Consider the following 54421-nt stretch of genomic DNA (forward strand, 5'->3'; position numbering starts at 1 on the left):
AAATTGGCATTGAACATAGTGCACGCTGTTGAGTTCTCAAGAATCGGACACATCCCGCCTCCACACCAGAACGGTGCTTCACAACGAAAGTGATCGAAGAATTTGTTGCTTGCGTCATACGCGTCTTCTCGGTAGACTAGGAGAAGTTTCTTTCCCCTGTCGCCGTGGCAACTTGTATAAGTTAGCACATCCGCAGGCCGTGTCAAATCCGGCTTCTTCGCGATGTCGTCACGCTCGTAAGCGCTCCGACGTTGCTCGGTTCAGGACCTGAGTCCTGCGCCGGGCGGCGAAGTTGCTGGATCCGAGGGATCCTGCGAAGGCTTTACATCCGTGCGGCAGACTTGCTCCGAAAAGCTGTCTTGCCGAGTGGATGGTCCCGATTGAGGCCGGGACGTAGGAGCTGCTGCTCTTTCCGTTTCCCTGCGGCCTTTGTGGCGACTCGGAATAAGTTACGCAGCGATCGCGGTGCTGTCAAACGACGGGCCGAAATCGCACATCCCGGGCGTGTCGGGATCGGGGGTCCTCCCCGTCGGCGCCCGGTTCCGCGGGCGGATCCGGGGTCCGAGCCGGCTGCATCGGACCGAGGCGGGCACCCGCGCGCGGGATCCGACTACACCGAGTGGAAGGACCCTTCCTGGAAACGACGAGGAGCGCGCGGCCCGGATCGCTCCGGTACCGCGCGCTCCTCGAGGGGTTGCCGGGACTACGCCCCGATGCCGACCGCCTCGGGGGAGACGTCCGCACCGGGAGCCGAGGGCTCGAGCGCCTCGGCGACGCGCTGCGAGAGCGACGAGTCGACGTTCGCCCAGTACTGGAGCACGCGCTGCCGCAGCTCCGGACGGGTGACCTTCGACACGTGGCCGGCGATGTTCGCGACCAGGCGGGCGCGCGCGTCGTCGTCGAGGACCTCACGGTAGAGCGTCCCCGCCTGACCGAAGTCGTCGTCCTCCGGGTGGAGGGTCGCCGCGGCGCGCGTCAGCTCGCCGTCGGTCTCCCAGCCGGCCGACTCCGCCGCCCGGGCGGGATCGGCGTGGGCGCCGCCCATCGTGTTCGGCGCGTAGACGGGCACCTCGGACTTCTGGAAGTCGAACCGCATGGGGCCGTCCTTCGAGTACGAGTGCACGGGCGACTTCGGCGCGTTCACCGGCAGCTGCGCGTGGTTGGTCCCCACGCGGTAGCGGTGCGCGTCGGCGTAGCTGAAGATGCGCGCGAGGAGCATCTTGTCGGGGCTTGCCGCGATCCCGGGCACGAAGTTCGAGGGGGCGAACGCCGCCTGCTCGATCTGCGCGAAGTAGTTCTCGGGGTTCCTGTCGAGCGTCATGGTGCCGACCTGGATCAGCGGGTAGTCCGCGTGGGGCCAGACCTTGGTGAGGTCGAACGGGTTGAACCGGTAGCTCTTCGCGTCCTCGTACGGCATGACCTGCACGGACAGCGTCCACGAGGGGAAGTCGCCGCGGTCGATGGCGGAGGACAGGTCGCGGATGTGGAAGTCCGCGTCCTCACCGGCGATCTGGTCGGCCTGCTCCTGGCTCAGGATCTCGACGCCCTGATCGGTCTTGAAGTGGTACTTGACCCAGAAGCGCTCGCCGGCGGCGTTGATCCACTGGTAGGTGTGCGAGCCGAAGCCGTCCATGTGCCGCCACGAGGAGGGGAGGCCGCGGTCGCCCATGAGCCATGTGACCTGGTGGGCCGACTCGGGCGAGAGGGTCCAGAAGTCCCACTGCATGTCGTGGTCGCGCAGGTGGCTGCCGGGCAGGCGCTTCTGCGAGCGGATGAAGTCGGGGAACTTGATGCCGTCGCGGATGAAGAAGACGGGGGTGTTGTTGCCGACGAGGTCGTAGTTGCCCTCGCTCGTGTAGAACTTCAGCGCGAAGCCGCGGGGGTCGCGCCAGGTGTCGGGCGAGCCCTGCTCGCCGGCGACCGTGGAGAACCGCGCGAGCATCTCGGTCTCGACTCCGGGCTGGAAGAGCGCGGCACGCGTGTAGGCGCTGACGTCGGCGGTGGTGGTGAAGCGTCCGAAGGCTCCGCCGCCCTTGGCGTGGACGACCCGCTCCGGGATGCGCTCGCGGTTGAACTGGGCCAGCTTGTCGACGAGGTAGTGGTCGTGGAGCGCGAGGGGTCCGTCGGCTCCGACGCTCAGCGAGTGGTCGTCGCTCGCGACCGGTGCTCCGGAGTTCGTGGTGGTGAATCGTTCCTCGGTCATGTTCCTCCTGTCGGCGAGGGGCGCGGGGCCCGCCGCTGCGGTGTAGCGGATGTCGGTCAGTGGGCCAGGGCCAGGCAGTCGGGGCAGGTGCCCCAGAACGTGACGTCGGCGGTGTCCACGGCGAAGCCGCTCGCGGTCTGCGGATGCAGGCACGGCGCCTCCCCGACGACGCAGTCGACGTCGGCCACGGCCCCGCAGCGCCGGCACACCACGTGGTGGTGGTTGTCGCCGACCCGCAGCTCGAACCGGCGGGGGTGGCCCTCCGGCTCGATGCGGCGGACGATCCCGGCGTCGGTGAACGCCGAGAGCACTCCGTAGACGGCCTGCGCCGAGGCCTCGGGGAGGCCCTCGCGCACTCGGGCCAGGACCGCGTCGACCCCGGAGTGCGGGTGCTCCTCGAGAGCGAGGAGCACCGCGCGCCGGGTGGCGGTGACCTTGAGCCCGGAGGCTCGGAGCCGCTCGTCCACTGTCGTCATGCCGAGGACACTACCCGAGTTGTCTTGAGCGGATCAAAACAACGGGCGGCGTGGCGCGCTCGTCCGGGTGAACGGCCGGGAACGCTCCGGCGGCCACGCGGAGGCTCCGATCAGGCGACCGGACCCTCGACCAGCACGACCTGGGCGGAGCGGGCGGCGCCCGCGGAGTCGGTCCACGAGATCGTCACCGACTCCCCGGGCTCGCGCTGCGCGAGCGAGGCGGACAGCTGGTCGGCCGAGGCGACGGCGACCCCGTCGACCGCGGTGACGACGTCCCCCGCCTCGAGGCCCGCCTGCGCGGCCGGCCCGCCCTCGACGACTCCGCCGATCACGGCGCCGGACGCGGTGGTCGCGAGCGCGCGCGAAGTCGGCGACGCGGTGCCGGAGGAGAGGGAGACGCCGAGGAAGGCCGGGTAGCCGATCTCGACGGTGGCCGTGTCGGCGCCCGCCTCGATGGTGGCGACGATGTCCAGGGCCTTCGAGATCGGGATCGCGAAGCCGGTGATGTCGGCCGTCCCGCTGGAGGCGGCGGTGTCCATCCCCACGACGCGGCCGGCGGAGTCGACGAGCGGGCCGCCGGAGTCGCCGGAGACGATGTCTGCGTCCGTCTGGATCAGCCCGGTCAGCGTCTCGGCGGAGATCCCCGACTCGGAGCGGGTCGTGATCTGCTGATCGAGACCGGTGACCGTGCCGGTGGCGGCGACCAGGTCGCCCGTCCCTCCCGCGTTGCCGACGGCGGTCACGGTGTCGCCCACAGCGACCCCGTCCGTGTCGAGCGAGGCGGGGGTGAGGCCGGAGGCGTCCTCCAGCTGCAGGACGGCGACGTCGTTCGTCGCGTCGGTGCCGACGACGCGGGCGGTGTAGCTGCGGCCCGTCGACTCCACCGTGACCGAGATCGCGGTGGCGCCCTCGACGACGTGGTTGTTGGTGAGGATCATGCCGTCGGAGGTGAGGATCATGCCGGTGCCGGCCGAGCGGGCGCCCTGGTAGGTGAGCTCGGAGGTGATCGTGACGACGCCGGCGGTCTGCGCGGTGCTCGCGGCCACGGCGTCGGTCGCGCCGGTGGCCGGCTCGGCGGCGGAGGAGCCGCCCTGCGTCGATCCGCCCTGCGTCGATCCGCCCCAGGAGGGGACGATCACGTACCCGCCGCCGAAGGATCCCCGCGAGCCGCCGGGGTAGACGATCGTGGCGGCGCCGGCCGAGGCGGAGGAGGCCGCCTCGGTGCGGCCGGCGGTGGCGACTCCGCCTGCTGTCACTCCGATCAGCACGGCGAGGCCGAGGCCGCCGGCGATCAGCGCCCGACGACGACGACGACGGTCGTCCGCGCGCAGCGCGCGCACCTCGTCGGCGCCCGTCGCCTCGGTGATGGCGGGCTGGTCGGTGAGCTCTCGCTCGTCGGATTCGTGTCGCTCGTTCATGGTGTCGTCCTCGTGCCGGGGCCGCCCCTGACGGCGACCGGTTCCCATTCCACGCCCGGCCTCCCCGCGCAGCCTGGACGCTGCTTATGCGGTTCCTTTGAGCGCTCGCCCCTCCGAATGGTTGTAGCTTCAACTAAAAGCGGGTAGCGTCTCCGCCGTGACCACCTCCTCCCCCGACCTGCTCGCTCCCGACACCGCGATGGGCGCGGTGACCCTCCGCGTCGCCGACCTCGACGGGATGATCGCCTACTACCGCGACGCCGTGACGCTCGAGCTGCTCTCGCACGACGGACCGGTCGCGGTGCTCGGCCGCGGCGGAGTGCCGGCCGTGATCCTCCAGCACGCGCCCGAGCTGGTGCACGCCTCGCCGCGCAGCGCCGGCCTCTTCCACACGGCGATCCTCTTCGAATCGGAGGCGGCGCTCGCCGCGGCCGTGTACAGCGTCGCGACCCGGCACCCCGGCTCGTTCACCGGCAGCTCCGACCACCTGGTCAGCAAGGCCTTCTACTTCGACGACCCCGAGCACAACGGCGTCGAGCTCTACTGGGACCGCGACCGCACGCAGTGGTCGTGGACGCACGGGCGGATCGAGATGAGCACGCTCTTCCTCGACCCGAACGCGTTCCTGCAGGAGCACCTCACCGAGGAGTCGATCGCGCAGCCGCGCCTCGGCGGCGCCTCCGTCGGCCACGTGCACCTGAGCGTGGGCGACGTCGCCACCGCGAAGGAGTTCTACGTCGACCGGCTCGGCTTCGAGACGACGATCGCGTACGGCGGGCAGGCGCTCTTCGTCTCGGCGGGCGGCTACCACCACCACATGGCGATGAACACCTGGAACTCGGCGGGCGCCGGACGTCGGCAGCAGGCCCTCGGCCTCGGACAGGTCGAGATCGTGGTGCCCGGCGCCGACGACCTCGGCGCGCTCGGCGAGCGGCTGGCCCGCTCCGGAGTCGCCACCCGCGACGACGGCCGCACCCTCGCCTTCGAGGACCCCTGGGCGAACGCGATCCGCGTCACGACCTTCTGAGCGCCGCCGACCGCGGGGACCCCCGCGGGTACGATGGTCGCGCGGAAGACCGCACTCCCCCGAGACTCCGGAGAACACGGTGCCCACGATCGTCGTTGAAGTCATGCCCAAGGCCGAGCTGCTCGACCCGCAGGGGAAGGCCGTCGCCGGCGCGCTCGCGCGGCTGGGCCACTCCGCCCTCCACGGCGTGCGGGTGGGCAAGCGCTTCGAGATCACCGTCGACGAGGTGACCGACGAGGTGCGCGCCTCGGTGCAGCGCATCGCCGACGAGATGCTCTCGAACTCGGTGATCGAGGACGTCGTCGGGATCCACTACCCGGCGGAGGCCGCCCGATGAGGATCGGCGTCATCACCTTCCCCGGCTCGCTCGACGACCGCGACGCCCAGCGCGCCGTCCGGTTCGCGGGTGCGGAGCCGGTCGCGCTGTGGCACGGCGACCACGACCTCGACGGCGTCGACGCGATCGTCCTGCCCGGCGGCTTCTCCTACGGCGACTACCTGCGCTGCGGCGCCATCGCCTCCCACTCCCCGATCATGCGCGAGGTCGTCGACGCGGCGAACGCCGGGACCCCGGTCCTCGGCATCTGCAACGGCTTCCAGATGCTCACCGAGGCGCACCTGCTGCCCGGCGGCCTGATCGCGAACGACATCGGATCCTTCGTCTGCCGCGACCAGCGCCTGATGGTCGCGAGCACCGAGACCGCCTGGACGAACGGCTTCGAGCCCGGCCAGGAGATCACGATCCCGCTGAAGAACGGCGAGGGCGGCTATATCGCCTCGGCCGACACGCTGGTCGAGCTCGAGGCGGAGGGACGCGTCGTCGTCCGCTACCTCGGCCACAACCCGAACGGCTCCATGAACGACATCGCCGGCATCAGCAACCGCCGCGGCAATGTGGTGGGGCTCATGCCGCACCCGGAGCACGCCGTCGAGGAGGGCTTCGGGCCCGACACGGCCGCCGCGATGCGCTCGGGTGTGGACGGGCTGACGTTCTTCACGTCAGCGCTGCGCTCGCTGCTCGCCTCCGCCTGACGCATCCGATCCGGCCGGCTCCGCCCGCCCGCGACGCACGAGACCCCCGGTTCCGGCCGGGGGTCTCGTGCGTGATGGGCGATGTTCGCGGCGCCGCTCAGGGCCCGGTCAGGACCTCGGGCTCGGGGGTCATCGAGATGGTGGGGATCGAGGCGGTGATCACGGTGCCGTCGGAGCGGCGGGTGCCCTCGATGTCGGACGTGGTCGGCGCGCCGTGCAGGCGGCGGCCCTGGTGCGTGAGCGGGACGCGCACGGGGCTGCCGGCGGCGACGTGCACGCGCTCGTCGCGGACGGTGATCGCGGCGGAGTCGCCGGTCTCGACCGTCAGCAGGACCTCGGTCTGCGTCACCTCGACGCGCACGCGCGTGCCGTGGAGGGTGATGCGGAAGGCGAGGCGGTCCCAGTCGTCGGGAAGGCGCGGATCGAGCGTGATCCGGCCGCCGTGGTCGCGCATCCCGCCGAAGCCGTAGACGAGGGCGCTCCAGACGCCGCCCGTCGAGGCGACGTGGATGCCGTCCGCGGTGTTGCGGTGCAGGTCGGCGAGGTCGACGAACAGCGCCGACAGGAAGTAGTGGCGGGCCAGGTCGCTGTAGCCGACCTCGGCGGCGATGATCGACTGCACGACGGCCGAGAGGGTCGAGTCGCCGGTGGTCAGCGCGTCGTAGTACTCGAAGTCGGCACGCTTCTGCTCGGCGGTGAACTCGTTGCCCTGCAGCAGCAGCGCGAGCACGACGTCGGCCTGCTTGAGCACCTGGAAGCGGTAGATCACCAGCGGGTGGAAGTGCAGCAGCAGCGGGCGCTTGCTCGCGGGGGTGTTCTCGAGGTCCCACAGCTCCTTCTCGAGGAAGGCCGCGTCCTGCGGGTGGATGCCCGCCCGCGCGTCGAAGGGGATGTGCATCTTCTCGGCGGCGCGCGCCCACTCGAGCACCTCGCCCTCGTCGAGAGCGAGGCGGTCGGCCATCCGCTCGTACGCGGCGGGCTCGACGGCCTTCAGCAGCTCGACGGCGCGGGCGGCCGAGCGGAGGTTCGCCCGGGCCATGACGTTCGTGTACAGGTTGTCGTTGACGACGGTCGTGTACTCGTCCGGCCCCGTCACTCCGTGGATGTGGAAGTGATCGTCGCCGTTGCTGCGCCAGAAGCCCAGATCGGCCCACATCCGCGCGGTCTCGACGAGGATGTCGATCGCTCCGCGGGCGAGGAAGTCGTCGTCGCCCGTGGCACCCACGTACTGCATGAGCGCGTAGGAGATGTCGGCGTCGATGTGGTACTGAGCGGTGCCGGCGGCGTAGTACGCCGACGACTCCTGACCGTTGATGGTGCGCCAGGGGAAGAGCGCGCCGCGCTGGTTGAGCTCGGAGGCGCGCGCCCGGGCGGCCTCGAGCATGTTCTGCCGGAAGCGCAGGGCGTTCCGGGCGACGAGGGGCGCCGTGTAGCTGAGGAACGGGAGGACGTAGACCTCGGTGTCCCAGAAGTAGTGGCCGCCGTAGCCGGAGCCCGAAACGCCCTTGGCCGCGACTCCGCCGCCGTCGGTGCGGGCGGTGGACTGGGCGAGCTGGAAGAGGTTCCAGCGGGTGGCCTGCTGGATCGCGGGCTGGCCGTCCAGCTGCACGTCGGAGCGGGTCCAGAAGTCGTCCAGCCACTCGCGCTGCTTGACGAACTGCTCCTCGACCGGCGTCTCGCGGGCGCGGTCGAGCGTGCGGTCGCAGCGGTCGGCGAGCTCGCGCACGGGCACGCCGCGGGAGGTGTGGTAGGTCAGCGTCTTGACCAGGCGGACCGGCCGGCCGGCCTTGGCCTTCACGCGGTAGACGTGCTTGGCGAGGTCGTCGTCGATCTGGGAGGTCTGGTCCCACTCGTTCTCGGTCTCGAGCTGGTGCTCGGCGCCGCAGGCGACGGTCATCTGGGAGTTGGTGGTGCGGTAGCCGAGGAGGTAGCGGGTGCCGCTGACGCGCTTGAGGCGCGGCTGGAGCACGCGGTCCTCGAACGACTCCGCCTTGCGCGGGTCGAAGCCGGCGCCCTCGCTGCCGGAGGGGGCGTGGTACTCGTCGACGCCGTCCTGGCGGTTGAGGATCTGGCTCGAGATCAGCACGGACGCGTCGTGGTCGAGCATCTCGACCTCGTAGTCGAGGATCGCGAGGTGCCGGTCGGTGAAGGAGACCAGGCGGCGCGAGCGGATCAGGACGCGCTTGCCGGAGGGGGTGCGCCACTCCAGCTCGCGGGTGAGCACGCCGTTCGCGAAGTCGAGGCGGCGCGAGTAGGCGAGGACGTCGGCCTCGCTCAGCACGAAGGGCTCGTCGTCGACGTAGAGGCGGATGATCTTGGCGTCCGGCACGTTGACGATGGTCTGGCCGACGCGGGCGAAGCCGAACGCCTCCTCCGCGTGGCGGATGGGCCAGGTCTCGTGGAACCCGTTGATGAAGGTGCCGTAGGCGTAGCCGTCGCGCCCCTCCTCCACGTTGCCGCGGAGGCCGAGGTAGCCGTTGCCGGTGGCGAAGAGCGTCTCGGTGCGGCCCTGCAGCTCGGAGGCGAACTCGGTCTCGACGAGGGCCCACTCGTCGATCGGGAAGCGGTTCCGGTCGAGCGGGTCGGAGGTGATGGGGTTCATGCGGCGTCCTCGGGGGCGGGAGCGGTGGGGAGGAAGGGGAGCAGCTCGGCCAGGTCGTCCACGACCAGGTCGGCGCCGTGCTCGAGCAGGGTGTCGGCCCCGACTCCGCGGTCGACGCCGACGACGAGGCCGAAGCCGCCCGCGCGGCCTGCCGCGACTCCGGAGTGCGCGTCCTCGAGGACGGCGCACTCGGCGGCCGGGAGGCCGAGGAGCTCGGCCGCGTAGAGGTAGGTGTCGGGCGCGGGCTTGCCGGCGATCGAGCGCTCGGCGGCGAGGAGCCCGTCCACGACGACCTCGAAGCGGTCGCGGAGGCCGGCCGCCTCGAGCACCGGCACGCCGTTGCGGGAGGAGGTGACGACGGCGACCTGCACGCCCGCGGCGATCGCGGCGTCGACGAAGCGGAGCGAGCCCGGGTAGGGAGCGACACCGGTCTCGGCGAGGGTGCGGTTGAAGGCGTCGTTCTTGCGGTTGCCGAGCCCGCAGACGGTCTCGAGCGACGGGTCGTCCTCGGGCGCGCCCTCGGGGAGGGTGATGCCGCGCGAGGCGAGGAGCGCCCGGACGCCGTCGTACCGCGGGCGTCCGTCGATGTACCGGAAGTAGTCGGCGTCGGTGTAGCCCTCGGCGATCCCGCGCGAGGAGAGGTACTCCGTGAACAGCCGCGACCAGGCCTGCATGTGGACGTCGGCGGTCGGCGTGAGCACGCCGTCGAGGTCGAACAGGAGCGCGCGGACGCCGCGGAGGGCGGAGGCGTCGGGGCGCGTCGGGGATGCAGTCACGGCGGGGAGGACCTCTGATCGGGGGCAGGCGTTCGGCGGTTCCGCCGATGACGGTCGTCCGCCGCGGACTGCAGGTATCGTATACGCCCCCCGGCCGCCGTGTGGAACCGTTTACACGTCCGTCATCTGCGCGCCGCCGGGGGCGTCGATCCGCTCGGGGGCGAGGCGGTGCCGCCCGAGGGGGAGCATCAGCGGGGTGCCCGAGGTCGGGTCGGTGATGATGCGGCTGTCGAGGCCGAACACGGCGAGCACCGTCTCCTCGGTGAGCACCGCGGCCGGGGTGCCGGAGGCGTGCACTGCGCCGTGCGCGATGGCCACGAGGTGGTCGGCGTAGCGGGCGGCCATGTTGAGGTCGTGCAGGACCATCACCACCGTCGTCCCGCGGGTGCGGTTGAGGTCGACGAGCAGGTCGAGCACCTCGATCTGGTGGCTGACGTCGAGGAAGGTGGTCGGCTCGTCCAGCAGCAGCACGTCGGTCTCCTGCGCGAGGGCCATCGCGATCCAGACGCGCTGGCGCTGCCCGCCGCTGAGCTCGTCGACGGAGCGGTCGGCCAGGGCGGCGGTGTCGGTCGCGTCGAGCGCGGTCGCGACGGCCTCGTCGTCGTGGGCGCTCCAGCGGCTCAGCATCCCCTGGTGCGGATGGCGGCCGCGGCCGACGAGATCCGCGACGGTGATGCCCTCCGGGGCGATCGGCGACTGCGGGAGAAGGCCGAGCGTGCGGGCGAGCTGCTTCGCCGGCGTCCGGTGCACGGCCCTGCCGTCGAGCAGCACGGCGCCGGAGCGGGGCGCGAGCAGGCGCGACATCGAGCGCAGGAGCGTCGACTTGCCGCAGGCGTTCGCTCCGACGATCGCGGTGATGCGGCCGGGCGGGACGACGAGGTCGAGGCCGTCGACGACGGTCCGGTCGCCGTAGCCGAGGGTGACCCCCTCGGCCGTCAGGGTGTGCGCGGTGGTCACAGTGAGCCTCCCGCTCTGTTGCTGCGGACGATGAGGTAGACGAGGTACGGCGCCCCGAGGACGCCGGTGACCACTCCGACCGGGTAGCGCAGGCCCAGCCCGAACTGTCCGACGAAGTCGGCGACGAGCACGAGCAGCGCGCCGACGAGGGCCGAGGGGATGAGGAGCGACGCGCCGGGCCCGATCAGGCGGGCGGCGATCGGGCCGGAGAGGAAGGCCACGAACGCGATCGGGCCGGCGGCGGCCGTCGCGAAGGCGATCAGCCCGACCGCGGCGACGATCACGACGAGGCGGGTGGCGTTCACGCGGATGCCGAGCGCGGAGGCGGTGTCGTCGCCGAGCTGCGTGGCGGAGAGGTCGCGCGAGCGCGAGAGCAGGACGGGGGTGAGGACGACGACCGCGGCGAGGACCGGCACGACCTCGCTCCAGCTCGCGCCGTTGAGGCTCCCGGTGAGCCAGCGGGACGCCTCCTGCAGGTCCCACGCGGCGGCCTGCGAGAGCACGTAGGCGGTGAGGGAGTCGAGCATGGCGGCGACCCCGATGCCGATCAGGATCAGCCGGGTGCCGGCGACTCCGCTGCGGTAGGACAGGGCGTAGACGAGCAGGGCGACCACGAGTCCCGCGACGATCGCGAGGGCCGAGACCTGCGCGGCCCCGAGCGAGAGCGTCACGATCGCGAAGGCCGCGGCGGCGCTCGCCCCGGCGCTGATCCCGATGATGTCGGGGCTGGCGAGCGGGTTACGGAGCATGGTCTGGAAGCTCACTCCGCCGAGCCCGAAGCACAGGCCCACCAGCAGGGCGAGGACGGCGCGCGGGAGGCGGAGGCGCCCGACGGTGAAGCTCGCCCCGGGGACCTGCTCGCCGAGGATCACGCGCAGCACCTCGTCGGGCGAGTAGACGGTCTGGCCGACCAGCAGGGAGACGGCGAGGACGGCCGCGATCAGGACAGCGAGCACGGCGACGACGATCCGGCGGCGGGCCCCGCGGCGGCGGCGGCCGGCCGCGACGGCGCGGGCGGTGGCGGAGGGCGCCTCGAGCAGCGCGGTCACAGCTCGCGCACCTTCTGGCGGCGGACGATCGCGATGAACACCGGGGCGCCGACCAGCGCGGTGACGATGCCCACATCGATCTCGCTCGGGCGCGCGACGACGCGGCCGACGATGTCGGCGGCGATCAGGAGCACGGCGCCGGTCACCGCCGAGAACGGCAGCAGCCAGCGGTGGTCGACGCCGACGAGGAGGCGGCAGGCGTGCGGGACGACCAGGCCGACGAAGCCGATCGGCCCGGTGACCGCGGTCGTCGCTCCGCAGAGCACGACCGCGCCCAGGGCGGCCCCGCCGCGCGCGAGGGCGACCCGCTCCCCCAGGCCCGCGGCGAGCTCGTCGCCGAGCGCGAGGGTGTTGAGGCTCTTGGCCGAGAGCACGCAGAGGACGAAGCCGGCCAGGAGGAAGGGGAGCACCTGCGCGATGCTCGCGGACGTGGCGCCGCCCACTCCGCCGATCTGCCAGGAGCGGATGCCGCCCGCGATGTCGGCGCGCGGCAGGACGATCGCGCTGATCACCGAGACCAGCGCGGCCGAGGTGGCGGCCCCGGCCAGGGCGAGCTTGAGCGGAGTCGCGCCGCCGCGCCCGAGCGACCCGACCGTGTAGACGAAGACCGCGGCGACCGCGGCCCCGCCGATCGCGACCCAGACGTATGCGGCGGAGCTCGTCAGCCCGAAGAAGACGATGCCCGTCACGACCGCGAGCGAGGCTCCGGTGTTCACCCCGAGGATGCCGGGGTCGGCCAGCGGATTGCGGGTCACCCCCTGCATCAGCACGCCGGCGACGCCGAGGGCCGCGCCCGCGATCGCGGCGAGCACGGTGCGCGGGATGCGCTTGGCGACCGCGGCCTGCGCGAACCCGTCCGTGGACCCGCCGAACGCGGCGACCACGTCGCTCCACGCCACCTCCCGCGACCCCACCAGCACCGACAGCACGGCGGCGGCGAGCAGCACGGCCACGGCCGCGAGCAGCCAGAGGGCGCGCAGCCGCCTCGGGCGGCGCACGGCGGCGACGCCCGAGGCGGCGGGAGGAGCGGCGAGGGTCACGCGGGCCGGATCCCGGCTCAGGCGGCCGGAGTGCTCTGCGCGGCCTTGGCGGCGGCCTCGTCGAGCAGGTCCAGGTAGTCGTCGAGGACCCACGAGATCGAGAGCGGCGTCGGGTTGGCGGCGGTGCCGAGCGGCGTGGAGGGCAGGCGCACGATGGCGTCGTCGGCGACCGCGGGGATCTGCGAGAGCAGCGGGTCGGCCTTGAGGGTGCTCACGAGCTCGTCGTCGCCGTAGGTGACGATCACGTCGACGTCGCTGAAGGCGTCGGCCTGCTCGGCGCTCTGCGTGAGCGAGAACTTGTCGGTCGCGGCGGAGGCGGTCGCGATGCTGCCCGGGGTGGCCATGCCGAGGTCCTCGAAGAACGCGGGGCGGGTGTCGTGCGAGGTGTAGAAGCTGACCTGGCTGAGGTCCGTCGGGTCGACGTGGGTGAGGAACATCGCGGAGGTGCCGGCCAGCTGCGGGTGCGCGGCGACCTTCTCCTCGATCTCGCCCTCGAGCTCGGTGATCAGGGCGGCGCCCTCGTCGGCCCTGCCCATCGCCTCGCTGTTCAGCGTGATCATGTCGCGCCAGGAGGTGCCCCAGGCGGTCTCGGGGTAGGCGACGACGGGGGCGATCTCGCTCAGGGTGTCGTAGTCCTCCTGCGTGAGGCCGGAGTAGGCGGCGAGGATGACGTCCGGGTCGGTGTCCGAGACTGCCTCGAAGTCGATGCCGTCGGTCTCGTCGAAGAGGACGGGGGTCTCGGCGCCGAGCTCGTCGAGCTTCTCGCTCACCCAGGGGAGGAGCCCGTCGCCGTCGTCGTCGCCGAAGTTGGCGGCGGCCATGCCCACGGGGACGACACCCAGCGCGAGCGGGACCTCGTGGTTGGCCCAGTTGACGGTCGCCACGCGCTCGGGGGCCGACTCGATGGTGGTGGTGCCGAGAGCGTGCTCGATCGTGATCGGCGTGAAGCCGCTGTCGGCGGCGGCGTCGTCTCCGGCGGCCGAGCCGCTGCAGCCGGCGAGGCCGATCGTCAGCGCGGTGGCGGCGAGCAGGGCGAGGGGCGTGGTGGCGCGGGGCATGGGTCCCTTTCGAGAGGCTGTGCGGGAGGCGGCGCAGGGTCCGAGTGAACCGGCACTAAGGACAGCCTAACCAAAGAATGTGCGTGCTCTCAGCCCCGATTCCTCGCCTCCCGAGGTCGGAGGCGCCCGGAGGTGCCGCTCGCGGAGCCCGGCGACGGCCCTGCCACGGCCGCGGACGTCACGCCGTCGCGAGCCTCTCGACGGTGCGCAGGTTCCGGGTCGTGGTGCTCGAGCGGTAGGCGGATCGGGCGAGGATCCGTGCGACCGGAGTGTCCGTCGAGGAGCCGCGCGGGCAGCGCCAGTAGAGGACACCGGCACCCCGGGCGACGAGCTCGACCGCCGGATCCGGCTCGCCGATCGCGGCCTGCGCGGCGTCGAGCGCCTCCTCGTCCGAGCCGAAGACGACGTACGGATGCGCCTCCTCGTCGATCCGCGGGAACGGATAGGCGGCGAGCACCGCGGCGAGCGCCTCCTGCGTCACGAGCACGATCCAGGCGTCGTAGCCGAACCGCTCGGCGAGCGCCGCCTCGAGCGCGGGCTTCAGCTCGGCGGCCGGGCGATCGGAGTCGAAGGCCGCGTTGCCGCTCGCGAGGACCGTCCGCACCCGGTCCACGCCGATCCCGGCGACCGTCTCGGCGAGCTCGGCGCTGCGGACGGTGCGGCCGTTGACGTTCACTCCGCGGAGGAGGGCGAGGAACCGGGTCATGCGGCCGACGGTAGCGTGACGGCATGGCGCGCGGAAGCGGACGACGACGACCCCGGCGGACCCTCGAGGAGGAGATCCTGCGGGCGAGCGAGCGCGGACCCGGGGCGAGGACGCGGGCGGAGACCGTCCCTCCCTCCGGACGCCGGCTGGTGGCGCCGCCCGCCTCGGGCACCCTTCTCCACATCGACGTGGACGCGCTGGTGGCGCTCGCCGCGCGGGAGGACCTGCTGATCGCGCTGGAGCGGCGGATCGGCGAGCACGCGGTGGCCGCGACTCCGGTGCTCTCGTGGTGGTCGGCGACTCCGTCGGTCCCGGGCGAGGAGGAGGAGCGCCGGCTCGACGCGCTCGTGCTGCGGACGGTGGAGCTCGGGGCGGGGCCGGCCGACGACGTGGACTCGCGGCTGCGGGAGCTGGCGCACGAGGGCGGTCTGGACGAGCTGGGCGCCGCGCTGGCGCTGCTCGCGCGGGTCCCGGATCCGCCGGCGGCGTTCCAGGATCCGGACGGGTTCCTGCGCGTGACGGTCCCGGAGTCGCCGTTCGAGCGGCGGCTCGAGGTCCTCGCGGAGGCGCAGGGCCGGGCGGGCGAGCTGCTGATGCTGCTGCGCGACTGCGCGTTCACCGCGACCCTGCCGCGGCGGCGCTCGGCGATCGCGGCGATGAGCGGGCGGATCCGGGCGGCCGCGGACTCGGGGCGCCTCGACTCCCGGCGGCTGGACGAGCTCGCGGAGGCGGTGGACGCGGCGCTCGAGAAGCGGTGGACCGTGCTCTGACGGCGGTCGGCGTTACGGGCGCGCCCGTCGCAGTGACCGTTCGCGCACCGGTTCAGCCCCCGCGCACTCCGGGTGAATAGGCTGGACGGATGCCTCTCACCGGTCTCGACCTCCGCCGCTTCCCCGCCGCCCTGAACGACGAGGGCGGTCCCGACGCCGCCACCGCCGCGTGGGCCACCGCGATCAACGCGGGCTTCCACGAGAAGGAGTTCACGCCGGAGAAGCTGCGGGACTGGGCCGAGCACATGGTCGCCGACCAGCGCGTGCTGACCGCGGTCGTCGACTCCTCCGCCCCCGAGGGACTCGACGGCGCGGGCGTGCCGGTCGGCACCTACGCGGCGTTCCCCGGGGCCCTGCAGGTCGGCGGCGGACGCGAGCTGCCGGCGCACCTCGTCTCGCAGGTGACCGTGCGGCCCACGCACCGGCGCCGCGGCATCCTGCGCGCGATGATCACCGAGGACCTGCGCCTGGCGAAGGAGGCCGGCACCCCGGTCGCCGCGCTCACGGCGAGCGAGGCCTCCATCTACCGCCGATTCGGCTTCGGCCGCTCGGCCTTCACCCGCTCCATCCGCGTCGACACCGGGCCGCGCTTCGGCCTGCAGACCGAGCCCGCCGGCCGCGTCGAGGTGGTCGCGACGAGCTGGCTGCAGCCGCGCATCCCCGCGGTGTTCGCCGCGTTCCAGGCGTCGACCCCCGGCTCGCTGACCCGCCAGTCGCGCTACGAGGCGAACTCCGTCGGCACCGCGTCCGGCGAGACCACGCCCGGCCTCGACGTCCGCTCGGCCGTCCACCTCGACGAGGAGGGGACGCTCGACGGCTTCGTGACCTACCGCGCGGTCGGGCCCGAGGACGACAAGACCCTCGAGATCGTCGACCTCGTCGCCCCCGGCGCCGACGCCTATCTCGCGCTCTGGGGCTACCTCGGCGCGGTCGACCTCGCCTCCGCGGTGACCTGGGACATGGCGCCGGTGGACGATCCGCTGACCTGGGCGCTCCGCGACGCGCGCGTGGTGCAGGTGAGCCACGTGGGCGACCTGATCTGGCTGCGGATCCTCGACGTCGCCGCCGCGTTCTCGGCCCGGCCGTGGACCGCTGACGGCTCGGTCGTGGTCGAGGTGGCCGACGGGCTCGGGCTCGCCGACGGCCGCTACCGCCTCACCGCCTCGGGCGGCTCCGCCACCGTGGAGCGCACCGGGGACGAGGCCGAGCTCGCGCTGGACGTGGCCGACCTGGGCTCGCTGCTGCTGGGCTCGGTGCGGCCGTCGATCCTGGCGAAGGCCGGGCTGGCGCGCGTCACGGGCGAGGCGGGGCGGATGGACCGCCTGTTCGCGCCGGTCGCGACGCCGTACTGCATCTCGTTCTTCTAGGGGGCACCGCCCTCCAGGGGGCACCGCCCTCTCGGCGGCAGCGCGCGGCCGGCGGTGTCCGGCTCCCGTGCCGCCGCCGCCCTCGCGCATCCGCGGCCGCCGCGGACTGCCAGCCGCCTCCGGGCGTCCGCGCATGCCGCGTCGGTCATGCTGGAGGACCCGTCCCCGACACCGGCAGGAGTTCCGCGTGGGTGCATCCGTGATCGTCGACGTCATCGTCGTGCTGAGCCTCATCGGCGCGCTCGTCGACGGTCTGCGGCGCGGCCTGCTCCGGACCCTCGGCGGTCTCGCCGGGATCGTCGCAGGCGCGATCGGCGCCTCGTTCGCCGTGCCCGCCGTCTCGTCGTGGGCGGCCGGCAGCGAGTGGCGCCTGCTCGCCGTGATCGGCACCGCCGTGCTGCTGCTGGGCGTCGGCTACGCGATCGGAGCGACGCTCGGCGCGGTCATCGGCCGCGGAGCCGACCGCGTGAAGCTCGGCCTGCTCGACCGGCTCGCCGGCGGCGTCGCCGGCGTCGCGATCTCCGGCCTGGTCTGGATCGCCGTCACCTCGGCCGTCTCCCTCCTCGGCGTCCCCCTCGTCACGACCTCGGTCGCCGGATCGACGGTCATCCGCACGATCGACGACCTCACCCCCTCCCCCGTCCGCGCCTTCCTCGCCCAGCTGCAGTCGACCGTGGTCGACGAGGGCACGTCCTGGGTCGTCGAGGCGCTCGACGCACCGACCCAGGCGCCCGCGATCCCGGACGTCTCGACCGACGACCCGGAGGTCGCCGCCGCCACCCGCTCGGTCGTGCGCGTCTCCGGCACGGCCTGGGCCTGCGACGTCGGAGTGACGGGCAGCGGCTTCGTCGTCTCGGACGACCGCGTCATCACCAACGCGCACGTGGTCGGCGGAGTCTCGCAGCCGGTCGTCGAGGCGCCGGGCGAGGCCCCGCGCACCGGCCGCGTCGTCTACCTGGACCCGGCCGCCGACCTCGCCGTGATCGCCGTCGACGGGCTCGACGCCTCCCCGCTCCCGCTCGACGACGCCGTCGCCGCCGGGGACGACGCCGTGGTCGCGGGCTACCCCTTCGGGGGCCCGCTGACCCTCGGCTCGGCCGAGATCTCCTCCGACGCCACGGTCTCGCTGATGGTCGACGGAGCACCGACCTCACGGGAGGTCCTGACCCTCGCCGCCGTCGTCAACCAGGGCAACTCGGGCGGCCCGCTGCTCTCCCTCGAGGGCACCGTGTCGGGCGTCGTCTTCGGCAAGGCCGCCTCCGTCGACAACGTCGGCTACGCCATCCCGCTCTCGGTCCTCACTCCCGTGGTCGAGCAGGCCGCCTCGCTGACGGACGCCGTCGATCCGGGGGCCTGCCGCTCGAAGTGAGCGGTCACGGCAGCGGTCCGTCGACCAGCACGAGGGTGAGGTCGTCGAGCCGCACCGTCTCGGGCCGCGCCGACTCGAGGTAGGCGGACACGCGCGGATCGACGGGGAAGCGCGCCGACCGCTCGATCGCGATGGCGACGATCCCGGCGGACGACGGATCGGTCGTCACCCGGTCGCCGATGTAGGGCACGTAGACGCCCGAGGACATGCCCTGCGCGAGGACAAGTCCGCCGTCGAGGCCGCGCTCGCGCAGCACGTCGGCCACCCGCGCGATCCCGGTCGGCCGCTCCTGGGCGATCCCCGCCGAGGTGGCGATCGCGATCACGAGGGAGGCGGCCAGCAGCACCGCGCCGGCGCCGCGGGCGAGGGGTGCGGGCAACACGATCCCGCCGCGCAGCGCCTCCGCGATGCCGATGCCCGCCAGCGCGCAGAGGAGCCACGCCCACGCCGCGTAGTAGTGCGGCAGCGCGACCGAGCTGATCGCCAGGTGGAACACGAGGAGGAGCAGCGTCGCGGCGCCCAGGTAGAGCACCAGCGCGCGGCGCCGCGGAGCGAGCAGGGCCAGCAGGGTCCCGAGGAGCAGCACGGCGAGCGCCGCCGGCCCGATGCCGACGACCATGAACCAGAGGTTCGCCCACCACGGAGGGAAGACGTACGCGGTCCCGGCGACCTCGATCAGGTGGCCGTCGGCGTTGTGCTCGGACTGGAACTCGAGCAGGTACCGGATCGCCTCGACCGGGTGCACCGGCAGGTAGGCGAGCACCCCGGTGACGACGAACGCGACGGAGAGGGCGAGGCCGCCCCGCAGAGCCCGGGCCCTGCTCCCCGACCACAGCAGCGGCAGCAGGAGCACGGGCGCGAGGACCGCGGTGGTCAGCTTCGAGGTGACCGACAGCGCCAGCAGCGCACCGGCCAGCGCGATCAGCCAGCCGCTCCGCCTGCCCGGCGAGGCGCGCGACCAGGTCCACGCCGCCGCCATCGCCGCGACGGCGAAGAGCACCATGAAGGGCTCCAGGAGCGCGAGGCGGTCGATCCGGGTGCCGGCGCCCACGGCGGTGCGCGGGAGGAGGAGGAACAGGCCGGCCGGGACGAGCGCGAGCGTCGGGCCGAGCTCGCGCCGGAACCAGAGCCAGAGCACCACCCCGGTGAGGAATGCGGCCGCGCCGGCGGCGATCCTGCCCGCGAGCGGCCCCTCGCCGAGCAGCACCTGCGCGAGCCCGATCAGGTACTTCGCCGTCGGCGGATGCTCGAGGTTCGCGCTCACGTCGCCGTGCAGGTAGTCCCAGCCCGCGGCGAGGTACACGGGCTCGTCCGACGAGATGTTCGCCGCTCCGAGGTTCCCGAAGCACTGGTAGAGCCCCCACAGCACGGTCCCGATCAGAGCCGCCCGCTTCACCCGCCCGATCCTAGGCGCCGCTGCCCGCACCGCTCCACCGGAGGGCCCGGGCCGCGGCGACCGCGGCGGGTAGGATCGACGCGCATCCCGTCCCCCTCCCCTGGAGCCTCCAGCACATGGCAGACAGCCGCACCGCCGTTCCCGACACCACTGCGAACGCGGAGGCGACGCCCGAGCGGGAGCAGCCCTACGCGGCCCTCGGACTCAAGCCCGACGAGTACGCGAGCATCCGCGAGATCCTCGGCCGCCGCCCCACGAGCGGCGAGCTCGCGATGTACTCGGTGATGTGGAGCGAGCACTGCTCCTACAAGTCGTCGAAGATGTACCTCCGCCAGTTCGGGCAGAAGGTCTCCCCCGCCATGAAGAAGAACCTCATGGTCGGCATGGGCGAGAACGCCGGAGTGGTCGACGTCGGCGAGGGCTGGGCCGTCACCTTCAAGATCGAGAGCCACAACCACCCGAGCTACATCGAGCCCTTCCAGGGTGCGGCGACGGGGGTCGGCGGCATCGTCCGCGACATCATCTCGATGGGCGCCCGGCCGGTCGCGGTCATGGACGCGCTGCGCTTCGGGGCGATCGACGACCCCGACACCGCGCGCGTGGTGCACGGCGTCGTGGCCGGCATCTCCTTCTACGGCAACTGCCTCGGCCTGCCGAACATCGGCGGCGAGACCTACTTCGACTCGGTCTACCAGGGCAACCCGCTCGTCAACGCGCTGGCCGTCGGCGTCCTCCGCCACGAGGACCTGCACCTCGCGAACGCCCGCGGCGTCGGCAACAAGGTCGTGCTGTTCGGGGCGCGCACCGGAGGCGACGGCATCGGCGGCGCGTCGATCCTCGCCTCCGACACCTTCGCCGACGGCGGACCGACCAAGCGCCCCGCGGTGCAGGTCGGCGACCCGTTCGCCGAGAAGGTGCTCATCGAGTGCTGCCTCGAGCTGTTCCGCAAGGACCTCGTCGAGGGCATCCAGGACCTGGGCGCCGCGGGCATCTCGTGCGCCACCTCGGAGCTGGCCTCCAACGGCGACGGCGGCATGTTCATCGAGCTCGACTCGGTGCTGCTGCGCGACCCCTCGCTCACGGCGGAGGAGATCCTCATGTCGGAGTCGCAGGAGCGGATGATGGCCGTCGTCACGCCCGAGAAGCTCGACGCGTTCCTCGAGGTCGTCGGCAAGTGGGACGTCGAGACCAGCGTGCTCGGCGAGGTCACCGACTCCGGCCGCCTCATCATCAACTGGCACGGCGAGGAGATCGTCAACGTCGACCCGCGCACCGTCGCGGTCGACGGCCCGGTCTACGAGCGCCCGATCGAGTACCCCTCCTGGCTCGACGCGCTGCAGGCCGACTCCTCCTCCCGCCTGCCCCGCTCGACCGGCGGCGACGCACTGCGCGCCGAGACCCTGGCGCTCCTGGGCTCGGCGAACCTCGCCGACAAGAGCTGGATCACCTCGCAGTACGACCGCTACGTGCTCGGCAACACCGCGCTCAGCTACCCCGACGACGGCGGCATGGTCCGCGTCGACGAGGAGTCGGGCCTCGGCTTCGCGGTCGCGACCGACGCGAACGGGCGCTGGTGCCAGCTCGACCCGGCGCAGGGCGCCCGCCTGGCGCTGGCGGAGGCGTTCCGCAATGTCGCCGTCACCGGAGCGACCCCGGTCGCCGTCTCGGACTGCCTCAACTTCGGCAGCCCCGAGAACCCCGAGGTGATGTGGCAGTTCCGCGAGGCCGTGGGCGCGCTCGCCGACGCCTGCCTCGAGCTCGAGATCCCCGTCACCGGCGGCAACGTCTCGTTCTACAACCAGACCGGCGACGTGCCGATCTTCCCGACCCCCGTCGTCGGCGTCCTCGGCGTGATCGACGACGTCGCGCGCCGCATCCCGTCCGGCTGGCAGGACGAGGGCGACAACCTCTACCTCCTCGGCACCACCCGCGACGAGCTCGACGGCTCCGCGTGGGCCGGCACCATCCACGACCACCTCGGCGGGCTGCCCCCGCAGCTCGACCTGGCCGCCGAGCGCGCGCTGGCCGAGCTGATCTCGGCGGGCGCGAAGGAGTCGCTCATCGCCTCCGCTCACGACCTCGCCGACGGCGGGCTCGTGGTGGCGCTGGCCGAGTCGGCGCTGCGCTTCGGCGTCGGGGCGCGCATCTGGCTCGACGAGCTGATGGAGCGCGACGGCGTCGACGCGACGGCCGCGCTGTTCTCGGAGTCGACCGGCCGCGTGCTCGTGTCGGTGCCGCGCGAGGACGACGTGAAGTTCCGCGGGCTCTGCGAGGGCCGGGGCTACCCGGTGCTGCGCATCGGCGTGACCGACGCGGCGACCCCCGCGGTCGAGGTGCAGGGCCTCTTCACGCTGCCGCTGGACGAGCTGCGCTCGGTGAACGGCGCCGTGCTGCCGCGCCACTTCGGCTGAGCCTCCGGGCGATCCGAGTCCGCAGGAGTCGCGGTGGTCGAGCTGGACCACCGCGACTCCTGCGGTACCGGCTCCGCTCCGGAGTTCCGTGATTACGGAATGTTTACAATAGTGGAGCATGACCTCCTCCCGAGACCTCGCCGGCGAGGTCGACGAGCTCCGAGCGCGGCTGGACCGCCTCGAGCGCGCCGACACCCCCGCCGCGCCCGCCGCCGACGATCCGCTCTGGGCCCTGACCGCTCTCCGCGAGCGCCTGCCCTCTCCCGGCGGAGTCGTCTTCGCCGGCTCGGTCGCCACTCCGGCCGGCCCCGTCGAGTGGCAGTACGGCCTCAGCACCGACGCGTTCTTCGAGCGCGACTGGGGAGCGAGCCCCGGGCCGACCGCGCTCGCCGCGCTGGGCAGCCCCGTGCGTCTGCGGTTCCTGCAGGCGGTGGCCGGCGGAGTCGAGACCGTCGCGCAGCTCGCCGAGAGCGAGGGCGCGGGCACCACCGGGCAGATCTACCACCACGTCAACCAGCTGGTCGCCGCCGGCTGGCTGGAGGCGCGCGGCCGCGGCCGCTACGGCGTTCCGCCGGAGCGGCTCGTCCCCCTGCTCGTGATCCTGCTCGCCTCCGGAGGACCCCGATGACCCGCCGCCGCCTCGCCCTCGCCGCCGCCTCCGCCGCGGCCGTCGTCCTGCTCGGCGGAGTGCTGCTCCGCCCCTCCGCTCCCACCCTCTCGACCGAGGCGACGGGCGACGCCGAGATCGCCGAGTGGCTCCGGACCGACGTCGGAGACGGCGCGCGGAACCACCTCGTCGCCGCCGTGATCACGCCCGACGGCGTGCGCTACGGCGGACTCGGAGCCGACGAGCGGACCGAGGTCGAGATCGGATCGGTCACGAAGACGATGACCGCGCTCCTCCTCGCCCGGAGCGCCTCCGAGGGGACGGTCGGGCTCGAGGACCCCGCCGCGGAGCACGCCGACGTCGGCGGCTTCACCGGGACGCTCGAGGAGCTGGCGACCCACCGCTCCGGCCTGCCGCGACTCCCCACCGGTGTCGGCGACCTCGCCTCGACGCTGTTCGCCCAGCTGCGCGGCACGGACCCCTACGCGGGCTGGTCGGCCGACGACGTCCTCCGGCAGGCCGCCGAGGAGGACCAGGGCGAGCACGTGCACGCCTACTCGAACCTCGGTGCGGCGGTGTTGGGCCAGACGCTCGCCCGCGCCGAGGGCCGCGACTACGCCGACCTCCTCCGCGAGCGCGTCCTCGCTCCGCTCGGGATGTCCGCGACCTCCGTCCCGGAGACCGCGGACGCCCTCCCCGCCGACGCGCCGACCGGCTTCTCGGCGAGCGGGCGGTCCGTCGACGCGTGGACGATGGCGGGCTACGCGCCGGCGGGCGGCGTCCGCTCCACGGCGGCGGACATGGCCCGCTACGCGCAGGCCCTCCTCACCGACGACCCCGCGCTGGGGGTGCCCGCGGCGAGCGTCCTGGATCCCCGGTTCGACGCCGACGGGGCGCGGATCGGCCTCGGCTGGTTCACCTCGGAGTCGGAGGACGGCGGATCCGTGACCTGGCACAACGGAGGGACCTCCGGCTACTCGACGATGCTCGCGATGGACCGGGAGCGCGGCGTGGCCGTGTTCGTCAACGGGGACACGGCGAGCTCGGTCGACGAGCTCGGCCTGCGCCTGCTGCAGCGCGCCGGGGAGGAGTCGTGATGATCGCCTCGATCCTCGTCCTGCTCGTCGTCGCGTTCACCGTCGGCCGCTTCGCCCTGGGGAGCATTCCTCGGCGCCGGGCGGCCGGGTTCCTCGACCGCGACCGCGTCCGGACGCTCGCCCGCGGCGTCGAGGCCGTCGCCGTGCTGCTGCTCGGGCGGGCGCTCGTCGACTGGTCGGCGCTGACGCTGCTCCCCTGGGCCGTGCTGGTGGCTCTCACCGCGGCCGGGGCGGCCGGCGCCGTGCTGCGCTGGGACGGGCTGCCGTGGTTCGAGGACCCGGCGCGCCGCCGCTCGCGGACGACCGGGCTCGCGGCGACCGTCGCCGTGTCGGCGGTCCTGATCGGCGTCCTGGGCTGAGCGCCGCGCACGTGCCGTCGGATCCGCGCCTTCCGCGGTGGTCGCGTGCTGCTGCGAGGCGGGAGGAGTGGCGGCGGGCGCGGGCGGGAGCGGCGTCAGCCGGTCTGCGCGGGGAGGTCGTCGGGCTCGGCGTTGTCGAGGACGCGGCCGTTCTGGTCGCCGACGCTCAGGACGGTCGTCGGGCGGAGGTTGAGGGTGTCGCCGCCGTAGAGGCTGTCGATGTCGACGCCGTCGCGGCGCACCGAGTTCAGCGCGGAGAGGTAGTCGGAGCTGATGCAGAACCGGTCCGCGATCCGCTCGCTGATGTCGCCCGCTGCCACCAGGTAGGAGGCCGGGGCGCCGTCGGAGGCGGTGCTCGCCGTCCCGGTCGCGCCGACGCGGGTGCCGCGGTCGCGCACGCGCTCGAGGTCGACGCCGTCGAGCGTCCCCTCGTCGAGCGCCTGGACGACGCACTCGCCCGAGACGTCCTCGACGGGTGCGGGAGTGGTCGAGACGCTCGGCACCGGCCGCGGCGTGGACTCGGCTCCGGCGGCGGGCGGTGCGGTCGAGGCGGTCGAGGCGGTCGGCTCGGCGGGTGCGGCGGCGGGGCTCGTCGCCTCCGCCGTGCAGCCGGCGAGCAGGACCACGGCGGAGAGGGCGATCACGAGGCGCTGCGTCGTCCGGACCATTCCGCGACTCTAACCCGGCACCCGGGCGGCCGGGCGCCACCGCGCCCAGCGGGCTGCGGGCGATCCGGTCGAGGCCGCTGGACCCGGCCGACGCGCAGGCCCGACCGAGGCGGGGCTCGGGCGGCCCCTGGACGGCGCGCCCCCGATTGACCTCCCCCGTCGATCGCACCCATGCCGAGCGCCTGTTGGACACGCGGCCCGAACCGGAGTCGACTGGGACCATGCAGTACACGCACCTCGGTCGCACCGGCCTGTCCGTCTCCCGCACCGTCCTCGGCACCATGAACTTCGGCATGCAGACCGAGGAGTCCGACTCGTTCGCGATCATGGACCGCGCGCACGAGCTCGGCGTCAACTTCTTCGACACCGCCAACGTGTACGGAGGCGAGGCCGGCCGCGGCGCCACCGAGGAGATCGTGGGCCGCTGGTTCGCGCAGGGCGGCGAGCGCCGCGAGCGCACCGTCCTCGCGACCAAGGTCTTCGGCGACATGGGCGAGTTCGCCGCTCCCGGAGCCGAGCGCGGCCGCGACTCCTGGCCCAACGGCGGCCGCCTCTCGGCGCTCACCCTGCGCCGCGCGCTCGACGAGAGCCTCCGCCGCCTGCAGACGGACCACATCGACCTCTACCAGTTCCACCACGTCGACCGGACGACGCCCTGGGACGAGATCTGGCAGGCGACGGAGGTCGCCGTCCAGCAGGGCAAGGTCCTCTACGTCGGCTCCAGCAACTTCGCCGGCTGGCACCTCGCCCAGGCGCAGGAGGCGGCGCGCGCCCGCCACTTCACCGGCCTCGCCTCCGAGCAGTCGATCTACAACCTGCTCGTCCGCGACGTCGAGCGCGAGGTCCTGCCCGCCGCGCTGCACTACGGGCTCGGCGTCATCCCCTGGTCGCCGCTGCAGGGCGGACTGCTGGGCGGCGTGCTCGAGAAGACCGCGGAGGGCGGGCGCCGCTCCTCCGAGCGCACCCTCGCCGCGATCGAGGAGCACCGTCCCGCGCTGGAGCAGTGGGAGGCGTTCGCCCGCGAGCGCGGCGAGGCGCCCGGCGAGCTGGCGCTGGCGTGGCTCCTCCACCAGCCCGCCGTCACCGGTCCGATCACCGGGCCGCGGACGCTCGAGCAGCTCGAGAGCGCCGTCGCCGCCGCCGACATCACCCTCGACCCCGAGGCCCTCGCGCGCCTCGACGAGATCTTCCCCGGCCACCGGACAGCCCCCGAGGACTACGCCTGGTGACCACCCACCCCACTGCGAAGGAGCATTCATGAAGCAGCGCACTCTCGGCGACCTCCAGGTCGGCGCGATCGGACTCGGCGGCATGCCGATGTCGATCGAGGGCCGCCCGGACCGCGAGCGCTCGATCGCCACGATCCACGCCGCCCTCGACGCCGGCGTGACCCTGATCGACACGGCCGACGCCTACCACCTCGCCACCCAGGACGACCTCGGCCACAACGAGCTGCTGATCGCGGAGGCGCTGCGCAGCTACGGCGGCGACACCTCCGCCGTGCTCGTCGCCACCAAGGGCGGCCACCTGCGGCGCGAGCCCGGCCCCTGGGACCAGGACGGCCGCCCCGAGTACCTCAAGGAGGCGGCCCGCGCGTCCGCGAAGCGCCTCGGCGTCGACGCGATCGGCCTCTACCAGTACCACCGGCCCGACCCGGCGGTCCCCTACGCCGACTCGATCGGAGCGCTGGCCGAGCTGCTCGACGAGGGCGTCGTCCTCCGAGCGGGCATCTCTAACGCCGACCCTGACCAGATCCGCGAGGCGCACGGCATCCTCGGCGAGCGCCTGGTCTCGGTGCAGAACCAGTTCTCGCCGTCGTTCCGCTCCAGCGAGCCGGAGCTCGAGCTCTGCGCCGAGCTGGGACTTGCGTTCCTGCCGTGGAGCCCGCTCGGCGGCATCTCCTCGGCGGGCGAGCTCGGCTCGCGCTACTCCGCGTTCGCGGCGGTCGCCGAGGCCCGCGGCGTGACGCCGCAGGTCGTCTGCCTCGCCTGGGAGCTGGCGAAGGCCCCGGTCGTGCTGCCGATCCCGGGCGCCTCCCGCCCCGAGAGCATCCGCGACTCCGCCACGGCGGCCGACCTGGAGCTCACGCCCGAGGAGTTGGCCTCGCTCGACTGAGCCCGTTCATGACGGAGGAGGGATCCGGTCGAGGCACCGGTCCGACGCGGATCGCGGGATCTCGGCGCTGATCCCTCCTCCGTTGCGAGCGCGATCCGACTCAGACCGCGTCCTGCAGCGGCTGCGGGAGGGCCGAGACGAACGCGCGGGCCGCGGCGCTCGGCCGTTCCGGCACCGCCACCATCGTCCGCCACACCAGGAGCGGATCGGCGAGCGCCACCGCCCGCAGCCCGGCCGGGCGCTTCTCGGCGAAGTGCGCCGGCACGACCGCGATCCCCATGCCGTACTCGACCAGGTCGAGCAGCGTGTGCACGTCGTTCACCTCGAGCTCGACCTCGAACGCGAGGCCGTGCGCCGCGAACGCCCGCGCCGCGAGGTGACTCGCCGCCCAGTGCTCCTGCAGTCCCACGATCGTCTCGCCCGCCAGGTCCGGGATGCGGCAGCCGACGCGGCTCGCGAGCGGGTGACCCGGGCGCACGAGCACCGCGAAGCCCTCGCTCGCCAGCGGCATCGTCCGCACGCCGCCCGGCACGGCTCCGATGTCGGCGACCAGCGCCAGGTCGAGGCGGCCGGCGGCGACGGAGTCGAGCAGCGTGCCGGACCCCTCGTGGATCAGCCGGAGCGCGACTCCCGGGTGCTGCTCGCGGAAGTTCGCGAGCTCGCGCGGCAGGTGCACGCCGCCGAGGCACTCCTCCGTGCCGACCGCGAGGCTCCCGCGGAGCACCCCCTGCACGGCGAGAACCGCGTCGCGGGCGGCGAGCGCGCTGGCGACCGAGCGCTCCGACTCCGCGAGCATCGCCCGACCGGCCGGCGTCAGCTCGACCCGGCGCGTGCTGCGGGTGAAGAGGGGGCTGCCCAGCTCGCTCTCGAGCGCGCGGATCGACGCCGAGAGGCCCGACTGCGAGATCTGCAGTGCGCTCGCGGCGCGGGTGAAGTGCTGCTCCTTCGCGACGGCGAGGAAGTGTTCGAGCTGACGCAGTTCCATGGGTCCATCCTCGTCGCGCGGGCGGAGGAGCGGGGACCGGACCAGACACTCTCCAGCGGCCGCTCGGCCTGCCTGTGCGGAGCCGGCCGTCGGGTACGGCGGCCGCCGTCGCGAGAGCCGGCCCGGCTCAGGCGTCGGCGGACGAGATCGCGAGGACGATCGCCGTCAGCGTCGCCCGCAGGCGCTCGAGCGACTCGGGCTCCGACTCGTCCTCGAGGATCGACTGCTTGACCGCGTCGTCGTAGCCCGCCACCAGCAGGCGCACGGCCGTCGTCGGCTCGAGGGAGAAGTCGCGGCGCACCTGGCGCAGCGCACCGTGCACGATCTGCACGAGCGAGGCGTCGAAGCCGGCGCGGAAGTCGCGGTACTGCGGAGCGATCCGCGGGTCGCGCAGCGCGAGCAGCTCGAACTCCGACTCGACCACGCACCAGCGGCGGTTGTCGGTGGCAGGACCCTGGAGGAAGTCGAGGATGACCACGGCCAGCGTCTCGGCCGTCAGCGGCTCGTCGGCCGAGACGACGCGCGGGATCGTACGGTCCATCTGCTCGACGAGGGCGGTCACCCGGGCGCCGTTCTCCCGCTCCATGAGCGCGAAGAACAGCTCCTCCTTGGTGGAGAAGTTGGAGTAGAAGGCGCCGCGCGAGAACCCGGCGCGCTCGCAGATCTGCTCGACGGACGCGCTGTGCACGCCGGTCTCGGCGAAGACGTCGTAGGCCGCGTCGAGCAGGCGCTCGCGGGTGCGGCCTCGGCGGGAGGTCTCGGGAGGGGTGGAGTCGATCGCCGTCATCACCAGCCTCCTGCCCGCCCTGTCAACACCTTCGACGCCGTTCACCTTATCCGATACATTCACGTATCGAATACGGTCCTGTATCGGATACGCTCGTGTATCGGAGCCCGGCTCCGCTTTGGTACAGAGACGTATCGCCACCCTCCCCACCCATCGTCAGGAGACCGCGTGTCGTCGCTGCTCTACCGTCTCGGTCGTCGCGTGTACTGCGCCCACCGCCTCGTCGCCGTCCTGTGGCTGCTGATCGTGGTGGCGGGCGGAGGAGGAGCGCTGCTGCTCAACCAGGGCACCGACAACACGTTCTCCATCCCGGGCACGCAGTCGCAGACCGCCCTCGACCAGCTCGAGCGCACCTTCCCCCAGGTCAGCGGCACGTCCGCGCGGTACGTGGTCGTCGCGCCCGACGGGGGCAGCGTCCAGGACGCCGACGTGAAGGGCCCCGTCAGCGACGCGGTCGCCGCGCTCGGCGACGTCGACGAGGTCGCGGCCGTCACGGACCCCTACTCCGACAGCGTGTCCGGCACGATCTCCGACGCCGGGAACGCCCTCGTCATCACCGCCCAGATGGACGGCTCCGCCACCACCACGAGCCCCGAGAGCCGCGACGCGCTGAAGGCCGAGGCGACGACCCTCCAGGACGCGCTGCCCGCCGGCTCCGTGGTCTCGCTCGGCGGCGACCTCTTCGCCCAGAACCTCCCCGGCGTGACCATCACGGAGGCGATCGGCCTCGTGGTCGCCCTCGTCGTCCTCGTGCTCACCTTCGGCTCGTTCCTGGCCGCCGGCATGCCGCTGGTCACCGCACTGCTCGGCGTCGCCCTCTCGATGTCGGCCATCTTCATCGCCACCCGCTTCGCCTCGATCTCCTCGACCACGCCGCTCCTGGCGCTGATGCTGGGCCTGGCGGTCGGCATCGACTACGCCCTCTTCATCATCAGCCGCCACCAGGACCAGCTGAAGCAGGGCATGGACCCGGAGGAGTCGACCGCGCGGGCGACCGCGACCGCGGGCTCCGCCGTCGTCTTCGCGGGCCTGACCGTGATCATCGCGCTCGTCGGCCTCTCGGTCGCGGGCATCCCGTTCCTCACCACGATGGGCGTCGCGGCGGCGGGCGGAGTCGCGATCGCCGTGGTCATCGCGCTCACCCTGACCCCCGCCCTCCTCGGCTTCGCCGGCGCGCGGCTGCGCCCCAAGGAGCGCCGGGCCAAGAGGAAGGCCGCGAAGGCCGCCGCCGCCGCGGGCACCCACGTCGACACCGAGGCGCACGAGGAGGCGGCGACCGCCTCCCCCGGCGGCCACGTGCACGCCGAGGTCCCGCGCGGGTTCTTCCGCGGCTGGGTCCGGGTCGTCACGCGCTTCCCGATCGTGACGATCATCGCGGTGATCGGCGTGCTCGGCGTCGCGAGCATCCCGGCGCTCAGCCTCCGCCTCGCCCTGCCGGACGCCGGCTACCAGGCCGAGGGCACTCCCGCGCGCACCACCTACGACCTGCTCGCCGAGAACTTCGGCGCCGGCTACAACGGCCCGCTCATCGTCACCGGCACGATCATCGGCTCGACCGATCCGCTCGGCCTGATGGACGACCTCAAGGGCGAGATCGAGAAGCTCGACGGAGTCGCCTCGGTGCCGCTCGCGACGCCCAACGAGACCGCCGACACCGGCATCATCCAGGTGATCCCCGAGGGCGGCCCCGACTCCGAGGCCACCAAGGCGCTGGTCGCCGAGATCCGCGACAAGCACGACTACTTCCAGCAGGAGTACGGCGTCGACCTCGCAGTGACCGGCCAGACCGCGGTCGGGATCGACATCTCGGACACTCTCGCCAAGGCCCTGCTGCCGTTCGGCCTGCTCGTCGTGGGCCTGTCGCTGGTGCTGCTGACGATGGTGTTCCGCTCGCTCTGGGTGCCGATCAAGGCGACGCTGGGCTACCTGCTGTCGGTCGGTGCGTCCTTCGGCGCCGTGGCGGCGGTGTTCGAATGGGGATGGTTCTCGGACGCTCTGCACGTCGACAAGACGGGCCCGATCATCAGCTTCATGCCGATCATCCTGATGGGCGTGCTCTTCGGCCTCGCGATGGACTACGAGGTGTTCCTGGTCTCGCGGATGCGGGAGGACTACGTGCACGGGAGGCCGGCGCGCGCCGCCGTCGAGTCGGGCTTCGTCGGCTCGGCCAAGGTGGTCACGGCCGCCGCGGTCATCATGTTCTCGGTCTTCGCCGCCTTCGTGCCGGAGGGGGACACCAACATCAAGCCGATCGCGCTCGGGCTCGCCGTGGGCGTCTTCGTCGACGCGTTCATCGTGCGGATGACGCTGGTGCCCGCCGTGCTGCACCTGCTCGGCGACCGCGCCTGGCACATGCCGCGCTGGCTCGACCGCGTCCTCCCGTCCTTCGACGTCGAGGGCGAGGGCCTCACGAAGGAGCTCGCGCTGGCCGACTGGCCGGAGCCCGGATCCACGGACGTGATCGCGGCCGAGGACCTCCGCCTCGACGGACCCGACGGTCCCGTCTACAGCGGCGTCTCGCTGCGGGTCGCTCCCGGCTCCTCCCTCGTGGTCCACGGGCCGCACCGCTCCGGCCGCACCGCGCTGCTGCTGAGCATCGCCGGTCGGCTCGCCCCCGACTCCGGGCGCCTGAAGGTCGCGGGCCTGGTCGTGCCGATCCGCTCCGCCGCCGTGCGCGGCCGGGTCGGGCTGGTGCGCCTCGCCGGAGCCGCCGACCCCGTCGCCGACGTCCAGTCGGCCCTGGAGTCGGCTCCGCCGATCCTGGTGCTCGACGACCTCGACACGGTCACCGACCCGCAGCTGCGCGGCGCGATCCGGGCCGAGCTCGACGCCGCCCGCGCCGCCGACGACGCGTTCACCGTGGTCGCCTCCTCCGTCGACGCCGAGGCGCTCGACGACCTCCTCCCCTCCGACCGCGGCGTGCTCGCGGTCTCGCCCGCGGCCGAGCGCCGCGCGATCGCAAAGGTCCTCTGACAGATGGCTCTCCTCTCCCTCGAACGCCCCCGCGGCGTCAAGAAGGTGTCCTGGCTGACCCTTCTCGGGATCGTCCTGGTCCCCCTCGTCATCGGCGGCCTCCTGGTGTGGGCGCTGTGGAACCCGACCGAGCGACTCGACACGATCACGGCCGCCGTGGTCAACGAGGACACCCCGGTCGAGATCAACGGGCAGACCGTGCCGCTCGGGCGCCAGCTCGCGGCCGGCCTGGTGACGGGCGGCACCGACTCCGCGAGCTCGGACGCCCCCTCCTCCACCCCCTCGGCGAGCGCGACGCCGTCCGCGAGCACGACCCCGGTGCCCAACGTCTCCGGCTCGGACTCGACGGGCAACTTCACCTGGGTCCTCACGGACAAGGACGACGCCGCGAAGGGCCTCGCCGACGGCAGCTACGCGACCGTCGTGACGATCCCCTCCTCCTTCTCCGCCGCCGCCACCTCGTACTCGGGCGACGCCGCGGAGGCGACGAAGGCGACCATCGACATCGCCACCAGCGAGAAGGCCAAGCTCGTCGACGACGCCATCTCGGCCACGGTGACCAGCACCGCCACCTCGCTGCTCAACACGCAGCTGACCACGGCCTACCTCGAGAACGTCTACGTCGGCTTCAACACCCTCAACGAGCAGATCGGCCAGGCGGCCGAGGGCGCGGGCACGCTCGCCGACGGCGCCGACCAGCTCGGCACCGGCGCCTCCACCCTCGCCGACGGCACCAGCAGCCTCGCCGACGGGATCGACGAGCTCGCCACCGGCGCCTCCTCGCTCTCGGACGGCGTCGGGCAGATCGGCACCGGAGCCTCGTCCCTCGCCGACGGCGTGGGGCAGCTGGGCACCGGAGCCTCCGACCTCTCCGGCGGAGTCGCGCAGCTGGCCACCGGTGCGCGCGGCCTCTCCGGCGGAGTGGGACAGCTCGCGACGGGCGCCCGCGACTCGGCGACCAAGACGACCGCGCTGCAGGGCGGCGCCTCCGACCTGGCCGACGGGCTCGACCAGCTGAGGGAGGGAGTGGTGAGGACCGGCGACGGGACCCAGCAGGTCGCCGCCCTCAGCGCCGGCGCCGCGGCCGCCACTGCGGGGACCTTCGAGGCGCTCAGCGCCGCGCTCGAGGGCTGCGAGACGACGCAGTGCCTCGCCGCGCGCGCCGTCATCGCCTCGGCGGACGGACCCACCGGCGCGACCACCCTCGCCACGACGACCGCGGGAGCCGTCGCCGGGATCGACGCGGGCATCCGCCTCGGCGGCGACGGGCAGCCCTCGCTGATCGACGCGGTCGGGCAGTCCGCCACCGGCGCGCACACTCTCTCGGGGGGCATCGGACAGCTGTCCGGCGGCCTGACGCAGCTCGCCGACGGCGCGGACGACGCCGCGGGTGGAGCGTCCCAGCTCGCCGACGGCCTCGACACCACGGCGGCCGGGTCGGCGCAGCTCGCGACCGGCGCCACCACCGCCGCGGCCGGCGCCCGCGACCTCGCGACCGGCGCGACCACGGCCGCGGGCGGTGCCGCCGACCTCGCCACGGGAGCCTCCTCCGCCGCCGACGGAGCCGACCAGCTCGCCGACGGCGCGAGCGGGGTCTCGGACGGCGCCGTGCAGCTCGCCGACGGCACCCGCACGCTCGCGACCGGCCTCGACGCCGCGGTCGCGCAGCTCCCGACCTACACCGAGTCGGAGTCGACGAACCTCGCCGACGTCGTCTCGGACCCGGTCGAGAACGCGAGCAGCGCGACCGACCTGTTCGGAGCCTCCAGCGTCCCGTTCTTCGCGACGATCGCCCTCTGGCTGGGCGCCCTCGCGACGTTCCTGGTGCTCGCGGCGTTCTCGCACCGTGCACTCTCCTCGACCCGCTCCTCCGCGGCGCTCGCCCTCTCCTCCTACGTGCCTGCGCTCGTGATCGGCGTGGTGCAGGGACTCGCGGTCGCGATCGTGATGAGCGGGGTCGCGGGCCTGGAGCCGGGCCGCTGGGTCGGCTTCGCCCTTCTGGCGATGCTCACCGGCGCCTCGTTCGCCGCGGTGAACCAGGGGCTGGTCGCCCTGCTCGGAGGGATCGGCCGCTTCCTCGCGATGGTCGCGGCGGTGATCGCGCTCGGCGCGGGCATCATCTCGACGGTCCCCGGGCTGTTCGACGACGTGCTCGGGTTCCTGCCGCTCTCGGCGGCGCAGAACGCGCTGTCCGGAGTGGTCGAGGGCACCGACGGCACGGCCGGCGCCGTCGTCGGCCTGGTGATCTGGCTGCTGTTCGGCCTGCTGCTCACCGTCGCCGCGATCGCCCGTCGCCGGGTCGTCTCGGTCCGCGCCCTGCACCGCACCGCGGAGGCGTAGGCCGCGCCTCGCGCCACTCCTCCCCCGAACCGGGGACGGGTGGCGCGAGGATCGCGCCACCGACGCGCCTCTCCGGGCGACCGGTCCCGGCCGGGGCTAGCCTGACGCGATGGAGTCGGAACCGATGGCGATCCGGACGCGACGGGTGTACGGCCCATCGGTCCTGCGGCGCCTCCGCGCCCTCCTCCTGCGGCTCCTCGGCGCCGGCCTCGCGGCCGTGCTCATCCCGTTCGCCGTCCTCGCGGACCGCCGCGGCGTCCTCGACGAGTCGGTGCTCGCGCTCGGCCTCCTCGCCCTCACCATCGTCATCGGACTGGCCTCGGCGGTCTCGCTCGTCGTCGTCTCCCCCACCCGCGTGATGACGACCGAGACGCAGGTCGTGCTGATGCGCGGCCGCCGCCGCCGCGAGCAGTGGCCCCGCCGGTCGGTCCGCTTCCTCGAGTCCGCCGATGGCGACGGCTTCGTCGCCTGGTGCCGCGGAGACGGAGTCGAGGTCCGCTGCGGCCACTTCCGCCCGGAGGACCTCGCCGCCCTGCTCGCCGACCTCGGCGCCGCCGCCCGCGTCCGCGACGCCCTGCCGCCCGCTCTGGCCGGGCCCGCCTCGGCCGTCCGCTTCCGGCCGCACCGCGCTCCGCTCCAGCGCCGGGCGGTCGCCCTGGTCGTCGTCGCCACGGAGGCGTTCGCCGCCGGCGTCCTGGCAGTCGCCCTCGCGGGATCCCCGTCGGGCGACCGCGCGCAGATCGCGCTGGGGGCGGTCGTCGTGGCGCTCTCCCTCCCGCTCGGGCTGGTCGCGGCGCGGCTGGCGCTGCGGCCCGGGCTGCCGGGCTCGATCGTGGTGTCGGAGTCGGCCATCCAGATCGACGGGCTGATCTTCCCGCTCGAGGCCCTGCGCTCGGTCGTCGCCTCGAGCCCGACGGGGAGCCATAGCCTCCGCCTGACCCTCACCGAGACGAACGGCCGCATCACGGAGGTCCCCCTCGGGCTGCGGGTGCCGACGCTGCGGCGCGACCAGCTCTTCCCCGACTACCCGCTGCTGCTCGGCGTGCTGCGCGAGCGCACGGCGGGGCTGCTGCGGATCGAGGGCTGAGCCTCAGTCCTCGGCGCCGTCGGCGATGCGCTGGTGGTGGTGGATGACCTCGGCGACGATGAACCCGAGGAACTTCTCGGCGAACGCCGGGTCGAGGTGCGACTCCTCGGCGAGCGCCCGCAGCCGCGCGATCTGGCGGGCCTCGCGCTCGAGGTCCGCGGCGGGCAGCCCGTGCGCGGCCTTCAGCCGGCCGACCTTCTGCGTGAACTTGAAGCGCTCGGCGAGCAGGTGGATCAGCGCCGCGTCGATGTTGTCGATGCTCTGACGGATCTGCACGAGCTCGGCCCGCGCCAGGGACTCCTCGTGCGACGGCTCCTCGTGCGACAGCTCCTCGGTCATGCCCCGACCCTAACGGACCGCCCCCGGACACGACGACGGCCCCTGCCCGGAGTCCGGGAGGGGCCGTCGAGAGGGCCCGGTCAGTCGACCAGGTTGATCTGCACGGGGATGTTGCCGCGGGTGGCGTTGGAGTACGGGCAGAGCTGATGCGCCGCGTCGGCGACCTTCTGCGCGTCCTCGGAGCTCGCCTTCGGCACGTAGACGTCGAGCTCGACCGAGAGGCCGAAGCCGTCGGAGTCGTTCTTCCCGATCGAGACGCTGGCCGAGACGGCCGCGTCGGTCGTGTCGATCTTCAGCTGGCGACCGGCTCCGTGCAGGGCGCTGAGGAAGCAGGCGGAGTAGCCTGCCGCGAACAGCTGCTCGGGGTTGGTCCCCTCGCCGGAGCCGCCGAGCTCCTGCGGGGCGCGGGTGTCGAGGTCGAGACGGTCGTCCTCGGTGCGGACGTGGCCGTCGCGTCCTCCGCCGGAGGCGTGGGCGATGGCGGTGTAGAGAGCATCCATCCCCCCATCCCACCACTCGGCCGCCGTGAGTCGGGTGAACGCGGGATGCACGTCCGTGCGTTCTCCCGGGAATCCCCCTCGGAAGCGCTCCGGGGAGCGTCAAGCCCCTCCCCCTCGGCGCCCTCCGGGTGTGCGGTGGAGGGACACCGACCCCGACCGGCGCGAGCCGGAGAACGGACACGAGCATGCGAGCACTCACCTGGCAGGGCATCGAGAAGGTCTCGGTCGAGACCGTCCCCGACCCCCGCATCCAGCAGCCGACCGACGCGATCGTCCGGATCACCTCGACCGCGATCTGCGGCTCCGACCTGCACCTCTACCGCCTCCTCGGGCCCTACATCGACCGCGGGGACGTGCTCGGCCACGAGCCCATGGGCGTCGTCGAGGAGGTGGGCTCCGGAGTCACCACCCTGAAGCCCGGCGACCGCGTCGTCGTGCCCTTCACCATCGCCTGCGGCGAGTGCTTCATGTGCCGCCGAGGGCTGCAGTCGCAGTGCGAGACGACGCAGGTCACCGAGTACGGCTCGGGAGCGGCGCTCTTCGGCTACACGAAGATGTACGGCCAGGTCCCCGGCGGGCAGGCCGAGCTGCTCCGCGTGCCGCTGGCCGACTACAACACGATCGTCGTCGGCACGGACCTGCCGGACGAGCGCTACCTCTTCCTCAGCGACATCGTGCCCACCGCCTGGCAGGGCGTGGAGTACGCGCAGGTGCCCGACGGCGGGACCCTGGTCGTCTTCGGACTCGGCCCTGTCGGCCAGTTCGCGGCGCGGATCGGCGCCCACCGCGGCTACCGCGTCCTCGCCGTGGAGCCCGTCGCCGAGCGGCGCGCGATGGCCGAGCGGTACGGCGTGGAGACGTTCGACCTGTCCGACGACATCGCCGCGCAGCTGCGCGACCTCACGGACGGGCGCGGCCCCGACTCCGTCGTCGACGCGGTCGGCATGGAGGCGCACGGCTCGCCGGTCGGCTCGTTCGCTCAGTCGATGGCGGGGCTCCTGCCCGACCCGATCGCCCGCAAGGCGATGGACACGGTCGGCGTCGACCGCCTCGCCGCGGTCCAAGCGTCCCTCGACCTGGTCCGCCGCGGCGGCACCGTCTCGCTGAGCGGGGTCTACGGCGGAGAGGCCGACCCGATGCCGCTGAAGTCGATGTTCGACAAGCAGGTGACGGTGCGGATGGGCCAGTGCAACGTGAAGCGCTGGATCGACGACCTGCTGCCGCTGGTGGAGGACTCCTCCGATCCGCTCGGCGTGATGGACCTCGTGACCCACCGGGCGCCGCTCGAGGACGCTCCGGCCCTCTACGAGACCTTCCAGAAGAAGGAGGACGGCTGCATCAAGGTCGTCCTGCACCCCTAGCCGGGGAACAGCGAAGGCGGCGCCCCCCGAGGGGAGCGCCGCCTTCGCGGTACTGCCGAGACCTACTTGAAGACGTCCTTGACGTCCTCGCCGGCCTTCTTGGCCGAGGCCGCGGCCTGGTCCTTCTGGCCTTCGGCCTTCAGGCTGTCGTCGTTCTTGTGGTCGCCCAGGGCTTCCTTCGCCTTGCCGGCGATGTCCTGAGCGGCGTTCTTGATCTTGTCATCGAGCCCCATGGTGGTGCCTCCTTCGCTGATCGTTGGCACGACCGTAGGACCGGGAACTGCCCGCTTCCTGGGAGCGGGAAGGGGCTTGCCCGGGCGCCCGCTGGACTGCGATGATTCGCGCCCTCGACCGGTGCCGGCCGGTCGAGGGCGCGGGATCAGGTCGCCGGGGTGGCGGACTCGGACGGAGCGGACTGCGAGGGCGCGTTCGTGGGCGTCTGCGACGATCCGTCGTCGGCGCTGGTGGGCACCGCGCTCCCCGACTGGTACGGCGTCTGGGCGTCGCCGGTGCAGCCGGCCAGCAGGCCGATCGTCAGGGCGGAGGCGCCGAGCGCCCCGAGGACCCGTGCGGCGCTCACTTGCCCGTCACCGCGTCCTTGACGGCCCCCACTGCCTTCTCGACGATGTTCGGCTTCGGGTCGGTGCCGTAGAGGCGCTCGTCCGGCTGCGTGGGCGGGGGCATCGGGACGTTGCCGCCGGGCTCCGCGACGCGGTAGCTGAACTCTCCCTTGCCGTCCGGGGTCGGGCCCGAGGCCCAGCTGCCCTCGGAGGCCGCTGCTCCGTCCGAGAAGTTGATGTACTCGTACGACACGGAGCGCTCCTCCTTCGAGATCGGGAAATTCGAGGGCACGGGCAGGTCCTCCCGGCCCTCCGCGCGCAGCTCGGCGGCCGCCGCGATCCACTGGTTCTGGTGCATGGTGTCGCGGGCCAGGAGGAACGACAGGAGGTCGCGCACGCCGTGGTCGTCGGTCATGTGGTAGAGCCGGGCGACCTGGAGCCGGCCCTGCATCTCCGCGTTCGCGTTGGCGGTGAAGTCGGCCAGCAGGTTGCCGCTAGCGGTGATGTAGGAGCCCTGCCACGGGTTGCCCATGCTGTCGACGGGGCGCGCGCCGGCGCCGGCCACGATGGCGTGCTGCACGTCGGAGCCGCCGATGACCGCCGCGAGCACGGGGTCGTTCTTCATCGCGTCCTCGGACTGCTCGACCGGGGCCTTCTCGAGCAGCTGGGCGATCATCACGGCGATCATCTCGACGTGGCCGAACTCCTCGGCGCCGATGCCGAAGAGCAGGTCCCGGTACTTGCCCGGGTCGTGGGCGTTCCAGGCCTGGAAGCCGTACTGCATCGCCACGGTGATCTCGCCGTACTGGCCGCCGAGCACCTCCTGGAAGCGGCGGGCGAAGACCGCGTCGGGCTTCGAGGGCGTGGACGTGAATTGGAGTTCCTGACGGTGGAAGAACATGACTGGTTGCCTTTCCGGGGTAGCCGGGCGGATCCGGGTGCGGACGTCCGATGTCTGTCCTCTCGACGGTAAGGAGCCCTGTTCGCGGGTCAGAAGGGGCTTGACGCGGTGGCGGAGCAGTCGGTCCACGGGCTCTCGGGCCCCGCCCTCGTGGGCGCGGGATGTTAGCCCCATCGGGGGGTCAGCCGCTATGCCCTTCCCGGTACTCGAGGGCCCGAACAGACTGGCGACGCCGGCACGCATTCATTCCCCACTCGATCCTGGAAGGGACAGACGATGTCGAACATCGATCCCGCTTCACCTCCGTTCGGAGACGGCGCCGCGAACTTCGGCGCGACCGAGACCCCCATCGACAGCGGGGCGCACGTCGCCTCCACGGACACCTCCTCCGGCTCCTCCTCGGGCAGCACGGCCGACTCCGCGAAGGAGAAGGCGAGCGCCGCCGCGGGCACCGCCAAGGACCAGGCCGGCGCCGTCGCCGGCGACGCCAAGCAGGCCGCGAGCGAAGTGCTCTCGACCGGCAAGGACGAGGCCGCCAACGTGGTCCAGGAGGCCAAGGTCCAGGTCAAGGACCTCTACGACCAGAGCCGCACCCAGCTCACCGAGCAGGCCCACGCCCAGAAGGAGAACGCCGCCAAGGGCGCCCGCGCCTTCAGCGACGACCTGACCGCGCTGGCCAACGGCGAGGGCGGCAGCGACAACGCCGCCGCGAAGCTCGTCTCCCAGGCGGCCACCCGCGTGCAGGGTGTGGCCTCGTGGCTCGAGAACCGCGACCCGTCCGAGCTCCTCGACGACGTCCGCGCGTTCGCCCGCCGCCGCCCGGGTGCCTTCATCCTCATCGCCGCGGCGACGGGACTCGTCGGCGGGCGCCTCATCCGCGCCCTGACCGCCGAGGCGAAGGACGAGAAGGAGGCGACGAGCACCCGCACCGACGGGCCCGAGTTCGACGCCCCCGCCTCGACCACCGCGTACTCCGACGCCTCCGCGTACGACGCGCCCGTCGCGTCCGCCTACGGCACCGTCGGCTCGAGCTCCCTCGAGCGCGACTACGCGCCGACCGAGCCCGTCGCCGACCCGCTCGACGGCGGCTTCCCGAACGGCGGCCGGCTGTGACCGACCCGACGGGCGTCCACCGCTCGACGGAGACGCCCGACCAGCGGGCCGGGTCGACGTCGCTGGGCGATCTGCTCGGCGAGGTCTCGCGCGACCTCTCCACGCTGATCCGCCAGGAGATGGCCCTCGCCAAGGCCGAGCTCAAGGAGTCCGCCGGCAAGGCGGGCAAGGGAGCGGGCCTCCTCGGCGGGGCGGGCTACGCCGCGCTGATGGCCGTGCTCTTCCTCTCGATCGCCCTCTGGTGGGGCCTGGGCACTCTGATCGGCAACGGCTGGTCCGGAGTGGTCGTGGCCGTCATCTGGGCGATCGTGGCCGCGATCCTCTACGCGGTGGGCCGCAAGAGCCTGAAGCAGGTCGACGGCGCTCCCGAGACGGTCGACTCCCTCAAGAAGATTCCCGACACCCTCAAGCCGAACGGGGCAGGACGATGACGTACGACGCAGGACAGAACAAGACACCCGAGGAGATCCGGGCGGACATCGAGCGCACGCGCCTCGAGCTCGGCGGAGACGTCGACGCGCTGGCCGAGAAGGTCAGCCCGTCCGCCATCGCGCAGCGTCAGACCGACAAGGTCAAGTCGGCCGTGGGCTCCGTCCGCGACCGGGTGATGGGCTCGGCGCACGACGCCTCCGACTCGCTCTCGAGCGGTGCGGGCTCGGCGAAGGCCAAGGCCGAGGGCAACCCGTTCGCCGTGGGGCTCATCGCCCTCGGCGCCGGACTCCTCGTCGCCTCGCTCATCCCCGCCTCCAGCAAGGAGAAGGAGGCGGCGAGCCGCGTCAAGGAGCAGGCCCAGCCGGTCGTCGACAAGGTGACCGACGCGGCCAAGGAGGCGGCGAGCGAGCTCCGCGAGCCCGCGCAGCAGGCCTTCGCCTCCGTCAAGGAGACCGCGACCGACGCCGCGCAGAACGTCAAGGAGGCGGGCACCTCCGCCACCGACGACGTGAAGGACTCGGCCCGCGAGGCCAAGCACGCCGTCCAGGAGGACGTGCAGCACTGATCCGTCGGCGCTGACAGGGCGGTGGGCCTCCGGGCCCGCCGCCCTTCGTCGTGCCGCCGGGAATACACCGCCGCCCGCGCTCCTTGCCCTCCGTATGCGATCGATCGTCTACTCCCGCACCGGTGACTCCTCCGTCCTCTCCCTCGTCGACCGGGAGGAGCGGGCGCCGGGCGCCGGCGAGGTCCGCGTCCGCGTCCTGGCGTCGGGCGTGAATCCGACCGACTGGAAGGCGCGCGCCGACGGCGACCTCGCGTTCGACGAGGTCGTGCCGAACCAGGACGGCGCCGGTGTCGTCGAGGCGCTCGGCGAGGGCGTCGAGGGCCTGGCCGTCGGCGACCGAGTCTGGATGTACCTCTCCGCGCACCGCCGCCCCACCGGCACCGCGCAGGAGTCGGCGGTGCTCGCCGCCGAGCACGTCGTGCGCCTGCCCGAGGGCGTCGGCGCCGACGTCGCCGCGAGCCTCGGCGTCCCCGCGATGACCGCCCACCGCGCCCTCACCGTGCACGAGCACGGCCCCTCCCGTCTCGCGCCCGGCACCCTCGCCGGCCGCACCGTCCTGGTCCAGGGCGGCGCCGGAGCCGTCGGGCACGCCGCGATCCAGCTCGCGGTCTGGGCCGGGGCGACCGTCATCGCGACGGTGAGCAGCGACTCCAAGGAGCGGCTCGCCCGTGCGGCCGGTGCGCAGCACGTGCTGCAGTACCCGGACGACGCCCTCGCCGACCGGATCCGCGAGCTCGCCCCCGAGGGCGTCCAGCACGTGGTCGAGGTCGCACCGGCTCAGAACGCCGCGCTCGACGTCGAGGTGCTCGCCAACCACGGCAGCATCGGGTACTACGCGAACAACAACGGCGACGAGTTCACCGTGCCGATCGTCGCGAGCTTCGCGAAGAACGCCCGCTGGCAGGGCCTGCTGCTCTACACCGTGGGCGAGGAGGCGCTGCAGGCCGCGGCCGAGGACATCACCGCGGCGCTCGTCGACGGCGCGCTCCCGGTGGGCGAGGAGGCGGGCCTCCCGCTGACCTGGTTCCCGCTCGAGGAGACCGCGGCCGCCCACGACGCGGTCGAGCAGGGCGCGACGGGAAAGGTGCTCATCCGCGTCGCCGACTGACCGCGAGGGCTCGCCTCTGATCGACTCCCGGCCGGATCAGCCCCGGAGCGGGGGCGAGCCCGGGACGGTCGAGCGGTCGGCCAGGCCGGCCACGAGCTCGGCGAGCGCCTCCTCCGCCGTGCGGGTCGGCGCCCAGCCGAGCTCGGCGCGGGCGCGCTCGGTCGACATCACCGGGACGTTGCCCGCGATGTCGAGCCAGCCCGCGTCGGTGCGCTGCAGGCGCAGGTGCCAGGTCGCGGTGACGACGGAGCGGAGCAGCCCGAACGGCACCGTGACCAGGCGGGCGCCGAAGGCGTGCGCCAGCCGCTCCGGAGTGAGGACCGGCTCGGCCGCGATGTTGAAGGCCCCGCCGGCGCGCCGGTCGAGCGCGCGCCAGAAGGCGTCGGCCACGTCGTCGGCGTGCACGCCCTGGAAGACGATGCTCCGCGGCAGCGGAAGGACCGGGATCCGGACCGCCTTCAGCCACCGCGTCGGGTAGTGGGGTCCGGCGAAGAGCCCGACGATCTCGGTCGCCGCTCCGCGCTGGAAGACGAGCCCCGGGCGCAGGCGTGTGACGACGATCTCGGGGTGCCGCTCCTCGAAGGCGTCGAGCTGCCGCTCGTTCGCGGCCTTGTGGCGGCTGTAAGTCGAGGTGTGCAGGCCGCCCGTGGGCCAGTCCTCGGTCACCCGGATCGACTTCGGCGCGGCGCTGTAGGCGCCCACGGACGAGGCGACGGCGACCTGGCCGACTCCCGCGGCGGCGACCGCCTCGAGCACGGCCGCAGTGCCTCCGACGTCGACCAGCCGCTGGAACGGCTCGTCGTGGCTGGGCTGCAGCGCCCAGGCGAGGTGGACGACGGCGTCGACGCCGGCGAAGGCCTCGCGGAGCCGCCGCGGGGCGACGCTCGACGCGAGGTCGATCTCGACCCAGCGCACGTCGCGGTACTCCTCCGAGCGGAGCCGAGGGGCCCGGCGGGCGATGCCCACGATCTCTTCCACCCCGGCCTCGCCGTGCAGGCGCCGCAGCAGCGCCGTCCCCAGGTTGCCGGTCGCCCCGACGATCGCGATCCGCATGGCGTCATCCCTCCGGGAGCGGCGCACGCCGGCCCCCTCCTCCGAGGCTAGGCAGGGGCGCCGCCGCGGAGGAGCCGCTTGACAGCGGGGACGACGAGACGCTCGGCGGGGACCGCCGGCCGCCGGCGGGGTGAACGCTCCTCCCTAGGGCGGACGCGGCCTAGACCACGGCGGGAGCGGGCGCATCCCCCCGCGCGGCCGGCCGACGATCCCTAGCCTGGGACGATGCTGCCGACACCGCCCCGCCGCGTCCTCCCCGTGCGACACGAGGTCGAGAGCGTCACGCTGCGGACGGTCGACACCGGTCAGGCCGGGGCGGGCGCGGTGTTCGTCCTGATCCACGGGATCGGGATGTCGCACCACACCTTCTCGCCGCTCGCCGCCCGCCTGAAGCGGCACGGCCGGGTGATCGGCGTCGACCTCGCCGGCTTCGCCGCGAACGCGCGCCCGCGGCGGAGGGTCGGCCTCGAGGACCACGCGCGGCAGGTCGAGCAGGTCCTCCGCGGACTGGGCGTCTCGCGCGCGGTCGTCGTCGGGCACTCGATGGGGTCGCAGGTGGCGGTCGAGCTGGGGCTGCGCGCGCCCGGCCTGGTCGACGGCGCGGTGCTCATCGGGCCGGTGGTGGATCCGCAGCGGCCCGGAGCGGTCCGCCAGGGGCTCGCGCTGCTGCGGGACTGCCTCGGCGAGCCGGTGGGCGTCGACGCGATCCTGCTGGCCGACTACCTGCGCGGCGGCCTGCGCTGGTACCTGCGCCAGCTGCCCGAGATGCTGAGGCATCCGGTGCAGGAGCGCGTCGCCCGGCTGAAGGTGCCGGTCCTCGTCGCCCGCGGCCGCGACGATCCGATCGCCACCCGTGACTGGTGCGAGCGGCTCACGGCCCACGCGCGCGAGGGGCGGCTCGTCGAGTTCGCCGGCTCGCGCCACGTCGTCCCCCGCACCGAGCCCGGAGCGCTCGCCCGCGAGATCCTCTGCTTCGCCGCTGCGCTCGGCGAGAGGCCCGCCGCCCCGCTCCCCCTCCGGTCGGAGCCGGCCGCATGAGCCGGCTCCGACGCCTGGTCCGCGACGCCGTCTGGTGGATCCGCGACTACGCCTACGCCGTCGCCTGGCAGGTGCGCGGCGTCCTCTCGCGCCGTGCCCCGGACGACTACCTCGACGGCGACCGGCGGCCCGTCGTGGTCCTGCCGGGGATCTGGGAGACCTGGTCCTTCCTCCGCCCGATCATCGATCCGCTGCACGAGCGCGGGCACCCTCTCCACGTGCTGACGAGCCTCGGCCGCAACGGCCGCCCGGTCGCCCGGACGGCCGAGGACGTGGCCGCCTACCTCGCCGAGCACGGGCTCCGCGACGTGGTGATCGTCGCCCACAGCAAGGGCGGACTGATCGGCAAGTACGTGATGACCGAGCTCGACCCGGACGGCCGGGTCGACCGGATGGTCGCCGTGGCGACCCCGTTCGGCGGCTCCCGCTACGCGCCCTACCTGGTCCTCCGGAGCCTGCGCGCCTTCTCGCCGCGCGACGCCACGACCCTGCTGCTGTCGAGCCGCTCCGGAGCGAACGCGCGGATCACGTCCGTGTTCGGCCTCTTCGACCCGCACATCCCCGAGGGCAGCATGCTCGAGGGCGCGGTCAACGTCCGGATCGAGACCGGCGGGCACTTCCGCATCCTGAGCGACCCCGAGACGCTGACCGCGGTCGTCACGGCGGTCTCGGCGGAGGAGCGCGCCGACGGAGAGGCGCCCTGACGACGGCGGAACCCCTGACGACTCCGTAGCAACCCGCGTCGCCGCGGCGGAACCCCCTGGCGCCTCCGGCCCGCGAGGCGGAGCGTGGAGCCATGCCCGCCTCCTCCACCGGCCCGACCGAGCTCCTCCTCGTCCGTCACGGCGAGAGCCTCGCCAACATCGCGGCGAGCGCCGCCGAGGCCTCGGGGGCGCACGAGATCGCCGTCGACCGCCGCGACCCCGACGTCGAGCTCTCCCCCGCCGGCGAGGAGCAGGCGCGCGCGCTCGGCCGCTGGCTGGCCGAGGAGGCGCGGCCCGCCTCCGCCTGGACGTCGCCCTACCGCCGCGCCTCCGCGACCGCCCGCCTCGCCCTCGGCGAGGCCGGCATCGACCTGCGGCTGCGCCCCGACGAGCGCCTGCGCGACCGCGACCTCGGCGTCACCGACCGCCTCACCTCCGCCGGCGTGCGGGCCCGGATGCCCGAGGAGGCGGCGCGGCGCGAGTGGCTCGGCAAGTTCTACTACCGGCCGCCGGGAGGCGAGGCCTGGACGGACCTCGCGCTCCGCGTCCGCGCCTTCGTCGACCACCTCGCCGTCGCCGCGCCTCCCGGGCCGGCGATCCTCTTCTGCCACGACGCGGTCGTCCTCGTCCTCCGCTACGTCCTCGAGGGCCTCTCCGAGCACGAGCTGCTCGACATCGGCGCTTCGACGCCCGTCGCCAACGGCTCCGTCACGCGTCTCGTCCGCGACGGCGACGCGTGGCGCCTCGAGCTCTTCAACCGCACGTCCCACCTCGAGCGCTCCGGCGCCCCCGTCACCCGGCACGACGACCGCGCAGCCGGAGAAGGAGACCCTCATGAGTGACCTCGTCTCCCGCGCCCTGCTCGAGCAGCGCTGGCCCCTCCCGGAGCCCGGAGGCTCGAAGCACTCCCGCGGCGACGTGGTCGTCGTCGGCGGCGCCCGCAAGACGCCCGGCGCCGCAATCCTCGCGGGGATCGCCGCGCTGCGGACCGGCGCGGGTCGCATCACGCTCTGCGTCGCCGAGTCGGTCGCGTCGGCCACCGCGGTCGCGCTGCCCGAGTGCGGAGTGGTCCCGCTCGCGGAGACGCGCACCGGCTCCGTCTCGGGCCGCGGGCTCGACGTCCTGGCCGGCGAGCTCTCCTCCGCCGACGTCGCCCTGATCGGACCCGGCCTGGACGACCCGCGCGCGACCGCCGCGACCCTCCGTGCCCTCGCTCCGCTCCTCGACGACGTGCCGGCCGTGCACCTCGACGCCTTCCCGCTCGGAGTCCTGCCCGGGCAGCGCCGTCTCGCGCGGAGGCTCGCGGGCCGGCTCCTGCTGACCCCGAACTCGGAGGAGGCGTCCCGGCTCCTCGGCGAGGAGGTCGACGACGTCGAGCGGGCCGCCCTCGCGGTCGCCGAGCGCTACGGTGCGGTGGTGAGCCTGTTCAACACCATCGCCTCGCCGGACGGCGACGCGGTGCGGATCGAGGGCGAGCACCCCGGGCTGGCCACCGCGGGCAGCGGCGACGTGCTCGCCGGAGCGACGGCGGGCCTGCGCGGGCGCGGCGTCGATCCGATGGGCGCGGCCGCGTGGGGCGCGTTCCTGCACACGGAGGCGGACACGCGCCTCTCCGTACGGATCGGCCCGGCCGGGTACCTCGCGAGCGAGATCCCGGGGGAGTTCCCGCGCGTGCTGGCGGGCTGAGCGGGGCGGGTGCGCTGAGGACGGCAGTCGTTCCGAGGCGGGCCGGCGGTGCGAGCGCCCCGGACCGAGCCGGCGGCGTGAGAGGCGGCGGTCACCGTGACCGCGGCGTCGACCTCAGTGCGCGACGTCGGCGACCGAGAACGCCACGCCCGGCGTGATCAGGATCGAGGTCTCGCGGGGCTCGCCCTCGCCCTGGTTCACCGTGATCCAGCGCGACGCGGAGCCGTCCAGGGCGCGGTCGATGCTCTCGCGCACCTCCGCGGCCGACGTCTCGCTCAGGCTGAACGGCGCTCCGCCGTAGATGATCTCGACGCGCTTCACAGCATGCTCTCCTCGCTCTGACGGGCGGTCCCGTGGGGTTCCTCGCTGATCCGCAGCCCGTGCGCCGTGTGCGAGTCGGCGAGCAGCTGGCGGATCCAGTCCGGGTTGATGTTCGGGGCACGGCCGCCGTGGTACTTGAAGCGCAGCGGGATGGCGGGGTGCAGCCAGATCGAGGTGCGTCCGTCGCCGACCGCCTGCGAGTCCTTCCACGAGAAGTAGAAGGACTCGTTGCGCGCGAGCTTCGAGCCGATCACGATCTGCAGGTGCGCCAGCAGACGGTCGTCGAAGTCGGCCTCGAGGGTCGAGTCGTAGATCAGTCGCCCCATCAGGCGGTTCTCCGTTCGGGAAGTCGCCCGTCCGCGAAGGGTCGGGCGGAGTCGTGAGTGTCGATCCTACCGGCGCCCCGGATGCTCACCAGGAGTCGTCCTCGCCGTGGAACTGCGGGATCTCGGTGTCGACAGCGGAGAGCGGCCCGGCGCCGCCGTCCTCCTCGGCCACGGGGTGCGAGACGCCCAGACGGGCCGTCTCGCGGGTGAAGCGCTCGACGAGCTCCTCGTCGAGCAGCTCCTCGGCTCCGTCGTCCTCGGACTCCGAGAACAGCTGGCTCGCCGGTCCGATCAGCAGCGCCGCCCGTCCGGGCCGGCCGGACTCCTGGCGGATCGGGATGTCGACCGTGATCGACCCCTTGGTGAGCGCCAGCGCCTCCGCGTAGGCCAGCAGCGACCGCGCGATGGCGGTACCCGTCAGCACGGAGCTGCCGGCGTAGTGGATGCGTTCCATGCCTCCTTCCTACTCCTCGGGCGGCCGCCCGGTCAGCGGTTGCGCGGTCGAGGGAGGGAGCGCTAGCGCCGCGTCGATCCGGCGGTCGAGCGCGTCGCGGACGGCCGGCCACTCGGCCGCGAGGATCGAGTGGACGGCCGTGTCGCGCCACGAGCCGTCGGCCCGCCGCTGGTCGTGGCGGAGCACCCCCTCGAACACGGCGCCGAGGCGGAGGATCGCGGCCCGCGAGCGCGCGTTCACCGCATCCGCCTGGAGCTTCACCCGCTCGTAGCCGCTGTCGAAGGCTAGCCCGAGCACCAGCCGCTTCGCCTCCGGGTTCACGACGGTGCCCCACGTCTCGGGCGCGTAGGCCGTCCAGCCGAGGTGGGCCGCCTCGCGCGTCTCGTCGAAGTCGGCCAGCGAGGTCGTGCCGACGACGCGCCCCTCCTGCAGCACAGCGAACGGCAGGCCCGTGCCCCAGGGGTAGTAGCGGTCGACGAAGGCGCGGAACTCCTCCGGGGTGCCGGGGAGGCCGGCGGGTCCTCCTCCGTAGCCGCCGGTGAACACCTCCGGACGCCCGATCGCCCGCCCGAGCGGCTCGACGTGCTCGGCGGCGAGCGGCTCGAGGACGATCGAGCGGCCGACGAGCGTGACGGGACCGGGGCGGCGGGGACTGCTCATGCGATCAGTGTGGGGCACCGTGCCAGCATGGCTCCATGAGCACCGCCGCGCTGTTCGAGTCCGCCGCCGCCGCCCTCGTCGGCCTGCTCGCGCAGGTGCGGGACGACCAGTGGGAGCAGCCGGGGCTCGGCGTCTGGGACGTCCGCGGCCTCGCGGGCCACGCGTCGCGGGCGGTGCTGACGGTCGAGGCGTACCTCCTCGCTCCGGAGCCGCCCGAGCCGACCATCGAGGACGCGCTCGACTACTACGCCGCGCTGGCCGGGAACGTCGCCGACCCCGCGGCGGTGGCGCGGCGCGGGGTCGAGGCGGGGCTGCTGCTCGGCGACAGGCCGGCTCAGGCGCTGGCGGAGGCGGCGGGCCGCGCGGTCGAGCTGGTCGCCGCCCAGCGTCCCGGCCGCCTCGTCGCCGTGGGCGGCCACGCGATCGAGCTGGACGAGTACCTCCGGACCCGGCTGCTCGAGCTGGTCGTGCACACGCTCGACCTCTCGCGGGCCACCGGGATCCCGCACGTGCTGCCCGGCGAGGCCGTCGAGGCGTGCTGCGCGCTGACCGGCGGGCTGGCCGCTCGAGCCGGACGCGGCGAGGAGCTCCTGCTCGCGCTGAGCGGGCGGGAGCCCCTCGCCGCGGGGTTCTCGGTGGTGTGAGGGCGCCGGCCCTCCGGCTGCGGGTTCTGCGCGGCGCCGGCCCTCCGGCCACCGGGTCCTCCGTGGTGAGGGCGCCGGCCCTCCGGCTGCGGGTTCTGCGCGGCGCCGGCTCTCAGGCCACGGCGAGAGCGGCGACCGGCGACACCTTCGTGGCGCGGCGGGCGGGCAGCACGGCCGAGACGACCGTGATCACGACGCCCACCACGAGCACCGCCACCAGGATCGGCACCGGGACGGTCGGCGGGATCAGTCCGATGCCCGGCAGCGAGCCGAACACCGAGATCGCGCCGCACCAGCCGTAGACGATCCCGAGCACGATGCCGAGCACCGCGGCAGCGATGATCATCTGCGCCGCCTCGAGCACCACCATCGACCGCACCTGCGAGCCGGTGAAGCCGAGCGCGCGGAGCAGGCCCAGCTCGCGCCGGCGCTGCAGCACGCTGAGCGACAGCGTGTTGACCATGCCGACGGCGGCCAGGACGACCGAGAAGCCGAGCAGGACGCTCATCACCGCGGTGCTCACCTGGATGAACTGCTCGAACGCCGCTATCACCTCGGGGTTCGTCTCACCCGAGCGCTCCATGATCGTGCCGAAGGTGGCGGCGGCGACCGCGAACATCGTGACCAGCGACACTCCGATGACCAGTCCGATCACAGCCCGAGCGCTGCGTGCCGGATTGCGGACGGCGTTGGCGGACGCCAGGCGGGCGACGGGGCCCCGGCCGAAGGCGCGGCCCACGAGGGCCGTGAGCGGAGGGAGCAGGACGGGCGCCCCGAGGATCACGCCGGTGAAGGACGCCATGCCTCCGACGAGCCCGAGGAGGACGCCGCCGGGGTTGGCGAGCCCGAGGACCACGCCCGCGGCGAGCAGCAGCGCGCCGACCACGACGAAGACGATCGCCGTGACGTTGCGGGCGGTGCGGCCGCGCAGCTCCTCGTAGCGGGGCTCGGCGGAGGATCCGGCGGCCTGCGACGGCGCGACCGCCAGCACGCGGCGCGATCCGGACCACGAGGCGATGACCGTCGAGGCGACCACGGCGATCAGCGGCAGCACGAGGCCGGGCGAGACGAGCGGGTAGTCGAAGCGGGGCAGGGTGCCGCTCCGGATGGCGAGCTCCGCGGCGAGCGCCACGAGAGCGACGCCGGCGACCAGGCCGATCGCCGCTCCGAGGAGCCCCTGCAGGAGGCCCGTGCGGACGATCCCGCTGCGCAGCGACCGGCCGGAGGCGCCGAGCAGGCGCAGCAGGGCGATCTCGCGGGTGCGCCCGGCGATGACGGTCGAGACCGCGTTGGCCGTGACGATCCCGCCCACGAACACGGCGATGCCGAAGAAGACGGCGCCGACCATCCCGAGCATGAGGGCGACCTGGCCGATGCCGTCGATCCCCGCTGCCGCGAAGGCCGCGACCATGTCGGCGATGACCTGCACCAGCACGGCGCCGAACGCCGCGGCGAGTGCGGCGACGGTGACGATGGCGCCCCCGCCCTGGCTCGAGCCCGTGCGCACGCCGCTCACGCCGCGCCCTCCATCGTGAGCATCGCGCGCGAGATCTCCTCGGCGCTCATCCCGCGGCGGTCGTCGACGACGGCCCCGTCGCGGAGGAAGACGATGCGGTCGGCGTAGGCCGCCGCGATCGGGTCGTGGGTGACCATGGCGATCGACTGGCCGTACTCGCGGGTGGAGGCCCGGAGCAGGCTGAGGACCTCGCGGCCGGTGCGCGAGTCCAGGTTGCCGGTGGGCTCGTCGGCGAAGATCAGCTGCGGTCGGGTGGCGAGGGCGCGGGCGATCGCCACGCGCTGCTGCTGCCCGCCCGAGAGCTCGTGGGGCCGGTGCGTGAGGCGCTCGCGGAGCCCGAGGGACTCGATCAGCCGGGCGATCCACTGCTCCTCGTCGCCGGTCAGGGAGCGGCCGTCGAGCTCGAACGGGAGGCGGATGTTGCCGCGCACGTCGAGCGTGGGGACGAGGTTGAAGGCCTGGAAGACGAAGCCGACGCTGCGGCGGCGGAGCACGGTCAGCTCGGCGTCGCTCATCGAGGTGATCTCGGCGTCCCCGAGGAACACGCGGCCGGAGGAGGCGGTGTCGAGGCCGGCGAGGACGTGCATGAGCGTCGACTTGCCGGATCCGCTGGGGCCCATCACCGCGGTGAACTCGCCCCGCTCGATCGAGAGCGTGACGTCGTCGAGGGCGACGACGGGCGGCGTGCTGCCGTAGAGCTTGCGCACGCCCTCGACGCGCGCCACGACGGAGGAGGTCTGGTTCTGCATGTCCTCGACGCTACGGAGGCACCCGTGTCGCCGGCGTCGTCCGCAGTGGCTCGCGGCATCATCCCTCCGGCGGACCCGCGATGGTCCTGCGGGGTCAGCGGGGCCGGAGTCCCGCCCGGCGGAGGGCGAGGGCCGCCAGCGCGGCGGTGACGGCGGGGTCGCCGGTCCGCCAGCCCGCGGCGGCGTCCGGGTGCGCGGCGAGGATGTCGCGGGGGGACGCCTGGGTGAGCGCGCGCAGGGCCAGCAGCTCGGTTCCGCCGCCGGTCGAGCCGAGGGCGCGCAGCTCGGCGGTCCGGCGGGTGAAGCGGAGCCGGGGCCGGAGCCAGAGCACGGCCAGGAGCAGGAGCGGGAGGCCCCCGACGGCGAGCCCGGCGACCACGGCCAGGGCGCTCGCGAGCTGCTGCTGGTCGCGTCCGGCGGCGGCCAGCACGGAGCCGGCCCCGCTCGCCTCGTCGAACGGCGCGCGCACGGCGTCACCGAGCAGGGGGATGCCGCCGAGGGTGGTCCCGGCGTCGCTCATGGTCGAGCCGAAGCCGCTGCCGGCGCTCTCGAGCCGCCGGCCGATCTCGGCCAGGCCGGCGATCAGCGAGCCGACCGCGATCCCCGCGGCGATCGCCACGACGGCCACGCCGAGAGCGAGGGCGTCGGCCAGGATCTGCCGCGCGCGGACGGCCGGGAGGTCGGCGTAGATCTGCATGCGCCGATTATCCGGCGCGCTCGGCGGCGGTCGTGTCCACACCGGAGGCAGGATTCGTCGAGAGGGCCCGGGATCCGCGTCACTCCGCGAGGTCCCCGATGTTCTTCCTCGGTTGTGAACACGTGGGCCGCCTCCGAGAGGGCTGCCCGGCCCGGCTCCTCGCCGCTTCTAGTCGAGCAGGTCGTGCAGCACGACGACCTGCTCGCGCTCCGGGCCGACGCCGATCGCCGAGAACCGGGCGCCGCTCATCGCCTCGAGCGCGCGCACGTAGTCCTGCGCGGTCTGCGGCAGGTCCGAGAACTCGCGGCAGCCGGAGATGTCCTCCTGCCAGCCGGGGAACTCCTCGTAGATCGGCTTCGCGTGGTGGAAGTCGCTCTGCGAGACCGGGACCTCGTCGTGGCGCACGCCGTCGACGTCGTAGGCGACGCAGACGGGGATGGTCTCGAGGCCCGAGAGCACGTCGAGCTTGGTGAGGACGAAGTCGGTGACCCCGTTGATCCGCGCCGAGTAGCGGGCGATCGGGGCGTCGTACCAGCCGCAGCGGCGCGGGCGGCCGGTCGTGGTGCCGAACTCGAAGCCCTGCCGGCGGAGGTACTCGCCCCACTCGTCGAAGAGCTCGGTCGGGAACGGGCCGGCGCCGACACGGGTCGTGTACGCCTTGATGACCGCGATGACGCGGTCGATGCGGTTCGGCGCGACTCCGGAGCCGGTGGCCGCTCCTCCCGAGGTCGCGTTGGAGGAGGTGACGAACGGGTAGGTGCCGTGGTCGACGTCGAGCATCGTGGCCTGGCCGGCCTCGAACAGCACCGTCCTGCCGGCGTCGAGCGCCTGCGAGAGGACGAGCGACGTGTCGGCGACCATCGGGCGCAGGCGCTCGGTGTACTGCAGCAGGTCCTCCAGCACCTGCTCGACCAGGATCGCGCGGCGGTTGTAGACCTTCACCAGCAGGTGGTTCTTCTGGTCGAGGGCGCCCTCGACCTTCTGACGGAGGATGTTCTCGTCGAAGAGGTCCTGGATGCGGATGCCGACGCGGTTGATCTTGTCGGCGTACGCCGGGCCGATGCCGCGGCCGGTGGTGCCGATCTGGCGCTTGCCGAGGAAGCGCTCCGTCACCTTGTCGAGGGTGCGGTGGTAGCTGGTGATGACGTGCGCGTTGGCGCTGACGAGCAGCTTCGACACGTCGACGCCGCGGGCGCTCAGCGCCTCGAGCTCGTGGAACAGCACCTCGATGTCGACGACGACGCCGTTCGCGATGACCGGGACGACGCCCGGGGTGAGGATGCCGGAGGGGAGCAGGTGCAGGGCGTACTTCTCGTCGCCCACGACGACGGTGTGCCCGGCGTTGTTGCCCCCGTTGAACTTCACGACGTAGTCGACGCGGCTGCCGAGGAGGTCGGTGGCGCGTCCCTTGCCCTCGTCGCCCCACTGGGCGCCGGTGATGACGATTGCTGGCATGGCGTGTCCTTCTCGACGGGAGGGGCGGGGGTGGGCGGGTGCGGCGCGGCAGTCGTGCCGCCTCCGCGCGACCAGCCGCTCGATTCTAGCGGAGGGGCCGGAGGACGGCTCCTGCGCTCGGGGTCGACCCGGCGGACTCTTTCACCGCGGGCCGGCCCCGCGGACTCCCCCCGGCTCCGCGTCGGTCCCGCCGACGCATCGCCGAGCAATGCTCTCGATCCCGTCATGCGCAGTTCACACGCGGCGCATAGATTCGAGGACGTTCACACTCCACTCATCACGCGAACAGGACCACGATGCGCAGACTCCGCGCCGCAAGCCTCCTCGCCGTCGTCGCACTCGGAGCCGCCACCGCCGCTCCGATCGCCTCGGCCGCCCCTCTCGACGACGGCGTCGAGCTCACCCTGGTGTCGACGACCGACACGCACGGGCACGTCTACGACTGGGACTACTTCGCGAACGCGCCGTACCCGGCCGACGGTGCGCTCGGCCTCACCCGCGTCGCGACCGAGGTCGACCGCCTCCGCGCCGAGAAGGGCGAGGAGTCCGTGCTCGTCATGGACAACGGCGACGCGATCCAGGGCACGCCGCTCACCTACTACTACGGCCTCGGCGACGGCGCCGCAGGCGTCCTCTCCGGCGAGACGACGCACCCGATGGCCACCGCGTTCAACACCATCGGCTACGACGCGCAGGTCGTCGGCAACCACGAGTACAACTACGGGCTCGACATGCTCAGCGCGTACGAGGGCGATCTGAACGCCCCGCTGCTGGGCGCGAACGTCGTCGACGTCGCCACGGGCAAGCCGTACCACGACCCCTACACGCTGATCGAGCGCGAGATCGACGGGAAGACGGTCACCGTCGGCGTCCTCGGCCTCGTCACGCCCGGCGTCCGGGTCTGGGACAAGCAGTACGTCGACGGCGTCCTCGAGTTCCAGGACATGGTCGCCGCCGCGAAGCAGTGGGTCCCGATCGTGCAGGAGCAGGCCGACGTGGTCGTCGTCCTCGCGCACACCGGCCAGGGCACGGTGCCGGACGCCGAGTACGACGCCGCCGACCTCAACGAGGACGTCGTCAACAACATCGCGACGCAGGTCCCCGGCATCGACGTGGTCGTCGCCGGCCACAGCCACAAGGACCTGCCGCAGACGCTGTTCACCAACGTCGCCGGCGAGCAGGTGCTGGTCACCCAGCCCGAGTTCTGGGCGCAGGGCCTCACCGAGGTCACCCTGAACCTGGTGCCGGACGCCGCGGGCGGCCTCGAGGTCGACTGGTCGGCCGGGAACGCACCCGTCACGCAGCCCGTCTACGCGAAGGACATCGCCGAGGAGTCGCCCGCACTGGTCGACGCCCTCGCCGAGCAGCACGCCGCCACGATCGAGTACGTGAACACCCCCGTCGCCGACTCGGTCGAGGAGCTCTCGGCCGCGACCTCGCGCTACGAGGACACCCCGATCATCGACTTCATCAACACCGTCCAGGCCGAGACCGTCGAGTCGGCGCTCGAGGGCACCGAGTGGGCCGACCTGCCGGTGATCTCGCAGGCGTCGCCGTTCTCGCG

Annotated in this window: 54 protein-coding genes (1 of these 54 cut by a window edge); 26 read left to right on the top strand and 28 right to left on the bottom strand. The window is 73.3% G+C overall.

The features are described from left to right. Window positions 1-703: 703 nt before the first annotated feature. The 3 genes from C5C44_RS08730 to C5C44_RS17215 form a co-directional block, all read right to left on the bottom strand. Complete coding sequence (locus tag C5C44_RS08730; RefSeq protein ID WP_104335696.1) at window positions 704-2203, bottom strand: catalase; 1500 nt, start codon at window positions 2201-2203, stop codon at window positions 704-706. Window positions 2204-2259: 56 nt separating this feature from the next. After that, window positions 2260-2679 carry a Fur family transcriptional regulator gene (locus C5C44_RS08735; RefSeq protein ID WP_104222735.1) on the bottom strand — a complete coding sequence of 140 codons (420 nt, stop codon included), beginning with the start codon at window positions 2677-2679 and terminating at the stop codon, window positions 2260-2262. 110 nt (window positions 2680-2789) lie between these two features. Beyond that, window positions 2790-4097 (bottom strand): S1C family serine protease, encoded by a 1308-nt coding sequence (locus tag C5C44_RS17215; RefSeq protein ID WP_219827843.1) that lies wholly within the window; start codon window positions 4095-4097, stop codon window positions 2790-2792. 199 nt (window positions 4098-4296) lie between these two features. Between C5C44_RS17215 and C5C44_RS08745 the strand changes: the two genes are divergently transcribed. The 3 genes from C5C44_RS08745 to purQ all read left to right on the top strand — a co-directional run bounded on the left by C5C44_RS08745 (window position 4297) and on the right by purQ (window position 6156). Then, complete coding sequence (locus C5C44_RS08745; protein WP_104247499.1) at window positions 4297-5124, top strand: VOC family protein; 828 nt, start codon at window positions 4297-4299, stop codon at window positions 5122-5124. 79 nt (window positions 5125-5203) lie between these two features. After that, window positions 5204-5461, top strand: a complete 258-nt coding sequence (gene purS, locus C5C44_RS08750; RefSeq protein ID WP_104222736.1) for a phosphoribosylformylglycinamidine synthase subunit PurS — start codon at window positions 5204-5206, stop codon at window positions 5459-5461. Continuing rightward, window positions 5458-6156: a phosphoribosylformylglycinamidine synthase subunit PurQ gene (gene purQ, locus C5C44_RS08755; protein ID WP_104335697.1), complete on the top strand. Its 699-nt coding sequence runs from the start codon at window positions 5458-5460 to the stop codon at window positions 6154-6156. Before purS ends, purQ begins: the two co-directional genes overlap by 4 nt. 97 nt (window positions 6157-6253) lie before the next feature. Here the strand turns inward: purQ and C5C44_RS08760 are convergent, their stop codons facing one another. From C5C44_RS08760 to C5C44_RS08790, 7 genes are all read right to left on the bottom strand, one after another. Continuing rightward, entirely contained in the window at window positions 6254-8758 is a 2505-nt protein-coding gene (locus tag C5C44_RS08760; RefSeq protein ID WP_104222738.1) for a glycoside hydrolase family 65 protein, read from the bottom strand. Beyond that, window positions 8755-9534 (bottom strand): HAD family phosphatase, encoded by a 780-nt coding sequence (locus tag C5C44_RS08765; protein WP_104222739.1) that lies wholly within the window; start codon window positions 9532-9534, stop codon window positions 8755-8757. Before C5C44_RS08765 ends, C5C44_RS08760 begins: the two co-directional genes overlap by 4 nt. A 111-nt stretch (window positions 9535-9645) precedes the next feature. Further along, window positions 9646-10491 carry an ABC transporter ATP-binding protein gene (locus C5C44_RS08770; protein ID WP_104222740.1) on the bottom strand — a complete coding sequence of 282 codons (846 nt, stop codon included), beginning with the start codon at window positions 10489-10491 and terminating at the stop codon, window positions 9646-9648. Beyond that, on the bottom strand, window positions 10488-11540 hold the full coding sequence (locus tag C5C44_RS08775; RefSeq protein ID WP_258060555.1) for an iron ABC transporter permease: 1053 nt from the start codon (window positions 11538-11540) through the stop codon (window positions 10488-10490). Before C5C44_RS08775 ends, C5C44_RS08770 begins: the two co-directional genes overlap by 4 nt. Next, the gene (locus C5C44_RS08780) at window positions 11537-12580 is read right to left on the bottom strand and encodes an iron ABC transporter permease (RefSeq protein ID WP_104335698.1); all 1044 of its coding nucleotides are present in this window, start codon (window positions 12578-12580) and stop codon (window positions 11537-11539) included. The genes C5C44_RS08775 and C5C44_RS08780 overlap by 4 nt, the downstream gene beginning before the upstream one ends. Before the next feature lie 17 nt (window positions 12581-12597). Beyond that, on the bottom strand, window positions 12598-13638 hold the full coding sequence (locus C5C44_RS08785) for an iron-siderophore ABC transporter substrate-binding protein (protein ID WP_104222743.1): 1041 nt from the start codon (window positions 13636-13638) through the stop codon (window positions 12598-12600). 178 nt (window positions 13639-13816) lie between these two features. After that, window positions 13817-14344: a DUF1697 domain-containing protein gene (locus tag C5C44_RS08790; RefSeq protein ID WP_104247463.1), complete on the bottom strand. Its 528-nt coding sequence runs from the start codon at window positions 14342-14344 to the stop codon at window positions 13817-13819. A gap of 23 nt (window positions 14345-14367) precedes the next feature. Between C5C44_RS08790 and C5C44_RS08795 the strand changes: the two genes are divergently transcribed. The 3 genes from C5C44_RS08795 to C5C44_RS08805 all read left to right on the top strand — a co-directional run bounded on the left by C5C44_RS08795 (window position 14368) and on the right by C5C44_RS08805 (window position 17850). Continuing rightward, window positions 14368-15114, top strand: a complete 747-nt coding sequence (locus C5C44_RS08795; RefSeq protein ID WP_104335699.1) for a DUF2254 family protein — start codon at window positions 14368-14370, stop codon at window positions 15112-15114. A gap of 89 nt (window positions 15115-15203) precedes the next feature. After that, the gene (locus C5C44_RS08800) at window positions 15204-16481 is read left to right on the top strand and encodes a GNAT family N-acetyltransferase (RefSeq protein WP_104335700.1); all 1278 of its coding nucleotides are present in this window, start codon (window positions 15204-15206) and stop codon (window positions 16479-16481) included. Window positions 16482-16668: 187 nt separating this feature from the next. Continuing rightward, window positions 16669-17850, top strand: coding sequence for a MarP family serine protease (locus C5C44_RS08805; protein WP_258060556.1), 1182 nt, complete (start codon window positions 16669-16671; stop codon window positions 17848-17850). A gap of 4 nt (window positions 17851-17854) precedes the next feature. Here C5C44_RS08805 and C5C44_RS08810 read toward each other — a convergent pair whose 3' ends face one another. Then, window positions 17855-19246, bottom strand: a complete 1392-nt coding sequence (locus C5C44_RS08810) for a glycosyltransferase family 39 protein (RefSeq protein ID WP_181132774.1) — start codon at window positions 19244-19246, stop codon at window positions 17855-17857. Window positions 19247-19362: 116 nt separating this feature from the next. On the opposite strand from C5C44_RS08810, the gene purL reads away from it, so the two are divergent. The 4 genes from purL to C5C44_RS08830 all read left to right on the top strand — a co-directional run bounded on the left by purL (window position 19363) and on the right by C5C44_RS08830 (window position 23720). After that, the gene (purL, locus tag C5C44_RS08815) at window positions 19363-21657 is read left to right on the top strand and encodes a phosphoribosylformylglycinamidine synthase subunit PurL (protein ID WP_104234263.1); all 2295 of its coding nucleotides are present in this window, start codon (window positions 19363-19365) and stop codon (window positions 21655-21657) included. Window positions 21658-21775: 118 nt separating this feature from the next. Next, window positions 21776-22285, top strand: a complete 510-nt coding sequence (locus C5C44_RS08820) for a helix-turn-helix transcriptional regulator (protein ID WP_104222749.1) — start codon at window positions 21776-21778, stop codon at window positions 22283-22285. Next, window positions 22282-23361, top strand: a complete 1080-nt coding sequence (locus C5C44_RS08825; protein WP_104335703.1) for a serine hydrolase — start codon at window positions 22282-22284, stop codon at window positions 23359-23361. Before C5C44_RS08820 ends, C5C44_RS08825 begins: the two co-directional genes overlap by 4 nt. Beyond that, on the top strand, window positions 23361-23720 hold the full coding sequence (locus tag C5C44_RS08830; RefSeq protein WP_104234265.1) for a hypothetical protein: 360 nt from the start codon (window positions 23361-23363) through the stop codon (window positions 23718-23720). Before C5C44_RS08825 ends, C5C44_RS08830 begins: the two co-directional genes overlap by 1 nt. Before the next feature lie 95 nt (window positions 23721-23815). Here the strand turns inward: C5C44_RS08830 and C5C44_RS08835 are convergent, their stop codons facing one another. Beyond that, window positions 23816-24388, bottom strand: a complete 573-nt coding sequence (locus C5C44_RS08835) for a hypothetical protein (protein WP_104247469.1) — start codon at window positions 24386-24388, stop codon at window positions 23816-23818. A 221-nt stretch (window positions 24389-24609) separates the two neighbouring features. On the opposite strand from C5C44_RS08835, the gene C5C44_RS08840 reads away from it, so the two are divergent. Both C5C44_RS08840 and C5C44_RS08845 read left to right on the top strand, forming a co-directional pair. Further along, a complete protein-coding gene (locus C5C44_RS08840; RefSeq protein ID WP_104335704.1) occupies window positions 24610-25617 on the top strand; it encodes an aldo/keto reductase in 1008 nt (335 codons plus the stop codon). A gap of 28 nt (window positions 25618-25645) precedes the next feature. Further along, window positions 25646-26503 (top strand): aldo/keto reductase, encoded by an 858-nt coding sequence (locus tag C5C44_RS08845; protein WP_104239446.1) that lies wholly within the window; start codon window positions 25646-25648, stop codon window positions 26501-26503. Between the two features lie 100 nt (window positions 26504-26603). On the opposite strand, the gene C5C44_RS08850 is transcribed toward C5C44_RS08845, so the two are convergent. Together C5C44_RS08850 and C5C44_RS08855 are read right to left on the bottom strand one after the other, a co-directional pair. Then, window positions 26604-27488: a LysR family transcriptional regulator gene (locus C5C44_RS08850; protein ID WP_104247471.1), complete on the bottom strand. Its 885-nt coding sequence runs from the start codon at window positions 27486-27488 to the stop codon at window positions 26604-26606. 127 nt (window positions 27489-27615) lie between these two features. Further along, the gene (locus C5C44_RS08855; RefSeq protein WP_104247472.1) at window positions 27616-28275 is read right to left on the bottom strand and encodes a TetR/AcrR family transcriptional regulator; all 660 of its coding nucleotides are present in this window, start codon (window positions 28273-28275) and stop codon (window positions 27616-27618) included. A gap of 168 nt (window positions 28276-28443) precedes the next feature. Between C5C44_RS08855 and C5C44_RS08860 the strand changes: the two genes are divergently transcribed. From C5C44_RS08860 to C5C44_RS08870, 3 genes are all read left to right on the top strand, one after another. Beyond that, window positions 28444-31248: an MMPL family transporter gene (locus tag C5C44_RS08860; protein WP_104335705.1), complete on the top strand. Its 2805-nt coding sequence runs from the start codon at window positions 28444-28446 to the stop codon at window positions 31246-31248. A 3-nt stretch (window positions 31249-31251) separates the two neighbouring features. Further along, window positions 31252-33588, top strand: coding sequence for a YhgE/Pip domain-containing protein (locus C5C44_RS08865; protein WP_104335706.1), 2337 nt, complete (start codon window positions 31252-31254; stop codon window positions 33586-33588). Window positions 33589-33697: 109 nt separating this feature from the next. Beyond that, window positions 33698-34675 carry a hypothetical protein gene (locus C5C44_RS08870; protein ID WP_146084324.1) on the top strand — a complete coding sequence of 326 codons (978 nt, stop codon included), beginning with the start codon at window positions 33698-33700 and terminating at the stop codon, window positions 34673-34675. A gap of 3 nt (window positions 34676-34678) precedes the next feature. Here the strand turns inward: C5C44_RS08870 and C5C44_RS08875 are convergent, their stop codons facing one another. Then, window positions 34679-35014: a chorismate mutase gene (locus C5C44_RS08875; RefSeq protein ID WP_104222760.1), complete on the bottom strand. Its 336-nt coding sequence runs from the start codon at window positions 35012-35014 to the stop codon at window positions 34679-34681. A gap of 80 nt (window positions 35015-35094) precedes the next feature. Beyond that, on the bottom strand, window positions 35095-35514 hold the full coding sequence (locus C5C44_RS08880; protein WP_104222761.1) for an organic hydroperoxide resistance protein: 420 nt from the start codon (window positions 35512-35514) through the stop codon (window positions 35095-35097). Between the two features lie 185 nt (window positions 35515-35699). Between C5C44_RS08880 and C5C44_RS08885 the strand changes: the two genes are divergently transcribed. Further along, window positions 35700-36875 carry a zinc-dependent alcohol dehydrogenase gene (locus C5C44_RS08885; RefSeq protein ID WP_104335708.1) on the top strand — a complete coding sequence of 392 codons (1176 nt, stop codon included), beginning with the start codon at window positions 35700-35702 and terminating at the stop codon, window positions 36873-36875. A 62-nt stretch (window positions 36876-36937) separates the two neighbouring features. On the opposite strand, the gene C5C44_RS08890 is transcribed toward C5C44_RS08885, so the two are convergent. The 3 genes from C5C44_RS08890 to C5C44_RS08900 all read right to left on the bottom strand — a co-directional run bounded on the left by C5C44_RS08890 (window position 36938) and on the right by C5C44_RS08900 (window position 38336). Next, window positions 36938-37108 (bottom strand): CsbD family protein, encoded by a 171-nt coding sequence (locus C5C44_RS08890; RefSeq protein WP_104222763.1) that lies wholly within the window; start codon window positions 37106-37108, stop codon window positions 36938-36940. Window positions 37109-37254: 146 nt separating this feature from the next. Continuing rightward, window positions 37255-37455, bottom strand: coding sequence for a hypothetical protein (locus C5C44_RS08895; RefSeq protein WP_104222764.1), 201 nt, complete (start codon window positions 37453-37455; stop codon window positions 37255-37257). Continuing rightward, a complete protein-coding gene (locus tag C5C44_RS08900) occupies window positions 37452-38336 on the bottom strand; it encodes a manganese catalase family protein (RefSeq protein ID WP_104335709.1) in 885 nt (294 codons plus the stop codon). The genes C5C44_RS08895 and C5C44_RS08900 overlap by 4 nt, the downstream gene beginning before the upstream one ends. 276 nt (window positions 38337-38612) lie before the next feature. Between C5C44_RS08900 and C5C44_RS17330 the strand changes: the two genes are divergently transcribed. The 4 genes from C5C44_RS17330 to C5C44_RS08920 all read left to right on the top strand — a co-directional run bounded on the left by C5C44_RS17330 (window position 38613) and on the right by C5C44_RS08920 (window position 41554). Next, the gene (locus C5C44_RS17330) at window positions 38613-39449 is read left to right on the top strand and encodes a hypothetical protein (protein WP_104261171.1); all 837 of its coding nucleotides are present in this window, start codon (window positions 38613-38615) and stop codon (window positions 39447-39449) included. Beyond that, window positions 39446-39880: a phage holin family protein gene (locus tag C5C44_RS17335; RefSeq protein WP_104222767.1), complete on the top strand. Its 435-nt coding sequence runs from the start codon at window positions 39446-39448 to the stop codon at window positions 39878-39880. Before C5C44_RS17330 ends, C5C44_RS17335 begins: the two co-directional genes overlap by 4 nt. Further along, window positions 39877-40446 (top strand): DUF3618 domain-containing protein, encoded by a 570-nt coding sequence (locus C5C44_RS08915; RefSeq protein WP_104222768.1) that lies wholly within the window; start codon window positions 39877-39879, stop codon window positions 40444-40446. The genes C5C44_RS17335 and C5C44_RS08915 overlap by 4 nt, the downstream gene beginning before the upstream one ends. Window positions 40447-40540: 94 nt before the next feature. Further along, on the top strand, window positions 40541-41554 hold the full coding sequence (locus tag C5C44_RS08920; RefSeq protein ID WP_104335710.1) for an NADPH:quinone reductase: 1014 nt from the start codon (window positions 40541-40543) through the stop codon (window positions 41552-41554). 36 nt (window positions 41555-41590) lie between these two features. On the opposite strand, the gene C5C44_RS08925 is transcribed toward C5C44_RS08920, so the two are convergent. Continuing rightward, window positions 41591-42607 carry an NAD-dependent epimerase/dehydratase family protein gene (locus C5C44_RS08925; protein WP_104335711.1) on the bottom strand — a complete coding sequence of 339 codons (1017 nt, stop codon included), beginning with the start codon at window positions 42605-42607 and terminating at the stop codon, window positions 41591-41593. Window positions 42608-42832: 225 nt separating this feature from the next. Here C5C44_RS08925 and C5C44_RS08930 point away from each other — a divergent pair, with 225 nt between their 5' ends. The 4 genes from C5C44_RS08930 (at window position 42833) to C5C44_RS08945 (ending at window position 46035) form a co-directional block, all read left to right on the top strand. Beyond that, window positions 42833-43645, top strand: coding sequence for an alpha/beta fold hydrolase (locus C5C44_RS08930; RefSeq protein ID WP_104335712.1), 813 nt, complete (start codon window positions 42833-42835; stop codon window positions 43643-43645). After that, window positions 43642-44349, top strand: a complete 708-nt coding sequence (locus tag C5C44_RS08935) for a triacylglycerol lipase (RefSeq protein ID WP_104239324.1) — start codon at window positions 43642-43644, stop codon at window positions 44347-44349. Before C5C44_RS08930 ends, C5C44_RS08935 begins: the two co-directional genes overlap by 4 nt. 92 nt (window positions 44350-44441) lie before the next feature. Continuing rightward, window positions 44442-45191, top strand: a complete 750-nt coding sequence (locus C5C44_RS08940; RefSeq protein ID WP_104250670.1) for a histidine phosphatase family protein — start codon at window positions 44442-44444, stop codon at window positions 45189-45191. Beyond that, window positions 45184-46035, top strand: a complete 852-nt coding sequence (locus tag C5C44_RS08945) for an NAD(P)H-hydrate dehydratase (protein WP_104335713.1) — start codon at window positions 45184-45186, stop codon at window positions 46033-46035. The genes C5C44_RS08940 and C5C44_RS08945 overlap by 8 nt, the downstream gene beginning before the upstream one ends. Window positions 46036-46149: 114 nt before the next feature. Here the strand turns inward: C5C44_RS08945 and C5C44_RS08950 are convergent, their stop codons facing one another. The 4 genes from C5C44_RS08950 to C5C44_RS08965 form a co-directional block, all read right to left on the bottom strand. Beyond that, complete coding sequence (locus C5C44_RS08950) at window positions 46150-46356, bottom strand: hypothetical protein (RefSeq protein WP_104222775.1); 207 nt, start codon at window positions 46354-46356, stop codon at window positions 46150-46152. Beyond that, window positions 46353-46682, bottom strand: a complete 330-nt coding sequence (locus tag C5C44_RS08955; protein WP_104222776.1) for an ATP-dependent DNA ligase — start codon at window positions 46680-46682, stop codon at window positions 46353-46355. The genes C5C44_RS08950 and C5C44_RS08955 overlap by 4 nt, the downstream gene beginning before the upstream one ends. Before the next feature lie 85 nt (window positions 46683-46767). Continuing rightward, window positions 46768-47136, bottom strand: coding sequence for a hypothetical protein (locus C5C44_RS08960; protein WP_104225704.1), 369 nt, complete (start codon window positions 47134-47136; stop codon window positions 46768-46770). 9 nt (window positions 47137-47145) lie between these two features. Continuing rightward, window positions 47146-47796 (bottom strand): GNAT family N-acetyltransferase, encoded by a 651-nt coding sequence (locus C5C44_RS08965; RefSeq protein ID WP_104335714.1) that lies wholly within the window; start codon window positions 47794-47796, stop codon window positions 47146-47148. Window positions 47797-47831: 35 nt separating this feature from the next. Here C5C44_RS08965 and C5C44_RS08970 point away from each other — a divergent pair, with 35 nt between their 5' ends. Further along, a complete protein-coding gene (locus C5C44_RS08970) occupies window positions 47832-48440 on the top strand; it encodes a maleylpyruvate isomerase N-terminal domain-containing protein (RefSeq protein WP_104234280.1) in 609 nt (202 codons plus the stop codon). A gap of 112 nt (window positions 48441-48552) precedes the next feature. Here C5C44_RS08970 and C5C44_RS08975 read toward each other — a convergent pair whose 3' ends face one another. From C5C44_RS08975 to C5C44_RS08990, 4 genes are all read right to left on the bottom strand, one after another. Beyond that, window positions 48553-49956, bottom strand: coding sequence for an FtsX-like permease family protein (locus C5C44_RS08975; RefSeq protein ID WP_258063296.1), 1404 nt, complete (start codon window positions 49954-49956; stop codon window positions 48553-48555). Beyond that, window positions 49953-50705 carry an ABC transporter ATP-binding protein gene (locus C5C44_RS08980; protein WP_104335715.1) on the bottom strand — a complete coding sequence of 251 codons (753 nt, stop codon included), beginning with the start codon at window positions 50703-50705 and terminating at the stop codon, window positions 49953-49955. Before C5C44_RS08980 ends, C5C44_RS08975 begins: the two co-directional genes overlap by 4 nt. 94 nt (window positions 50706-50799) lie before the next feature. After that, window positions 50800-51402: a hypothetical protein gene (locus C5C44_RS08985; RefSeq protein ID WP_104335716.1), complete on the bottom strand. Its 603-nt coding sequence runs from the start codon at window positions 51400-51402 to the stop codon at window positions 50800-50802. A 168-nt stretch (window positions 51403-51570) separates the two neighbouring features. Beyond that, complete coding sequence (locus tag C5C44_RS08990) at window positions 51571-52857, bottom strand: adenylosuccinate synthase (RefSeq protein ID WP_104222783.1); 1287 nt, start codon at window positions 52855-52857, stop codon at window positions 51571-51573. Between the two features lie 296 nt (window positions 52858-53153). Here C5C44_RS08990 and C5C44_RS08995 point away from each other — a divergent pair, with 296 nt between their 5' ends. Beyond that, a protein-coding gene (locus C5C44_RS08995; protein WP_104335717.1) for a bifunctional UDP-sugar hydrolase/5'-nucleotidase crosses the window boundary here: on the top strand, window positions 53154-54421 show its 5' portion. 757 nt of this gene lie beyond the right edge of the window; the window shows 1268 of its 2025 coding nt (coding positions 1-1268); the start codon lies at window positions 53154-53156; its stop codon lies beyond the right edge, outside the window.

The sequence above is a fragment of the Rathayibacter sp. AY1F6 genome, from assembly GCF_002932035.1.
Taxonomy (GTDB): Bacteria; Actinomycetota; Actinomycetes; order Actinomycetales; family Microbacteriaceae; genus Rathayibacter.

What these genes read in the sequence shown, in the direction of transcription:
- C5C44_RS08825 (WP_104335703.1), top strand. Translation starts at nt 22,282, where the DNA reads ATGACCCGCCGCCGCCTCGCCCTCGCCGCCGCCTCCGCCGCGGCCGTC.
- C5C44_RS08900 (WP_104335709.1), bottom strand. Translation starts at nt 38,336, where the DNA reads ATGTTCTTCCACCGTCAGGAACTCCAATTCACGTCCACGCCCTCGAAG.
- C5C44_RS08865 (WP_104335706.1), top strand. Translation starts at nt 31,252, where the DNA reads ATGGCTCTCCTCTCCCTCGAACGCCCCCGCGGCGTCAAGAAGGTGTCC.
- C5C44_RS08835 (WP_104247469.1), bottom strand. Translation starts at nt 24,388, where the DNA reads ATGGTCCGGACGACGCAGCGCCTCGTGATCGCCCTCTCCGCCGTGGTC.
- C5C44_RS08795 (WP_104335699.1), top strand. Translation starts at nt 14,368, where the DNA reads ATGGCGCGCGGAAGCGGACGACGACGACCCCGGCGGACCCTCGAGGAG.
- C5C44_RS08990 (WP_104222783.1), bottom strand. Translation starts at nt 52,857, where the DNA reads ATGCCAGCAATCGTCATCACCGGCGCCCAGTGGGGCGACGAGGGCAAG.
- C5C44_RS08845 (WP_104239446.1), top strand. Translation starts at nt 25,646, where the DNA reads ATGAAGCAGCGCACTCTCGGCGACCTCCAGGTCGGCGCGATCGGACTC.
- C5C44_RS08930 (WP_104335712.1), top strand. Translation starts at nt 42,833, where the DNA reads ATGCTGCCGACACCGCCCCGCCGCGTCCTCCCCGTGCGACACGAGGTC.
- C5C44_RS08890 (WP_104222763.1), bottom strand. Translation starts at nt 37,108, where the DNA reads ATGGGGCTCGATGACAAGATCAAGAACGCCGCTCAGGACATCGCCGGC.
- C5C44_RS08790 (WP_104247463.1), bottom strand. Translation starts at nt 14,344, where the DNA reads ATGACCCGGTTCCTCGCCCTCCTCCGCGGAGTGAACGTCAACGGCCGC.
- C5C44_RS08855 (WP_104247472.1), bottom strand. Translation starts at nt 28,275, where the DNA reads ATGACGGCGATCGACTCCACCCCTCCCGAGACCTCCCGCCGAGGCCGC.
- C5C44_RS08760 (WP_104222738.1), bottom strand. Translation starts at nt 8,758, where the DNA reads ATGAACCCCATCACCTCCGACCCGCTCGACCGGAACCGCTTCCCGATC.
- C5C44_RS08820 (WP_104222749.1), top strand. Translation starts at nt 21,776, where the DNA reads ATGACCTCCTCCCGAGACCTCGCCGGCGAGGTCGACGAGCTCCGAGCG.
- C5C44_RS17330 (WP_104261171.1), top strand. Translation starts at nt 38,613, where the DNA reads ATGTCGAACATCGATCCCGCTTCACCTCCGTTCGGAGACGGCGCCGCG.
- C5C44_RS08730 (WP_104335696.1), bottom strand. Translation starts at nt 2,203, where the DNA reads ATGACCGAGGAACGATTCACCACCACGAACTCCGGAGCACCGGTCGCG.
- C5C44_RS08880 (WP_104222761.1), bottom strand. Translation starts at nt 35,514, where the DNA reads ATGGATGCTCTCTACACCGCCATCGCCCACGCCTCCGGCGGAGGACGC.
- purL (WP_104234263.1), top strand. Translation starts at nt 19,363, where the DNA reads ATGGCAGACAGCCGCACCGCCGTTCCCGACACCACTGCGAACGCGGAG.
- C5C44_RS08735 (WP_104222735.1), bottom strand. Translation starts at nt 2,679, where the DNA reads ATGACGACAGTGGACGAGCGGCTCCGAGCCTCCGGGCTCAAGGTCACC.
- C5C44_RS08965 (WP_104335714.1), bottom strand. Translation starts at nt 47,796, where the DNA reads ATGAGCAGTCCCCGCCGCCCCGGTCCCGTCACGCTCGTCGGCCGCTCG.
- C5C44_RS08920 (WP_104335710.1), top strand. Translation starts at nt 40,541, where the DNA reads ATGCGATCGATCGTCTACTCCCGCACCGGTGACTCCTCCGTCCTCTCC.
- C5C44_RS08935 (WP_104239324.1), top strand. Translation starts at nt 43,642, where the DNA reads ATGAGCCGGCTCCGACGCCTGGTCCGCGACGCCGTCTGGTGGATCCGC.
- C5C44_RS08840 (WP_104335704.1), top strand. Translation starts at nt 24,610, where the DNA reads ATGCAGTACACGCACCTCGGTCGCACCGGCCTGTCCGTCTCCCGCACC.
- C5C44_RS08850 (WP_104247471.1), bottom strand. Translation starts at nt 27,488, where the DNA reads ATGGAACTGCGTCAGCTCGAACACTTCCTCGCCGTCGCGAAGGAGCAG.
- C5C44_RS08870 (WP_146084324.1), top strand. Translation starts at nt 33,698, where the DNA reads ATGGAGTCGGAACCGATGGCGATCCGGACGCGACGGGTGTACGGCCCA.
- C5C44_RS08785 (WP_104222743.1), bottom strand. Translation starts at nt 13,638, where the DNA reads ATGCCCCGCGCCACCACGCCCCTCGCCCTGCTCGCCGCCACCGCGCTG.
- purQ (WP_104335697.1), top strand. Translation starts at nt 5,458, where the DNA reads ATGAGGATCGGCGTCATCACCTTCCCCGGCTCGCTCGACGACCGCGAC.
- C5C44_RS08970 (WP_104234280.1), top strand. Translation starts at nt 47,832, where the DNA reads ATGAGCACCGCCGCGCTGTTCGAGTCCGCCGCCGCCGCCCTCGTCGGC.
- C5C44_RS08960 (WP_104225704.1), bottom strand. Translation starts at nt 47,136, where the DNA reads ATGGAACGCATCCACTACGCCGGCAGCTCCGTGCTGACGGGTACCGCC.
- C5C44_RS08830 (WP_104234265.1), top strand. Translation starts at nt 23,361, where the DNA reads ATGATCGCCTCGATCCTCGTCCTGCTCGTCGTCGCGTTCACCGTCGGC.
- C5C44_RS08875 (WP_104222760.1), bottom strand. Translation starts at nt 35,014, where the DNA reads ATGACCGAGGAGCTGTCGCACGAGGAGCCGTCGCACGAGGAGTCCCTG.
- C5C44_RS08940 (WP_104250670.1), top strand. Translation starts at nt 44,442, where the DNA reads ATGCCCGCCTCCTCCACCGGCCCGACCGAGCTCCTCCTCGTCCGTCAC.
- C5C44_RS08945 (WP_104335713.1), top strand. Translation starts at nt 45,184, where the DNA reads ATGAGTGACCTCGTCTCCCGCGCCCTGCTCGAGCAGCGCTGGCCCCTC.
- C5C44_RS08980 (WP_104335715.1), bottom strand. Translation starts at nt 50,705, where the DNA reads ATGCAGAACCAGACCTCCTCCGTCGTGGCGCGCGTCGAGGGCGTGCGC.
- C5C44_RS08745 (WP_104247499.1), top strand. Translation starts at nt 4,297, where the DNA reads ATGGGCGCGGTGACCCTCCGCGTCGCCGACCTCGACGGGATGATCGCC.
- C5C44_RS08985 (WP_104335716.1), bottom strand. Translation starts at nt 51,402, where the DNA reads ATGCAGATCTACGCCGACCTCCCGGCCGTCCGCGCGCGGCAGATCCTG.
- C5C44_RS08955 (WP_104222776.1), bottom strand. Translation starts at nt 46,682, where the DNA reads ATGGGGCGACTGATCTACGACTCGACCCTCGAGGCCGACTTCGACGAC.
- C5C44_RS08925 (WP_104335711.1), bottom strand. Translation starts at nt 42,607, where the DNA reads ATGCGGATCGCGATCGTCGGGGCGACCGGCAACCTGGGGACGGCGCTG.
- C5C44_RS08915 (WP_104222768.1), top strand. Translation starts at nt 39,877, where the DNA reads ATGACGTACGACGCAGGACAGAACAAGACACCCGAGGAGATCCGGGCG.
- C5C44_RS17215 (WP_219827843.1), bottom strand. Translation starts at nt 4,097, where the DNA reads ATGAACGAGCGACACGAATCCGACGAGCGAGAGCTCACCGACCAGCCC.
- C5C44_RS08885 (WP_104335708.1), top strand. Translation starts at nt 35,700, where the DNA reads ATGCGAGCACTCACCTGGCAGGGCATCGAGAAGGTCTCGGTCGAGACC.
- C5C44_RS08800 (WP_104335700.1), top strand. Translation starts at nt 15,204, where the DNA reads ATGCCTCTCACCGGTCTCGACCTCCGCCGCTTCCCCGCCGCCCTGAAC.